The sequence below is a fragment of the Sphingomonas sp. 28-62-11 genome, assembly GCF_002278865.1.
In the GTDB taxonomy this organism is placed as follows: Bacteria; Pseudomonadota; Alphaproteobacteria; order Sphingomonadales; family Sphingomonadaceae; genus Sphingomonas.
In genome coordinates this window covers 55622-103451 of record NZ_NCGB01000018.1, presented here as the reverse complement: position 1 = coordinate 103451, position 47830 = coordinate 55622, and the positions used below count along the sequence as shown (strand labels likewise).

The 47830-nt window shown below is 62.8% G+C and carries 48 protein-coding genes (1 of these 48 only partly in view); 25 read left to right on the top strand and 23 right to left on the bottom strand.

Annotated features, from left to right (window positions below; genetic code table 11):
- The first annotated feature begins 154 nt into the window (after positions 1–154).
- Entirely contained in the window at positions 155–1072 is a 918-nt protein-coding gene (locus B7Y49_RS07730; protein WP_374127004.1) for a peptidylprolyl isomerase, read from the top strand.
- Positions 1073–1086: 14 nt separating this feature from the next.
- Here the strand turns inward: B7Y49_RS07730 and B7Y49_RS07725 are convergent, their stop codons facing one another.
- From B7Y49_RS07725 to B7Y49_RS07710, 4 genes are read right to left on the bottom strand one after another with little or no spacing between them, the layout of a single operon-like run.
- The gene (locus tag B7Y49_RS07725; RefSeq protein ID WP_374127003.1) at positions 1087–1680 is read right to left on the bottom strand and encodes an ABC-type transport auxiliary lipoprotein family protein; all 594 of its coding nucleotides are present in this window, start codon (positions 1678–1680) and stop codon (positions 1087–1089) included.
- An 11-nt stretch (positions 1681–1691) separates the two neighbouring features.
- Complete coding sequence (locus B7Y49_RS07720) at positions 1692–2681, bottom strand: MlaD family protein (RefSeq protein WP_374127002.1); 990 nt, start codon at positions 2679–2681, stop codon at positions 1692–1694.
- A complete protein-coding gene (locus tag B7Y49_RS07715; protein WP_374127001.1) occupies positions 2681–3508 on the bottom strand; it encodes an ABC transporter ATP-binding protein in 828 nt (275 codons plus the stop codon). The genes B7Y49_RS07720 and B7Y49_RS07715 overlap by 1 nt, the downstream gene beginning before the upstream one ends.
- Entirely contained in the window at positions 3508–4617 is a 1110-nt protein-coding gene (locus B7Y49_RS07710) for an ABC transporter permease (protein ID WP_374127000.1), read from the bottom strand. Before B7Y49_RS07710 ends, B7Y49_RS07715 begins: the two co-directional genes overlap by 1 nt.
- Positions 4618–4679: 62 nt before the next feature.
- Here B7Y49_RS07710 and B7Y49_RS07705 point away from each other — a divergent pair, with 62 nt between their 5' ends.
- Complete coding sequence (locus tag B7Y49_RS07705) at positions 4680–5354, top strand: HAD family phosphatase (protein ID WP_374126999.1); 675 nt, start codon at positions 4680–4682, stop codon at positions 5352–5354.
- A 25-nt stretch (positions 5355–5379) separates the two neighbouring features.
- On the opposite strand, the gene B7Y49_RS07700 is transcribed toward B7Y49_RS07705, so the two are convergent.
- From B7Y49_RS07700 to B7Y49_RS07690, 3 genes are read right to left on the bottom strand one after another with little or no spacing between them, the layout of a single operon-like run.
- Positions 5380–6645, bottom strand: a complete 1266-nt coding sequence (locus B7Y49_RS07700; protein ID WP_374126998.1) for a DUF445 domain-containing protein — start codon at positions 6643–6645, stop codon at positions 5380–5382.
- Between the two features lie 55 nt (positions 6646–6700).
- The gene (locus tag B7Y49_RS07695; RefSeq protein ID WP_374126997.1) at positions 6701–9865 is read right to left on the bottom strand and encodes an efflux RND transporter permease subunit; all 3165 of its coding nucleotides are present in this window, start codon (positions 9863–9865) and stop codon (positions 6701–6703) included.
- A 5-nt stretch (positions 9866–9870) separates the two neighbouring features.
- Positions 9871–11064 carry an efflux RND transporter periplasmic adaptor subunit gene (locus B7Y49_RS07690; protein WP_374127007.1) on the bottom strand — a complete coding sequence of 398 codons (1194 nt, stop codon included), beginning with the start codon at positions 11062–11064 and terminating at the stop codon, positions 9871–9873.
- A 56-nt stretch (positions 11065–11120) separates the two neighbouring features.
- On the opposite strand from B7Y49_RS07690, the gene B7Y49_RS07685 reads away from it, so the two are divergent.
- Together B7Y49_RS07685 and B7Y49_RS07680 are read left to right on the top strand one after the other, a co-directional pair.
- A complete protein-coding gene (locus B7Y49_RS07685) occupies positions 11121–11573 on the top strand; it encodes a GlsB/YeaQ/YmgE family stress response membrane protein (RefSeq protein ID WP_374126996.1) in 453 nt (150 codons plus the stop codon).
- An 84-nt stretch (positions 11574–11657) separates the two neighbouring features.
- Entirely contained in the window at positions 11658–12371 is a 714-nt protein-coding gene (locus B7Y49_RS07680; RefSeq protein ID WP_374126995.1) for an SIMPL domain-containing protein, read from the top strand.
- A gap of 75 nt (positions 12372–12446) precedes the next feature.
- Here B7Y49_RS07680 and B7Y49_RS07675 read toward each other — a convergent pair whose 3' ends face one another.
- The 3 genes from B7Y49_RS07675 to B7Y49_RS07665 all read right to left on the bottom strand — a co-directional run bounded on the left by B7Y49_RS07675 (position 12447) and on the right by B7Y49_RS07665 (position 13565).
- Positions 12447–12701, bottom strand: a complete 255-nt coding sequence (locus tag B7Y49_RS07675) for a GlsB/YeaQ/YmgE family stress response membrane protein (protein ID WP_374126994.1) — start codon at positions 12699–12701, stop codon at positions 12447–12449.
- Between the two features lie 92 nt (positions 12702–12793).
- Positions 12794–13093: a DUF1153 domain-containing protein gene (locus tag B7Y49_RS07670; RefSeq protein WP_374126993.1), complete on the bottom strand. Its 300-nt coding sequence runs from the start codon at positions 13091–13093 to the stop codon at positions 12794–12796.
- 97 nt (positions 13094–13190) lie between these two features.
- Positions 13191–13565: a hypothetical protein gene (locus tag B7Y49_RS07665; protein WP_374126992.1), complete on the bottom strand. Its 375-nt coding sequence runs from the start codon at positions 13563–13565 to the stop codon at positions 13191–13193.
- 22 nt (positions 13566–13587) lie between these two features.
- Here B7Y49_RS07665 and mnmA point away from each other — a divergent pair, with 22 nt between their 5' ends.
- Positions 13588–14694, top strand: coding sequence for an MnmA/TRMU family protein (gene mnmA, locus B7Y49_RS07660; RefSeq protein WP_374126991.1), 1107 nt, complete (start codon positions 13588–13590; stop codon positions 14692–14694).
- A gap of 208 nt (positions 14695–14902) precedes the next feature.
- Positions 14903–15208, top strand: coding sequence for a hypothetical protein (locus B7Y49_RS07655; RefSeq protein WP_374126990.1), 306 nt, complete (start codon positions 14903–14905; stop codon positions 15206–15208).
- 3 nt (positions 15209–15211) lie between these two features.
- Here the strand turns inward: B7Y49_RS07655 and B7Y49_RS07650 are convergent, their stop codons facing one another.
- Positions 15212–15532 (bottom strand): hypothetical protein, encoded by a 321-nt coding sequence (locus B7Y49_RS07650; RefSeq protein WP_374126989.1) that lies wholly within the window; start codon positions 15530–15532, stop codon positions 15212–15214.
- 24 nt (positions 15533–15556) lie between these two features.
- Here B7Y49_RS07650 and B7Y49_RS07645 point away from each other — a divergent pair, with 24 nt between their 5' ends.
- Positions 15557–16627, top strand: a complete 1071-nt coding sequence (locus tag B7Y49_RS07645; RefSeq protein ID WP_374126988.1) for a serine hydrolase — start codon at positions 15557–15559, stop codon at positions 16625–16627.
- 64 nt (positions 16628–16691) lie between these two features.
- A complete protein-coding gene (locus B7Y49_RS07640; RefSeq protein WP_374126987.1) occupies positions 16692–17045 on the top strand; it encodes a DUF393 domain-containing protein in 354 nt (117 codons plus the stop codon).
- Here B7Y49_RS07640 and B7Y49_RS07635 read toward each other — a convergent pair.
- From B7Y49_RS07635 to pdxH, 3 genes are read right to left on the bottom strand one after another with little or no spacing between them, the layout of a single operon-like run.
- Positions 17042–17854: a PhzF family phenazine biosynthesis protein gene (locus tag B7Y49_RS07635; RefSeq protein WP_374126986.1), complete on the bottom strand. Its 813-nt coding sequence runs from the start codon at positions 17852–17854 to the stop codon at positions 17042–17044. The two genes, B7Y49_RS07640 and B7Y49_RS07635, sit on opposite strands and share 4 nt — an antisense overlap.
- On the bottom strand, positions 17851–18828 hold the full coding sequence (locus B7Y49_RS07630; protein WP_374126985.1) for a cation diffusion facilitator family transporter: 978 nt from the start codon (positions 18826–18828) through the stop codon (positions 17851–17853). Before B7Y49_RS07630 ends, B7Y49_RS07635 begins: the two co-directional genes overlap by 4 nt.
- Positions 18825–19403, bottom strand: coding sequence for a pyridoxal 5'-phosphate synthase (gene pdxH, locus B7Y49_RS07625; RefSeq protein ID WP_374126984.1), 579 nt, complete (start codon positions 19401–19403; stop codon positions 18825–18827). Before pdxH ends, B7Y49_RS07630 begins: the two co-directional genes overlap by 4 nt.
- 197 nt (positions 19404–19600) lie before the next feature.
- On the opposite strand from pdxH, the gene B7Y49_RS07620 reads away from it, so the two are divergent.
- The 7 genes from B7Y49_RS07620 to aroC all read left to right on the top strand — a co-directional run bounded on the left by B7Y49_RS07620 (position 19601) and on the right by aroC (position 27127).
- On the top strand, positions 19601–22078 hold the full coding sequence (locus B7Y49_RS07620) for a circularly permuted type 2 ATP-grasp protein (protein ID WP_374126983.1): 2478 nt from the start codon (positions 19601–19603) through the stop codon (positions 22076–22078).
- Positions 22075–22962: a transglutaminase family protein gene (locus B7Y49_RS07615; protein WP_374126982.1), complete on the top strand. Its 888-nt coding sequence runs from the start codon at positions 22075–22077 to the stop codon at positions 22960–22962. The genes B7Y49_RS07620 and B7Y49_RS07615 overlap by 4 nt, the downstream gene beginning before the upstream one ends.
- Positions 22963–23045: 83 nt before the next feature.
- Positions 23046–24005, top strand: a complete 960-nt coding sequence (locus B7Y49_RS07610; protein WP_374126981.1) for a DnaJ C-terminal domain-containing protein — start codon at positions 23046–23048, stop codon at positions 24003–24005.
- Positions 24006–24011: 6 nt separating this feature from the next.
- Positions 24012–24977, top strand: a complete 966-nt coding sequence (locus B7Y49_RS07605) for a YihY/virulence factor BrkB family protein (RefSeq protein WP_374126980.1) — start codon at positions 24012–24014, stop codon at positions 24975–24977.
- Positions 24974–25777 (top strand): enoyl-ACP reductase FabI, encoded by an 804-nt coding sequence (fabI, locus tag B7Y49_RS07600; protein ID WP_374126979.1) that lies wholly within the window; start codon positions 24974–24976, stop codon positions 25775–25777. Before B7Y49_RS07605 ends, fabI begins: the two co-directional genes overlap by 4 nt.
- Positions 25774–26052 (top strand): hypothetical protein, encoded by a 279-nt coding sequence (locus B7Y49_RS07595; protein ID WP_374126978.1) that lies wholly within the window; start codon positions 25774–25776, stop codon positions 26050–26052. The genes fabI and B7Y49_RS07595 overlap by 4 nt, the downstream gene beginning before the upstream one ends.
- 7 nt (positions 26053–26059) lie before the next feature.
- Positions 26060–27127 carry a chorismate synthase gene (gene aroC, locus B7Y49_RS07590; RefSeq protein WP_374126977.1) on the top strand — a complete coding sequence of 356 codons (1068 nt, stop codon included), beginning with the start codon at positions 26060–26062 and terminating at the stop codon, positions 27125–27127.
- A gap of 124 nt (positions 27128–27251) precedes the next feature.
- On the opposite strand, the gene B7Y49_RS07585 is transcribed toward aroC, so the two are convergent.
- Complete coding sequence (locus B7Y49_RS07585; protein ID WP_374126976.1) at positions 27252–28541, bottom strand: adenylosuccinate synthetase; 1290 nt, start codon at positions 28539–28541, stop codon at positions 27252–27254.
- Positions 28542–28960: 419 nt separating this feature from the next.
- Between B7Y49_RS07585 and B7Y49_RS07580 the strand changes: the two genes are divergently transcribed.
- Both B7Y49_RS07580 and B7Y49_RS07575 read left to right on the top strand, forming a co-directional pair.
- Positions 28961–29611 (top strand): C39 family peptidase, encoded by a 651-nt coding sequence (locus B7Y49_RS07580; protein ID WP_374126975.1) that lies wholly within the window; start codon positions 28961–28963, stop codon positions 29609–29611.
- 11 nt (positions 29612–29622) lie between these two features.
- A complete protein-coding gene (locus B7Y49_RS07575; protein WP_374126974.1) occupies positions 29623–30186 on the top strand; it encodes a hypothetical protein in 564 nt (187 codons plus the stop codon).
- A 79-nt stretch (positions 30187–30265) separates the two neighbouring features.
- Here the strand turns inward: B7Y49_RS07575 and B7Y49_RS07570 are convergent, their stop codons facing one another.
- From B7Y49_RS07570 to B7Y49_RS07560, 3 genes are all read right to left on the bottom strand, one after another.
- Positions 30266–31381: an ATP phosphoribosyltransferase regulatory subunit gene (locus B7Y49_RS07570; RefSeq protein ID WP_374126973.1), complete on the bottom strand. Its 1116-nt coding sequence runs from the start codon at positions 31379–31381 to the stop codon at positions 30266–30268.
- An 18-nt stretch (positions 31382–31399) separates the two neighbouring features.
- Positions 31400–32977 carry a phosphoglycerate dehydrogenase gene (serA, locus tag B7Y49_RS07565; protein ID WP_374126972.1) on the bottom strand — a complete coding sequence of 526 codons (1578 nt, stop codon included), beginning with the start codon at positions 32975–32977 and terminating at the stop codon, positions 31400–31402.
- A gap of 117 nt (positions 32978–33094) precedes the next feature.
- Positions 33095–34258 (bottom strand): phosphoserine transaminase, encoded by a 1164-nt coding sequence (locus tag B7Y49_RS07560; RefSeq protein ID WP_374126971.1) that lies wholly within the window; start codon positions 34256–34258, stop codon positions 33095–33097.
- A gap of 146 nt (positions 34259–34404) precedes the next feature.
- Here B7Y49_RS07560 and B7Y49_RS07555 point away from each other — a divergent pair, with 146 nt between their 5' ends.
- Positions 34405–35280, top strand: a complete 876-nt coding sequence (locus B7Y49_RS07555; protein ID WP_374126970.1) for an LOG family protein — start codon at positions 34405–34407, stop codon at positions 35278–35280.
- A gap of 22 nt (positions 35281–35302) precedes the next feature.
- On the opposite strand, the gene B7Y49_RS07550 is transcribed toward B7Y49_RS07555, so the two are convergent.
- Positions 35303–35926, bottom strand: coding sequence for a cytochrome c family protein (locus B7Y49_RS07550; protein WP_374126969.1), 624 nt, complete (start codon positions 35924–35926; stop codon positions 35303–35305).
- Positions 35927–36030: 104 nt separating this feature from the next.
- On the opposite strand from B7Y49_RS07550, the gene B7Y49_RS07545 reads away from it, so the two are divergent.
- The 4 genes from B7Y49_RS07545 (at position 36031) to B7Y49_RS07530 (ending at position 41110) form a co-directional block, all read left to right on the top strand.
- Positions 36031–36921, top strand: a complete 891-nt coding sequence (locus B7Y49_RS07545; RefSeq protein WP_374126968.1) for a prephenate dehydratase — start codon at positions 36031–36033, stop codon at positions 36919–36921.
- A 430-nt stretch (positions 36922–37351) separates the two neighbouring features.
- Entirely contained in the window at positions 37352–38062 is a 711-nt protein-coding gene (locus tag B7Y49_RS07540) for a hypothetical protein (protein WP_374126967.1), read from the top strand.
- A 7-nt stretch (positions 38063–38069) separates the two neighbouring features.
- Complete coding sequence (locus tag B7Y49_RS07535; protein ID WP_374126966.1) at positions 38070–38360, top strand: recombinase family protein; 291 nt, start codon at positions 38070–38072, stop codon at positions 38358–38360.
- A 986-nt stretch (positions 38361–39346) separates the two neighbouring features.
- Entirely contained in the window at positions 39347–41110 is a 1764-nt protein-coding gene (locus B7Y49_RS07530) for a hypothetical protein (protein ID WP_374126965.1), read from the top strand.
- 356 nt (positions 41111–41466) lie between these two features.
- Here the strand turns inward: B7Y49_RS07530 and B7Y49_RS07525 are convergent, their stop codons facing one another.
- The 4 genes from B7Y49_RS07525 to B7Y49_RS07510 form a co-directional block, all read right to left on the bottom strand.
- Positions 41467–42252 (bottom strand): DUF5694 domain-containing protein, encoded by a 786-nt coding sequence (locus tag B7Y49_RS07525; RefSeq protein ID WP_374126964.1) that lies wholly within the window; start codon positions 42250–42252, stop codon positions 41467–41469.
- A gap of 491 nt (positions 42253–42743) precedes the next feature.
- Positions 42744–43607, bottom strand: coding sequence for an NAD(+) diphosphatase (gene nudC, locus B7Y49_RS07520; RefSeq protein ID WP_374126963.1), 864 nt, complete (start codon positions 43605–43607; stop codon positions 42744–42746).
- Positions 43607–44923: a serine hydrolase domain-containing protein gene (locus B7Y49_RS07515; protein ID WP_374126962.1), complete on the bottom strand. Its 1317-nt coding sequence runs from the start codon at positions 44921–44923 to the stop codon at positions 43607–43609. Before B7Y49_RS07515 ends, nudC begins: the two co-directional genes overlap by 1 nt.
- A gap of 11 nt (positions 44924–44934) precedes the next feature.
- Positions 44935–45987 carry an A/G-specific adenine glycosylase gene (locus B7Y49_RS07510; protein ID WP_374126961.1) on the bottom strand — a complete coding sequence of 351 codons (1053 nt, stop codon included), beginning with the start codon at positions 45985–45987 and terminating at the stop codon, positions 44935–44937.
- A gap of 26 nt (positions 45988–46013) precedes the next feature.
- Between B7Y49_RS07510 and B7Y49_RS07505 the strand changes: the two genes are divergently transcribed.
- The 3 genes in view from B7Y49_RS07505 to B7Y49_RS07495 are tightly spaced (at most 59 nt apart) and all read left to right on the top strand, a layout consistent with a single transcriptional unit that may run on beyond the window.
- Positions 46014–46592: a DUF721 domain-containing protein gene (locus tag B7Y49_RS07505; RefSeq protein ID WP_374126960.1), complete on the top strand. Its 579-nt coding sequence runs from the start codon at positions 46014–46016 to the stop codon at positions 46590–46592.
- Positions 46589–47302, top strand: coding sequence for a thioredoxin domain-containing protein (locus B7Y49_RS07500; protein ID WP_374126959.1), 714 nt, complete (start codon positions 46589–46591; stop codon positions 47300–47302). The genes B7Y49_RS07505 and B7Y49_RS07500 overlap by 4 nt, the downstream gene beginning before the upstream one ends.
- 59 nt (positions 47303–47361) lie before the next feature.
- Positions 47362–47830: the 5' portion of a thioredoxin domain-containing protein gene (locus B7Y49_RS07495; RefSeq protein WP_374126958.1), read on the top strand. The gene runs 269 nt beyond the window's last position; 469 of the gene's 738 nt are visible here — the first part of the coding sequence; its start codon is at positions 47362–47364; its stop codon lies beyond the right edge, outside the window.

Genomic DNA, 47830 nt, shown 5'->3' with positions numbered 1-47830 from the left:
GGATTCGAACCCTCGATACGCTTTTGACGTATACTCACTTTCCAGGCGAGCGCCTTCGACCACTCGGCCACCGCTCCGCATGCACTGGAAGGCCGCGAGACCTAGCGGGCAGGGGGCGCTTCCGCAAGCGCTGTCGGCATGCCATGATGCCGACATGATCAAAGCTATCGCTTCCATGCTGCTCGCCGCCGCCCTTCAGCCGCCGCAATCCCAGCCTCAGGCCGCAGCGCCGCCCCCTCCGCCATCCGCCCCGACAGCAGGACAGATCGCCGACGCCGCGCCCGCCAGCGCCTGGGCGGCGATTGCCGACGAGGATGTGATGCTGATCGACTTTGCCGATGGCAAGCGCGTCGCCATCTGGCTGGCGAGCGGCTTTGCCCCGGTCCATGTCGCCAATATCCGCAAAATCGCGCGCGCCGGGTGGTGGACCGATGCCAGTGTTTACCGCGTGCAGGACAATTATGTAACGCAGTGGGGCGATGCGACCGAGGCCAAAGCACCGGCGCCGGGCATCGTCCTTGCACCGCCCGCCGAATATGAGTGGCCGGCGTCCGCCCACAGCATCACGCCAAACCCCTACGCCGATGCCTATGCGCGGGTTACGGGCTTCTCGGCGGATGGCTGGCCGCTCGCAGGCGATGGCCAGCAGCAATGGCTGCCGCATTGCTATGGCATGGTGGGCGTTGCGCGCAATCTGGCGCCCGATACCGGCACCGGCGGCGATCTCTATACCGTGATCGGCCATGCGCCGCGTCACCTCGATCGCAACATTGCGGTGGTCGGCCGGGTGATTGAGGGGATGGACGCGCTATCGGCGTTGCCGCGCGGTACCGGGGGCGGACTGGGGTTGTACGAGACGCCGGAAATGCGCGTCCCCATCGTGCGGGTGACGATCGCGAGTGACGTTGCCGCCAGCACACGCCCGCATTTCGAATATTTGACGCCGCCATCGCCTGACTTCGCGCGCTATCTGGCCGCCCGCGCCAATCGCACGCCGCCGTTCTTCACGGTGCCGTCAAATGCCGCAGATCTGTGCAACCTGCCCGTGCCGGTGCGCGTCGCGAAGAAATAGCGTCGTATCGGCGCTTATTTGCCGACCCAGGTGGCGACTTCGGCGGCAACCCGGTTGGCGGCGCGGTTGATCGCAAGCCCGGTCGTTTGCGGCGTCACCGAGCCCACCGGCTCGCGCGCTTCGAAGCGGCGCTTTTCAAAGCTGGTGCTGCCGCCGCGGATCAATGTTGCGTCATAGGTGACAACCGCGTCGCCGGTTGCCGCATCAAGCCCGAAGCTGCGGAGTTCACCGCCCAGCCGCGCGCCCGGATCGAGCATCGACTGTGCCGGGGTGAGCACCACGCGCCCGGTCTGGCTGCCGATCGTGTCGGCGAGCAGCCGTGCGAACAGGCGGGCGGGCGGTTCTGACCATATCGCTTCCTTCACATAGGCGATCTCGGTCGGCGTGGTCTGCACCGGCACGCGCGCGCTGGCGAGCGAGGCGGGCACGCTGGGCAGCTGGATCAAGATCGTCGCGGCGGTGGCCGAATTGCTGGTCTGGCCGGTCGCCAACGGGCTGTCCGGCGTCAGCGTCAACAGGGATGGCGGTGGAGCAGCCGCAAAGCTGATGCAGCCGCTCAGCAGGAGCGCGGCCGTTAGGGCGGGCAGAAGCGTGATGATGGGGCGCATGATGATTTGCCTCAATTCTTCGGGGCTTTGGGGGTTTTGCCCGGCTTGTAATCGGGCAGTTTCGGCGCGCCGAGGATCGATCCGGCACCGCCCTGATCGATCTTTTCGGCAACCGAGGTGAGTGAGGCGGCCATGACGCGCAGATCGCGCACCAGCTGGCCGATTTCGGGCACGGTTTGCTTGGAGAAGGCCTGCACGCCCGGCCGCGCCTCACCGATCAGCTGATCGACCTGATCAAGGCTGCGCTGGGCAGAGGCGACGGCCTTGTTCAGATTGGCGGTGACGGGTTTGATGTCATCGCGCAGCACGCCGTCTGCCGATTTGGCCAGTTTGGTGAAGGCTTCGGCGGCTTCGCCTGCCTTTTTGATCGTGACGCGGGTTTCGGCGATCGTGCCGCCCAGATCACCTGAGCGGTCCGCCAGCGCCTTAGTAACGCGGTTGGTATTGTCGAGAATGCCGGTAATCGACGCCATGTTCTTGTCGGACAGCAGATCGGTCAGCCGCTCGGTCAGGTTTGACAGGCGCTCGAGCAGCTGGGGCGCCGAGCTGAGCAGCGCGCCGAGCCCGCCCTGGCGAGTGGGGATGACGGGCACGCCGAACGGGCACGCGCTTTGCGGCTTCACGCTGGGGCAAGTGATCGGCTGCTGATTCTTGATCGCGCCATCGAGCAGGATTTCGCTGACGCCGGTAAAGCCGACACCCTGGATCGTCGCTGTGGTGCCCTGCAAAACGGGCGTGTCGACATTCACGCTGATCCGCACGCGCACGAACTGCGGATCTTCCTTGAACAGCGCGATGTCCTTCACCTGGCCCTTGGGCACGCCGCTGAACGAGACGTTCGAACCCTTGTTGATGCCGTTGACGGACTGTTTGAAGAAGATGTCATATTCCTTGTCAGCACTGCCGCTCAGCTGCGCGAGCCAGACGACGAACACCGCCATCAGCACCAGCAGGACCAGCACGACAGTGCCGACAAGGACATGGTTGGAGCGCGTTTCCATCAGTGAGCAGTCCCTGAGCTGGTCTGTGCCTGTGCCTCGGCGCGGCGATCGGCACTTTCCCGTGTGCTGGTTGCGGCCCGGCCGCGCGGGCCATTGAAGTATTCCTGGATCCATGGATGGTCCAGCGCGAGCAGTTCGTCGATTGTCCCAACCGCAATCACGCGCTTGTCGGCAAGCACCGCGACGCGATCACAAATCGCGTAAAGCGTATCGAGATCATGGGTGATCAGGAAAACCGTCAACCCCATCGTCCGTTGCAGCGATTTGGTGAGATCGTCGAACGCGGCAGCGCCGATCGGATCGAGCCCGGCGGTGGGTTCATCAAGGAACAGAAGTTCGGGGTCTAGTGCCAAGGCCCGGGCCAATCCGGCTCGCTTGCGCATTCCGCCGGAAAGCTCGGCCGGAAATTTCGGCCCTGCTTCGGCGGGAAGGCCAGTCATCACCACTTTATACGCCGCGATCTCGTCGAGCAGGCCTTGATCGAGTTTATCGTAGAATTCACGCAAAGGTACCTGGACATTCTCGGCGACCGTCAGCGTCGAGAACAACGCACCGCCCTGGAACAATACGCCCCAGCGCCGTCTAATCTCGATCGTCTCGCTATCATCGCGGTCGACGGTCGATTCGCCGAACACCTTTACTTCGCCCGCATCGGGGGTCTGCAGACCGATGATCGATCGCATCAGCACCGATTTGCCGGTGCCCGATCCGCCGACCACGCCGAAAATCTCGCCGCGCCGCACCTGCAGATCGAGCCCGTCATGGACCACCTGCTCGCCAAAGCTGGTCTTCAGCCCCTTGACCGAGATGACGACATCGCCCGCCATCAGTTCCAGCCCAGCCAGGTGAAGAAAACCGCGAAAAAGGCATCGAGTACGATGACGAGGAAGATCGCCTGGACCACGGCGGCGGTCGTGCGCTGGCCGACCTGTTCGGCATCCGATTCGACCTGCATCCCCTGGAAACAGCCCGCAATCGCGATGATCGCGCCGAATACGGGCGCCTTCACCAAGCCAATGTAGAGATCGGTGATCGGCACGACTTCGCGGAGCCGCTGGATAAACGTCACCGGCGGAATATCGAGCGAAATCCAGCAGAGCAGCCCGCCACCGATAATCGCCACGACCGAGGCATAGAACCCCAGCAGCGGCATCATGAATACCGCTGCGAGCACGCGGGGGAGCACCAGTGCTTCCATCGGCGACACGCCAATCGTGCGCATCGCATCGATTTCCTCGGTCAGCTTCATCGTGCCGATTTGCGCGGCAAAAGCCGATCCCGATCGGCCCGCGACCATGATCGCGGTCATTAACACGCCAAGTTCGCGCAAGGTGATCCGCCCGACCAGGTTGATCGTGAACACCTCCGCCCCGAACTGGCGCAGCTGCACTGCGCCCTGTTGCGCGATCACGAGTCCGATCAGGAAGCTCATCAGCCCGATAATGCCCAGCGCGGAAACGCCGACCACCTCAAACCGCTGAACGGTGGCGTTGAACCGGAAGCGGCTGGGATGGGTAACAACGTTGAACAGCGCGATCATCGTCGCGCCGAAAAAGCCGAGCAAGCCGTACATCGTCCTGCCAGACGTCATCACTGCCGCGCCGATTTCGCCGAGCACGCGCACCAATGGCCCGGCGGAATCGGGCCGCATCGATACCTGCTGGTCTGCGGCGGATACTTGGTCGAGCAAGTGGCGCGCATCCGCGCTGACGCCCTCGATCGGTACTTTGTGCTCGGCGGCGAAGCGATACACGAGCCAGGCGCCTACGGTATCGATGCGTTCGACCTTGCTCAGGTCGAGCCGGTCGACCTTGCCGTCAAAGTCACGCAGCCGATTGGGAAAATCGCCTAGTTTGGCCAGCGAAAGGCTGCCGCTAAAGCGCAGCGTGTCGGCCCCGCCGACATTTTCATGCGAAAACTCAGCCATGGTGCCCATCACGCCCATCTTTGCTGCAAACGCACTGGATCGGCAAGGACATAGCTGTCTAAGGGTGGGACATGGTGCGGCTGGCGATCTATGACATGGATAAGACGATCACGCGCGCCGCGACGTGGACGCCGTTCCTTCTTCACGCCGCACGAGGCTATGCCCCCTGGCGACTTGCGCTGCTGCCGCTGCTGGCGGGCGAGGGGATCGCCTATGGGATAGGGCTTCGCGATCGCGGTGCGTTGAAGGAGCGCGCGCAACGACTGATGCTGGGAGACTTGGTTGCAGCGCCCGCCATGGCGGCGCTGGCCGATACCTTCGCCGATCGGCTGATGGCGGTGGGCGTTCACCCGGCCGCGCTGGCGCAAATCGCAGCGGACCGGGCGGCAGGGTACCGGCTGGTGCTCGCGACCGCGTCGTTCGGATTCTATGTTGGCGCAATTGCCGATCGGCTGGGCTTTGATGCCGTTATCGCGACCGGATCGGAGCGGGGCGCAAACGGGGCGATCCGTGCGGCGATTGCAGGGGAGAATTGCTATGGCCCCGCCAAATTGCGGATGATCGAGGCATGGCTGGCAAGTCAGGGGATCGCGCGCGATACCGCCCATGTACGATTCTATTCGGATCATGCCTCGGACGCGCCGACGCTCGACTGGGCGGACGAGGCATTTGCAGTAAACCCGCATCCGCCGCTGCGCGTGCTTGCGGTGGCGCGGGGATGGCCGGTGCTGGATTGGGCGGCGTGATCAACCAGCGCGGGAACATCTGCCTTCAAAGCAGAATATCGACGCTGTGGATCACGAGCCCGACCAGACCGCCGACGATTGTGCCGTTAATGCGGATGAACTGCAGATCGCGGCCGACCGCATTTTCCACCCGAAGGGTAATCGTCTGCGCATCCCAGCTGCGGATCGTTTCGGAAACCAGCCGGACGATCGCGTCGCCATAATCGGCCGCAGTGCCAACGGCCGCGCGGCGCACGAAGCGGTTGATCGTCGCGCGAAGCCGCGCATCCTCCTGGAGCGTGGTGCCGAGCTGTTGCAGTGCCTCGCCCAGTTTGCCCTGGCGCCCGGCCGCAGGGTCGCGCGCGATCCGCAGCATCGCCTGGCGCGCCGATTCCCATAGCCCGTCGAGCCAGTTCTGCATCGCCGGGTTATCGATAATCTCCAGCTTCAGCGCCTCGACGCGAAGCCGCATGACATCATCGAACTGCAGATCAAAGGCGAGCTTGGCCAGGCCCTCTTCAGCCTTGGCGCGCAGCGGGTGGCCGGGATCATCGGCCATGTCGGCCAGCATCTGATCGAGCCCGTCAATAATCTTGTTGGCCAGCGTCTCGTCCAGCCCGGTCCAGCGCATGATCGATCCGGCGCGTTCATGCACCATCGCGCGGATGATGTGTTCGTTGGCGCTCAGCGTCTGCCCGGCCCAGCGGATGATGCCGTTGAGCAGCGGCAGATGCCGATCCTTGAGCATCGCGGCATCAAGCGCCTGGCCAAGCAGCGGCGCGATATCGAGCGCACGCAGCCGCTGCCCGATCGTTTGCTTGACCATGCCGCCAAGCCGTTTCTGGTCAAAAGCCTCAAGCACATCGGCGGCCAGTCGCCCTGCACCGCGCCGAAGCCGCCCGTCGCCCGAGGAGGGGCTGGCCAGCCAACGGCCCGCCGACGAGGCAAGATCGAGCCGCCGCATCCGCCGCGCGACGACCCCTGGCACCAGGAAATTATCCCGCAGGAATGCGGCCAGATTATCGCCGATCCGGTCCTTGTTGCGCGGGATGATCGCGGTGTGGGGGATCGGCAGGCCAAGCGGGTGGCGGAACAGCGCGGTCACGGCGAACCAATCCGCCAGCCCGCCCACCATCGCCGCTTCGGCGAACGACCGGACAAAGCCGAACAGCGGATGCACTTGGTCGAGCGCGCGCGCGATGAAATACACCGCTGCCATCGCCACCAGCAGGCCAGTCGCGATCGCCCGCATCCGGATCAGCGCCGGCGGCGGGGCTTGATCCGGACGGGTGGGGCGGGTGAACAGGTTCATCACCTGCCCAATCCCCCACCGCCCGGAAGGTTCAACCTGGCCGCGGCCCTGCCGGTCACTCGGCGGGCTGCGGCTCGCCATCACCGGGGCGATAGCCGATCGGCCGTGGTCCTGTCGGCTGGTTATCGATCACGGGAACGCCGTTATCCCCTTCCTTATAGGTAAGCAGGCGGCGGCCAAGGCGTGGGCCAATCCATTCCTCGATGCCCACTGCGATGCTGAACCCGGCGGGCACGATCACCAACGTGAGCAATGTCGACAGGATCAGTCCGCCGATCACCGTCACGCCCATCGGTGCGCGGAAACTGCCATCGCCGGTCAGCGATAGCGCGATCGGTACCATGCCCGCCACCATCGCGATCGTGGTCATCACGATCGGCTGGGCGCGCTTGTGCCCGGCGTCCAGGATCGCCGTCGTCTTGTCGACACCCTTGTGCATCTCCTCCAGCGCGAAATCGACCAGCAGGATCGAGTTTTTAGCGACAATGCCGAGCAGCATCAGGAGCCCGATGAATACTGGCATCGATACGGCATCGCCCGTCAGCCGCAGCGCAATCGCGCTACCCAGCGGCGCGAGGATGAGCGACCCCATGTTCACGAGCGGCGGCATGACGCGCTTGTAGAGCAGCACCAGCACCGCAAACACCAGCATGACACCTGCAACCACGGCGATGACGAAGTTCAGCAGCAATTCGGCCTGCCACTTCGCTTCACCGATCTGAAGCTGCGACACGCCGATCGGCAGGTTCTTCAGTGCGGGCAGCTGCTGGATCTTGGGCATGGCATCGCCCGTCACCTTGCCGGGCGCAAGGTCAGCACCCACGGTGATGCGGCGCGTCTGGTTCGATCGCTGGATCTGCGTCGGGCCAGCGCCGAAACCGATATCGGCGACGACCCCCAGCGGCACCGATCCGCCCATCGATGTTGGCACCGGCAGATTCTCGATCGTCGACAAGTTGCGCCGCGAATCTTCCGACAGCGCCACCCGGATCGGGATCTGGCGATCCGACAACGAGAATTTGGCGACATTCTGGTCGATATCACCCAGCGTCGCAATGCGGATCGACTGGCTGAGCGCGGCCGTGGTGACGCCCATGCTCGCGGCGAGGTCCATGCGCGGCCGGATCGTGATTTCGGGGCGCTGGAGATCGCCATTGACGCGCGGGGCACGCAGTTCAGGCACGCCGTTCATCTGGTCGACCAGATCGTTGGCGACCTTGTTCAACATCGCCGGATCGGAACCGCCCAGCGTGATCGTGATGTCACGCCCCGATCCGCCGCCGCCGCCGCCGCCCTGCGACTGGAAGTTCACGCGGGCGTCGGCGATCTGCGCAAGTTGCGGCGCATAAGCCCTCTCGAACTCGACGCTGGTACGGTCACGCTTTGCCTTCAGCGTGATGAAGATGCTGGCGCTGCCGACATTAACGTTGGTGAACGCGTTCTGGACCTCAGGCGCATCCTTGATGATCGCGGTTACGCGCAGCGCGACATCCTGTGCCTGTTGGAGCGTCGATCCGGGCGCCAGCTGGATGCGGATTCGGCTGTAATCGGTGTTAATCGTTGGCTGGAACGTCAGCGGGATCGGCTTGAGCACGCCGGGGAAGCCGGCAAAGGCGATGAACGTTGCAACCAACGCCAGGCCACCAATGCCCACGGTCTTCCAGCGATGGGTAACCGCCCAGCGCAGCGAATCCATATAGCGGTCCATCCACCAGCCCTCGCCGTGGCTGGCGCTGCCCTTGGCCTTCAGGAAATAGGCCGCGATCATCGGCGTGATAAGCCGCGCGACCGCAAGGCTGATCAGCACCGACACGACGATCGTCAGTCCGAAATTCTTGAAGAACTGGCCCGAGATGCCCGGCATCAGACCGACGGGCAGGAACACCGCGACGATCGACATCGTCGTCGCAAGCACGGCCAGCCCGATTTCATCGGCGGCATCGATCGACGCCTGATACGCCGATTTGCCCATGCGCATATGTCGAACGATATTCTCGATCTCCACAATCGCATCGTCGACCAGAACCCCCGCGACGAGGCTGAGTGCGAGCAGGCTGAGCCCGTTGAGCGTGAAGCCCATCAGGTCCATGAACCAGAAGGTCGGGATGGCGGAAAGCGGGATCGCGATCGCCGAGATGATCGTCGCGCGCCAGTCACGCAGGAAGATGAAGACGACGATGACGGCAAGTACCGCGCCCTCAACCATTGCCTCGATCGCCGAATGGTACTGCGTCCGCGTGTAATCGACGCTGTTGAACAGCTCAGTGAACTTGACCTTCGGATTATCCTTTTCGAGCTGCTCGATCACCTTCTTGGCTGAATCATAGACGGAGACGTCGGACGATCCCTTGGCCTTTTCAATGCTGAACGCGAGCACCTGGCGCCCGTCCTGGATCGCGAGCGAGCGTTGTTCGGCGTAAAGATCGCGCACCGTGGCGAGGTCGGACAGCTTAACCGTGCGGCCACCGCCCGTGGAAATCTGCGTATCGCCGAGCACGAGCGCGGTGCGCGCATTGCCGATCACGCGAACCGATTGTTCCGAACCGGCGATCTGGGCACGGCCGCCGGCCGCGTTCAGGTTCGTTTGACGCAGCTGCTGGTTCACCTGCACGGCGGTAAGCCCCAGCGACTGGAGCTTTACCGGATCGAGAATGACGCGGATTTCGCGGTTCACCCCGCCATTGCGGCTAACCTTGGCAAGCCCGGGCACGGCGAGCAGCTTCTTCGATACCGTATCGTCGACGTACCAGCTGAGTTCCTCAAGCGTCATCGCCGTCGACGAGGCCGACAGATAGGCAATCGCATCGCCGCCAATGTCGACGCGCTGAACCTGGGGTTCCAGAATGCCGTCGGGCAAATCGCCGCGGATCTGATCAATGGCGTTGCGCACATCGTTCACCGCGCGGTCGATGGGCGTGCCGATCGCGAACTGGACGAAGGTAGAGCTCGACCCTTCACTGACGTTCGAATTGATTTCGTCGACGCCATTGATGCTGCGAATTGCTGCTTCAACCCGCTGGGTAATCTGGGTTTCCATCTCGGTCGGCGCCGCGCCGGGCTGCGACACAAACACCTGGGCAGCGGGGAAATCGATGTCCGGATTGTCATTGACGTCCATCGTCAAAAAACTGCCGATGCCAAGCACCAGCAGCGCGATGAAGAGGACGATCGGCGGAACGGGGTTGCGGATCGACCATGCGGAGATGTTGCGGAAACCCATGGTGATCAGCCCTGCTTCTTCTGAAGAACGGGGGCTACCTTTTGCCCCGGATTAAGGAACGCGCCTGCCGACACAACGACCCGTTCATTGCCGACCAGGCCTTCCGAAATCGCGACGCCCGCATCGGAAACCTGCCCGACCTTGATCGGCTGGCGCACCACTTCGTCTTTGTTATTCAGGATATAGACGAAATTGCCCTTCGCGTCACTCTGCACGGCTGATTGCGGCAGCAGGGGCACCTGGCTGGTGCCGCTGGCAATCACGGCGGCGGCAAAGCCACCGGGACGAAGCGCCGGATCATAGCCAAGCGCGATCCGCGCGATGCCCTGGCGGGTCTGCGGATCGATCACAGGCGATACCTGCCAAATGCGGCCGGCAAAAGTGCGCTCGCTGCCAACAGGGGTCACTTGCGCCGAAACGCCGACGCTGACCGCTGTCATATCGGCATCGCTCAGTGCGGCGCGCAATTCGAGTTCGCCACCCTTGGCAAGCCGGAACAGCGTACCCGAACCGGCGCTCACGACCTGGCCTGGCTCGACATTGCGAGTCAGCACCAGCCCGGCGGCGGGTGCGCGGATATTGAGCCGCCCGGTGCGGGCATTGGCTTCTGCCAATTGGGCCTGCGCCACGTTGACGCGCGCATTGGCGGCATCACGCGTTGCGGTGCGGCGATCGAGATCGGCTTTCGAGATGAAGCCCCGCGCGATCAGCGCTGCCGCGCGATCGAGCTCGGCCTGGGCAATCCGTGCGTCCGATCGGGCGACATTGACTTGAGCTGCAAGCGATGCGCCGGTCTGCAGTTGCACCGATCGATCAACGGTTGCCAGCACCTGGCCCGCGCGCACCCACTGGCCCGGCTGTACGAGCACGTTCGTTACCAATCCACCTTCGCCAGCGACGCCGACCGGCATGTCGACCTTTGCCGCGATCGATCCGGTGGCCGATACGGTGCGGCCGACTTCCTGGCGGCCGGGAATCTCGACGGTCACCTTCGGCACCTGAGCGCCGCGCGATGCAGCGCCCGTTGCCGCCGCTGATTTTTTGTCTTCACCGCCCGCCGACAGAAAATAGACAAGCGCGATCACGGACAAAACCGCGACGAGCACGATGATCCACAAGCGTCCGCGCCCTGCATCGCTGCGGGCACCGGCAAACGCCAGACGTCCATCATTGCCAATCGTGCCGGGTTCGTAATTCATGTGGCTCACTCTCACGTATCGGCCTGATGCCGCCTCATATTCAAATGCTGTATTAGATGAATAAAGCACCGATCTCAAGCCGGTGTTTTGATGCGCGGCCATTGCCGTGTTTCATCGTCGCCTGCAAGCCGTTGCAAGGCATCTCAAATCGTCGATTTATCCAAGAATCGGTTGCAACCAGAACCCGCGCAGGCAAGTTAACCATCAGACGCGGCCCGATGTCGCGGGGGAGAAGAGCGATGCTTCTGCAAAACAGCTTTTTTGGTTGGATCCTAATCGGCCTGGTGGCCGGTGTGCTTGGCAAAATCATTCTCCCGGGCAAGGATCCAGGCGGGTTCATCGTCACGATCCTGATTGGTATCGCCGGCGCCTTGCTGGCTGGCTTCGTATCGCAATCAATGGGTTGGCAGATCTCTAGTGGCTGGCAAAGCTATGCCGCTGCCACCGGCGGCGCCATCGTCCTTCTCATCCTATACCGTATCGTGGTGACCAAGCGCACCGCGCGCTGACCGCCGTGTTCTGTTCAGCAACCGTTTTGGCTGCCGCATCATAGACTGATCCGCGCAACCGATTCGGTTGCTGACGGGAGAGATATGATGCGTATGCTGATTCTGGTCGCCTTGGCGGCAGCGTTGCCGCTGGCGCCAGCGGGTGCCCAATCGATCGCGCCGACGATATTGGCCGATGGCACCATATTGGATGTGATTGCGACCGGAGAGACCACGCGCGTCCCCGATCTTGCGACCATCCGTGCTGGAGTTGTGACGCAAGCGCCGACCGCCGCAGCGGCACTGGCCGAAAATGCCCGACGGATGTCCAGCGTATTGGCAGCGTTGAAAAAGGCGGGCGTGCTGCCGCGCGATATGATGACAACCGCGGCCACGCTCAGCCCGCAATATCGCTACGCCGACAACCAGCCCCCCGCCATCACCGGTTACCAGGCGACCAACATGGTCTCGATACGGTTCCGCGATGTCGCAGCGAGCGGCCCGGTGCTCGATGTGCTGGTGGCGCAGGGCGCCAACCAGATTGAGGGGCCGACTTTGTCGCTGGCGCAGCCCGATGCCGCAATGGATGACGCGCGCACCGATGCCGTGAAACGCGCTCGCGAACGTGCCATGCTTTACGCTCGTGCCGCCGACCTGACGGTTAGCCGAATCGTCTCGATCAGCGAGGCAGGCGATCAATCTACGGCGCCCGAGCCGATGATGTATGCGCGCGCCAAGGATGCGTCGGCGTCAACGACGATCGTGCCGGGCGAATCGCGCGTTACCGCGACCCTATCGGTCCGCTTCCTGTTGAAATAGCCAACACACAAAAGAGCCGCCCGGCGTGCATCCGGGCGGCTCTTGGGAGCGCCTTAGGGTGTTCGGTCAGCCGCTTTAGCGGACTGTGCCCCGCCGGACGAGGTTGACGATGGCCAGCAGAATGACCGCGCCAATCAGCGAATAGACGAATGTGGTGATTGTAATCACCTGGTTGATGCCGCCACCAAACAGAAACGATGCAATCACCGAACCGATGATGCCGACAACGATGTTGAGCAAGATGCCCTGCTGTCCGTCGGTGCGCATGACCATGCTTGCAAGCCAGCCCACGACGCCGCCAACTACAAGCCAAACGATAAGACCGACCATGATACCCTCCGTTGCGCCCGATCATCGGGCGTATGGAGGAAAGACTCGCAATTGCGGTGGTTTGTTCCCGAACGTCGGCGACTGCCAGCCGATCAGTATTTTTGCTGACGCTCGTAGAGTGAGCGATAATGCTGAATCCGTGTCACGCGGAGGCCAGGCATGCCCGAACGGTCAATGGCGCGCTGCCACCCGGCAAACTCCTCCATCGTCAGGTTATAGCGCTGGCACACCTCGTCCACCGTCAGCAGCCCGCCATTCACAGCGGCCACCACTTCGGCCTTGCGGCGCACAACCCAGCGCGTGGTTTCGGGCGGCGGCAGCGAATCGAGCGTCAGCGGCTCGCCGAGTGGCCCGATTACCTTTGCTGGCCGAATCTTCTGGTTCTCAATCATGCTTACCTCAATCGGGGCGGGGGTCCCCTCAATGTCAATAACGACCATTAGCAGCCGGACTTGAACATCGACTGAAACGGCTCGGTAAATGGCGCGTTTATTCTTGGTTCCAACGGCAGATAGTCGTGGCCATGATGCGGTTGAACGCGCCATCCGCCGGATGCAGTAAATCGGGGATCGCAACGGGCATTGTCATCCGCGCGGTTCGCGATTCGATCATTGCGGTAGGGCTGGTCGCCTGACGGGCGGCAATGCCCACCATCAGCACTGCCAGGTCGCCCGGCAGCGCAATCGCCGTGCCATCCAGTTCGAAACGCGAAAAGCTTAGGTCCACAACGCCACTTTCACAAAACAAGTCATTCGATTGGTCGGGTTTAGCGGCGGGGTCTGAAGGTCCGGTAAAGCCTGATGAAATTTTTGGGACAGCTTTCGCGATTCCGTGCCGTGGTGACGCAATTTTTGCATCCGGCACCCGAACAACCTATCTGTCCGCGATGATCGAAGGCGAATTTCAGTTAGGCGCGGATGCAGGCGCGAAGCGCATCGTTGTGGCGATGTCGGGCGGAGTCGACAGTTCGGTCGTCGCAGCCCTTGCCGTGCGCACCGGTGCCGAAGTGATCGGTGTGACGCTACAGCTATACGATCACGGCGAGGCGGTGGGTCGCGCGGGCAGCTGCTGCGCGGGCCGTGATATCCGTGATGCGCGCGCGGTGTGCGACCGGCTCGGCATCGCGCATTATGTGTTCGATCACGAAAGCAGCTTTCGTGATCAAGTGATCGACGATTTCGCCGACGAGTATCTTGCCGGGCGCACCCCCATCCCGTGCATCAAGTGCAATATGGGGCCGAAATTCACCGATTTGTTCAAGCTGGCGCGTGATCTTGGCGCGGATTGCCTCGCGACCGGCCATTATGTCCGCCGAGTCGAAGGGTCGGCCGGGGCCGAACTCCACCGCGCAATCGATCCGGCGCGCGACCAGAGCTATTTCCTGTTCGCGACCACCACGGCGCAGCTCGATTATCTGCGCTTCCCGCTGGGCGGCATGGAAAAAGCGCGCGTGAGGGAGATAGCCGCCGAAATCGGCCTGGGTGTGGCGGCCAAACCCGACAGTCAGGATATCTGCTTCGTCCCCGACGGCAATTATGCCGCGCTGGTCAAGAAATTGCGGCCCGAGGCGGATACCAGCGGCGATATCGTCGATGAAGCCGGGCGGGTGCTCGGCCAGCATCGCGGGCTGATCCACTTCACCGTCGGCCAGCGGAAAGGGCTGGAGATCGGCGGCACCCCCGAGCCCTTATACGTCATCCGGCTCGAACCGGCCGAGCGGCGCGTAATCGTTGGCCCGAAGCGCGCGCTCGCGGTGGGCGCGGCGCGGCTGACCGGGATCAACTGGATTGGCGGCGATCACCAAGGGCCTGTGACCGCGAAGGTCCGTTCGCTCGCCAAGCCCGTGCCCGCACGACTGGAAGACGACTATATCCTGTTCGACGCCCCCGAATACGGCGTCGCACCTGGCCAGGCAGCAGTGCTTTACGCCGGCGAGCGGGTGCTGGGCGGCGGCTGGATAGCGGAGACGCAGCGGGCGCTGCAAATCGCCTGATTGTGCTCGACCTCATGATCGCCGCCGACATACCGCAAGCCGCGGTGGCGCCCCCCATCTATCCCATAACAAACGCAAATCGATCTCTCCGTCACGCTTGCGCTTGCAGGCATCAATGCTAGCCTTCCGATCGCAAGGTGGGGGAGCGGAGATGGTGCGGGACGGGAGCTGGAGCGTCGATCGGATCGCGGCAATCAACTTGTTTAGAATGCTGAACCTTGAACCGAGTGACGATCAGCTAACGATCGCCTCAGAACAGTTTGCCGCCCATCGACGCGACACTAATAGTTGGGCAACTAAACGATATCATACGGAAATTTCGCACCAACTGGAGGCGGCATCGTTGGATTATTTTCAGCGGAAGGGCGACGACTGGAACGACGGGTATCGCACCGCACAGCTTGAACTCATGCGGATTTTCCCCGACGAACTGATCGACACGGGACCTGAAATCGCCCGAACCAAGGGGCAAATCCTGCGCTCCATGATCCGCCGCAATCGTCAGTCGCAATGATGCCTATTTTTTGATTGGTTCAGGCTGGCACCCCAGCAGCGGATCGAACTTGACCGATCGGCTCGCGATCAGCGGCACGGATGCTGTTACCGTCTTGGTTGCGGGGTCTTCGCTCAGCTGGATCGGCTCCATCCCGGGCTCAAAATCGTTTCGGCAATTCTGCAGATCGCGGTTGCCGATATAGCGGCAGGCACAGGCGACGCGCGCGCCATAACCAACGCCGAGTTCGAGCTGTGGCGTCAGCGATCTGACATAGAGCCATGCACCCAGTGCGAGCGCCAGGATGATGATAAGAGTCGGGATGACGAGGCGTCTTGCGTTCATAAGTCCCGAGCGTAGACTGGCCCTATGAAAATAAAAAGCCTTCTCATGGTCGGTTCGGCTGCCCTGATGCTCGCAAGCGGCGGTGCCGCGCCCGCCGATGATGCCGGACCGCTCACACCGCTGTTCGCCGCCAATCAGGCAGAGGCGCGCGCCGCGATCCTGATCGAGGATGGACGCGTCATCGCGAAACATTATGGCGTGGGTTATTCGGACGCGAACCGCTTCATCAGCTGGTCGATGGCCAAATCAGTGACGGCGATGCTGGTGGGCGAACTCGTCTCCGACGGAAAGCTTCAGCTCGATGCGCCTGCCCCGATCGCGGAATGGCGCAAGCCCGGCGATCCGCGCGGCGCTATTACGCTGCGGCAGCTGCTCAACATGGCTGCGGGGCTGGAACATACGGAGGAAGGCCAGCCGGTCGAGAATTCGGATACCAATCAGGTGCTGTTCGTCAGTGGCACGCAGGATATGGCCGCCCGGTCGATCGCCCAACCGCTGGAGGCCAAGCCCGGCGAGAAATTCGAATATAGCTCGCTCACTACGATCATCTTGTCGGAAATCATCACCCGGACGCTCACCGACAGCCGCGATCCGCGCGTGCGGGCGCAAACCTATCGCGATTTCCTGTACGCGCGACTGTTCACGCCCGTCGGCATCACCACCGCTTTCCCGGAGTTCGACGGCGCGGGCACGCAGATCGGCGGATCGTTGATCCATATGTCACTCGACGATTTCGGTCGATTGGGCGGGTTGCTGCATGAAGGCAAGGCGCCCGATGGCACGCAAGTGATTACGCCCGAATGGCTGGCCTTCCTGAAACAATCATCGCCTGCCAACCCCGAATATGGCGGTCAGCTATGGCTCAACCGGCCCGGCGCGCCCGATGGCAGCCCGTCACTGTTCCCGCAAAAGGGTGTGCCGTCTTTGGTGTCGATGAACGGGCATCTGGGGCAATATGTGATGGCGTTTGACGGGCAGGGGAAGGATGGCAAGCCGCACCGCTATGTCCTCGTCCGGCTCGGCAAGACGCAGGATACCAATCGCCGTCCGGTGATCGATGCGATGGGCGACATCGCGGCGAGCTTCGCTAAGTAACATCCGGGCGCCACGGGCTTAAGCCCAGCGTGACGGGGTGCCCCGCGTCGGGCAATGACAGGTCATGAAAGAGCTGACGATCTGGTTCGATGGCGGCTGTCCGCTCTGCCGTAGCGAAATCGCGCTGATGCGGCGGTTGGACAAGCGCGACGCCATCAGCTTCATCGATGTGAGCAATGGGGAGACCGCCTGCCCGATCGATCGTGATGCCCTGCTCGCGCGCTTCCACGCACGGGAAAATGGCGTGATGCTGTCCGGCGCGGCCGCCTTTGCGGCGATGTGGCGGGCCATCCCGCTGCTGCGGCCGATCGGGCTCGCGGCGCGCAATGAAGCGGTGCTCGCCATGCTCGAATGGCTGTATCGGCGCTTTCTGGTGGTACGGCCGATGTTGCAGCGGCTCGCCGGTGCGCGGTCTTAAAGGAAGAACACGCCGTCCATCACCGTCACGCACTTGCCGCCTAGGATCACCTGATCACCTGCCAGCGTGCACGCCACATGCCCGCCGCGCGCGCTCGCCTGATAGGCGGTAAAGCCGTCTCGCCCCAGCCGTGCCGCCCAATAGGGGGTCATCACCGCATGAGCCGAACCCGTCACCGGGTCCTCTGCGATGTTGTAATAGGGGGTGAAGACCCGGCTGATCACATCGGTCGTGTCACCGGGCGCGGTCGCGACGGCGACCAGCTTGCCGAGTGCCGCCACCGCGCGCTGGTCGGGCTTCAGGCTGCGGATCTGATCGGCGGTCTCGTACACGATCAGCGCATAGCCCTTTTCATACCAAAGCGTCTGCACCGCTGGCCCGGCGCCCAACGCCGCCACGATATTGGGCAACGCAGCGGCCGTCGGCCCCCAGGCGGGCAGCGCCATGCGATACCCGTCGCCGTCGCGCTCTACCCACAATATACCTGCCTGCCGCGTACGGAAGGTGACTCGGGTAAGCGCGGGATCGTTGGACAACAGATAATGGCCGCTCGCGATCGTCGCATGGCCGCACAGCGCGACTTCGGCGGCGGGCGTGAACCAGCGCAGTTCGTAATCGCTGGCACCGCTGGCATCGGGCACCAGAAACGCGGTCTCGCTCAGGTTGTTCTCTTCCGCGATTGCCAGCAGCACATTATCCGCCAGCCACGCATCGAGCGGCATGATCGCCGCCGGATTGCCGGTGAATGGCGCATCGGCAAAGGCATCGATCTGGGTGATGGGCAGGCGCGTTACGGTACGAGCGATCACGATTGCAGGTCCTTCAACTTGGCGATTTCGTCGGCTTCTACCAGTTCGTTGCCGGGGTGATCCACTTGCCCCTCGGGATCGATATGGATCAGGATTTCGGTGCCGGGAAACTCGCGGGCAAGGCTGTGTTCGATTCGGTCGGTGACGATATGGGCATCGGCAATCGTCATCGCCGGGTCCATCCAGATGTGAAACTGGACGAAGTCGGTCGCGCCGCTGGTGCGCGTGCGCAGATCGTGCAGCCCTTTCAGCTCGGGGTGGCGGCAGGCGACCTCAACGAAGCGGCGGCGCTTTTCGGGCGGCCATTCCTTGTCCATCAATTGGTCGATCGCGCTGCTTGATGCGCGCCATGCCCCCCAGAGCAGCCAGGCGGCAATCGCCATGCCGAATACCGGGTCTGCGCCGGTAATGCCGAGATACTGATCGAGCACGAGCGCGCCGATCACGGCCACATTCAACAACACATCGGATTGATAATGGACATGATCGGCGCCGATCGCGATCGACCCCGTTTTGGCGATCACGAAGCGCTGATAGGCGAGCAGGGCGATCGTCACGATGATCGCGATCACCGATGCGCCAATGCCGATTTCGGCATCCGCGGTCACCTGCCGCGTCACCAGCCGGTCAAGCGCGCGCCCGAAAATCGCGAAGGCGGAAACCGCGATCACTGCGACCTGGAACAGCGCGACCAGCGATTCGGCCTTGCCGTGCCCAAAGCGGTGATCGTGATCCGCCGGTTGTGCGGCGAGCCGGACGCCGAACAAGGTGACGAGCGATGCCACCAGATCGAGCCCGGTATCGGCGAGCGACCCCAGCATCGCGACCGAACCCGTGTGCCAGGCGGCATAGGCCTTGATCAGCATCAGCACCGCTGCCGTCACGACGCTCGCAATCGCTGCGCGCGTCGTCAGACTGCTGCTCGCGTGATGATGGGCAGTGCGGGCGTGATGATGATTATGGCCGTCGCTCATGGATAGAGCATGCCCTCGTCCCAGCCATTATCGGTGCGCGTAAATAGCCGACGTTCATGTAGCCGATGTTCGCGGTCCTGCCAGAATTCGATCGACCATGGAGTCACGCAGTAACCGGACCAGTGCGGCGGACGTGGCACCGGGCCGCCCTCGAACTGCGTCTGTATCGCTGCGAAGCGCGCCTCGAACGTTGCACGGCTGTCGAGCGGGCGGGACTGGTCCGATGCCCAGGCGCCCAATTGCGAATCGCGGCTGCGGGTGGCGAAATAGGCATCGGCATCAGCGTCGCTGGCGGTGCTGACCGGCCCCTCGATGCGAATTTGCCGCCGCAGCGATTTCCAATGGAACAGCAGTGCAACCTGGGGATTGGCGGCGATGTCGGCAGCCTTTCGGCCTTCCTGATTGGTGTAGAAAACGAAACCGTCCGGGCCATGCCCCTTCAACAGCACCATCCGCACCCCAACTCGCCCCTGCGCATCGCTGGTCGCGATGGCCATCGCGTTGGAATCATTGATTTCGCTGGTGCGCGCTTCGGCATACCAGGCGTCGAACAGGGCAAACGGATCGGTGGTCATGAAGGGGCCTTATCCTCTGGCTCGCCAACCGTCACCCATGAAGCTGTTGGGGGCGAAGCTCGCTTGGCGGTTGCGCGGCTGCATTGATTGTGGTGACGATGCCATCTGGCGAACCCAAGGGGCACCCGTGGCGGTATCAGCACAGTTCATCCCCCGGGGCACCCCGGCACAAAGACCAGCCCAGGCATGATCGTCTGATGGCCACTGTGTCGAGCGATCTTATCGATTCCGCGACGCATGCCGCGCGGTGGATTGCCGATTATTGTCGCGATTTGCCGCCGGGCGATGTGATGTGCGCTGGTGGACCTGCCTGGGCGACGGTGCTTGAAGAACTAGCCGGAGCGGTCGGCGACGATCTGGCCCATGCGCGCGAACGCGTGCAGCGTCAGGCCGAGGATATCGGCACCGGCTTTCGAATCATCGGTGAAAGCGAAGAACGGCCATGGCCCGTATCGCCCGTGCCTTTGCTGATCGACGAAGCCGAATGGGCGGGCATTGCCGAGGGTGTGGCACAGCGTGCAGCGCTGATGGAAATGATCCTCGCCGATCTTTATGGCGCGGGCAATCTGACCGAGAGCGGATCGATCCCCGCCGCGCTCGTCAACGGCAGTCCGTTTTTCCTGCGGCCGCTGGTTGGCCTTGCGCCGCCTGGCGGCCATCATCTGCATTTCGTCGCGATGGATCTGGGGCGCAGTCCGGGCGGCGAGTGGCGGGTGCTTGCCGATCATCTGCGCGCGCCTGCGGGCGCTGGCTATGCGCTCGAAAACCGGCTCGCGGTGTCGCGCACTTTGGGCGGGCTGCAGGCGCGGCTCAACATTCAGCGCCACGCGCCGTTCTTTGCCGCCTTTCGCGCCGGGCTGGCGGCGGCATGCAAGCGCAGCGATCCGCGCATCGGCCTGCTCACGCCCGGTCGCTATAACCCCAGCTATACTGAACAGGCCCATCTGGCGCGCTATCTGGGGCTGTTGCTGGTCGAAGGTGCCGATCTCGCGGTGCTGGAGGACAAACTTTATATCCGGACGATCGCGGGGCTGAAGCGCGTCGATGCGCTATGGCGGCGGATCGATCCGCGGCTGCTCGATCCGCTGGCGTTCGATTCGCACTCGACGATCGGCGTCGCCGGGCTGATCGATGCGATGGTCGCGGGCAATGTCGTGGTCAGCAACGCGCCCGGATCAGCGGTGCTCGAAAGCCCGGCATTCGAAGCGTTCATGCCACGCCTCGCGCGCGAATTGCTGGGCGAGCCGCTCAAAATCCCGAACATCGCCACCTGGTGGTGCGGGCAGGAAGCGGCACAAGCGCATGTCGCGGCCCATCTCGATACGCTGCTGGTCGGCCCTGCCTTTTCGGCCGCGCCGCTGGGGCTGCCCGAGGGAAAACCCGTCCATGTCGGGGATTTGCCGCCCGACAAGCGTGCCGCGCTGATCGCCGATATGGCCCGGAGGCCGCAGGATTATGTCGGGCAGGAAAATGTCCGCCTCTCGACCATGCCGGTGGTGGCGGAGGATCGGTTGGTGCCGCGCCCCTTCACGTTGCGCGTCTTTGCCGCCCGCGGTGCCGATGGCGGCTGGACGGTGATGCCCGGCGGCTTCGCCAGGATCGGCGAGCATCCCGATATGCGCGCGTCGGTGATGGGGGAGGGCAATTGGTCCGCCGATGTCGCAATCTATGGCGGCGGCCCGGTCGTGCCCGTCTCGCTGCTGCCCGATGCGAGTTCGGTCCACATTCGCCGCAATCCCGGCACCTTGCCAAGCCGCGTCGCCGATAACTTCTTCTGGCTGGGCCGCTATCTGGAGCGCGGCGAGGCCTTGCTCGCCGTCATTCGGGTGATGCTGGGCAATTCGATCACTGCCGATGCCGGGGCTGCGCTCGCGCCGGAAACGATTGCCCGGCTGGTGGGGATGATTGTCGAGGACGGGGCCGCCCCGCGCCCGCCCAGCCTGCGTCGGACCGATCTGATCGCGCTTGCCCGCACCGCGATGGAGGCAGGCGATGGCGGCTGGAACAGCGTGCGGGCCATCAACCGCAGTGCGCGCGCGATCGGTGCCGGATCGCGCGACCGTTTGTCGGCGGACATGATCCGGCTGCTCGACGCGCCCGCCCCGAATGGCGGCGCGCTACTTGATCGGGCGGGATCGCTGCAGCGGCGCTTTGCGGCGCTGGCGGGCCTGTCGACCGAACATATGGGCCGCACCGACGCCTGGCGATTCCACGATCTCGGTCGCCGGATCGAACGCGCAACGGCAGTGGCGCGCGCGGTGCGCGTGTTCGGCTGCGCCAATGCGACAGCTGACGATCTGTCGACCCTGCTCGATGTGGCGGACAGCCAGATCAGCTATCGGCAGCGGTATCTGGGCGAACTTTCGCCTGCCGCGGTTGTCGATCTGGTCGCGCTTGATCCGGGCAATCCGCGCGCAATTGCTTATCAGGTAGCAACGATCTGCCAGCACTTACGCGAACTGCCCGTGCTCGCCGATGATGGTATGGCCGAACCGCAACAGACAGAGGCTACCGCGCTTTCGGCCTTGGTCGCCACCGCCACCGCCGCCACCCTCGATGACGCGACCCTGTGTGAGATCGAGCGACGGTTGCGCCAGCTTTCAGAATTGGTCGCGCGACGCTATTTCCTCCAAGGTGGGGAACCGCTGCGCGCGGGCGGCCTTACGCTGGCATGATCTACACTATCCGCCACGTCACGCGATTTGACTACGGCACCCAGGTTCGCTTTGCGCGCTGCAACCTGCGGTTGAAACCGATCATCTGGTCGGGGCAGACGCTGGATGATTATCAGCTGACGATCAGCCCTGCGGGGCGAATCGCCCCTGCGCGGGCAGAGGCTGGGCTCGCCAATGTCGTCCGGCTGACGGTAGAAGAACCGGTCCGCTATCTGACGATCGAAAGCGTGTCACGGGTGACGGTTGACCGACTGATCCCGGTGCCGAGCCCAGATGATCCGACGCTGGCGGAGGTTGCCAAGGCGGCACGCGCCAGCCGCGACGGGTCACCGGCCGGGCCTAGCGCCTATCTCTATCCCTCGCCGCTGATTCCGCTTGATCGCGACATTGCAGCGTGGTGTGCAGAAGAACTTGCCCCCGATCGCCCGGCGCTGGAAGCCGCGATCGCACTGGCTCAACGTATCCAGCGGGAATTTGATTTCGATCCCACCGCGACGCTGGTCGATACACCGCCGCGCGAGGCTTTCATGAAGCGCGGCGGCGTGTGCCAGGATTTTGCACAGATCATGATCACCGGCCTGCGCGCCGCCGGGCTCCCCGCGGCCTATGCATCAGGCTATATCCGCACGATCCCGCCACCGGGGATGGAACGGCTGGTCGGGGCCGATGCGACCCATGCCTGGGTGCTGCTCTGGTGCGGTGATCGGATCGGTTGGGTAGGGGTCGATCCCACCAACGGCATCTGGATGGCGGGCGACCATATCATCATGGCGATCGGTCGGGACTATGCTGAAATCGCGCCGATCGATGGCATCGTGCTCGGCTCGGGCGCGCAGAAGCTGAAGGTCAGCGTCGACGTCGCGCCCGCCGATCCGCTCGTCTGAAACGAAAATCCTGCCGCCATCATTTGCGCTTGGCGGCCACATCCCCCAAATAGGGCGTATTAGTTCAATACAGCAGGAACCAGATGACCGATCCGTATCAATTGCTGGGTGTGCCGCGCGGGGCGAGCGAAGCCGACATCAAAAAAGCCTATCGCAAGCTTGCCAAGGAACTGCACCCTGATCGCAACAAGGATAATCCCAAAGCATCCGAACGTTTTTCGAACGTCACCAACGCTTATGATCTGTTAAGCGACAAGGACAAGCGCGCCCGCTTCGATCGCGGGGAGATTGACGGCGATGGCAACCCGGCCTCGCCCTTCGGGTTCAATCCCGGTCAGGGCGGTGGTGCAGGTGGGTTTCGGCCGGGCGCGGGCGGTGCCCCGCCCAATTTCGATTTCGGCGGCGCTGGCGGCGGCGCGGGTGATTTCGGGGACATTTTCGAAGGCTTGTTCGGCGGCAAGCGCGGCGGCGGCTTTACCGGCGGCTTCGGAGGCAGGCCAAGCCCCAAGGGTGCGAACGTCCCCTATAGGCTGGCAGTGTCCTTTGCCGATGCGGCAACGCTCGCCCCGCAGCGCATCACACTCGGTGATGGCAAAACAATCGACCTGAAACTGCCCGCAGGCGTCGAAACCGGCACGCAGATGCGGCTCGCGGGCAAGGGCCAGCCTGGCCCCGGTGGCGCCGGTGATGCGATCGTCACGATCGAGGTGCAGCCGCACCGCTTTTTCGAACGCGTCGGCGACGATGTGCGGCTCGACTTGCCGATCAGCCTGGCCGAAGCCGTGCTGGGCGCGTCAGTGAAGGTACCGACGGTGGAGGGCGCGGTGATGCTGTCGGTGCCGCGCGGCTCGACATCGGGCAAGGTGCTGCGGCTGAAAGGGCGTGGCTTTCACCGCAAAACCCCTGGTGCCAATGGCCCGCGCGGCGATCAGCTTGTCACGCTGATGGTCGATCTGCCGGTCGATGATGATTCGCTGGTCGAATTCGTGCAGGGCTGGCCCGGCAAGGACAAATGGAACCCGCGCGGCAAGCTGGACGTCTGATCTTCCGTGCAGGACATCTCGCCCGAATCGCCTGAGGAACGGCGGCGGCATCCGGGCAGGGGGCCCCGGCTGGATCGTCGCTTCGCGTTCATGCGGCCGGGCAGCTATGTCCGGGAAGTACTGAAGCGCGTCGCGATCGGCGTATTCAGCGATGGCTTCATTCATGCCGGCAATCTGGCCTATCTGTCGTTGCTGACGCTGTTTCCGTTCTTCATCGTCGCCGCAGCCATCGCGCGGTTGTTTGGGCGCACTGATGAAGGGCTGCACACGGTTGAGGCTTTTCTGCGCACCCTGCCGCCAAGCGTTGCCACCGTCCTGCAAACGCCGATTGCAGATGTGCTTGCCGCGCGTTCGGGCTCGCTGTTGTGGTTCGGCGCCATCGTCGGGCTGTGGACCACCGCCAGCTTCATCGAAACGATCCGCGACATTCTGCGCCGAGCTTATGGCGTCAAATCGGTACGTCCGTTCTGGCATTACCGCCTTTGGTCGATGGGATTGACGCTTGCCTCGCTGATTCTCGTGCTGATCGCGTTCAGCTTTCAGGTCGCGCTGGTCGCGGTCGAACAGTTCATCTTGCGGGTGATGCCATTTGCGACAGAAGCCGCCACGGTGGTTTCGCTGACGCGGATTGCACCCGCGCTCGCGTTGTTTGTCGCGCTCTACATGGTCTTTTATTCTCTCACCCCGCGCCAGTACCGGGACAGTAAATGCCCGAAATGGCCGGGCGCCGCATTTACCGCGGGGTGGTGGCTGCTGGTGACCGCGCTTTTGCCCTCCATCCTCGCCAATCTGACGAGCTACGATCTGACCTATGGCAGCCTGGCGGGCGTGATGATCGCGCTCATCTTCTTCTTTCTGGTCGGGCTCGGGCTGGTCGTCGGCGCCCAATTGAACGCGGCACTGGCGGAAGCGGATGATGAAGGCGTAAAGGACGCGGTAATCGAGGGAAAGTCGGAGGCGATCAGGGCGTGACGGATTTGATGCAAGGCAAGCGTGGGCTGATCATGGGGCTCGCCAATGATCGGTCGCTGGCTTGGGGGATCGCGAAGAAACTGAGTGAAGCGGGGGCGGAACTCGCGTTCAGCTATCAGGGCGAGGCGATGGAAAAGCGGGTGCGCCCGCTCGCCGAGCAGCTGGGCGTTGCGCGGCTGTTCGATTGCGATGTGTCCGACATGGCGGCGCTCGATACGACGTTTGCCGAACTGGCGAAGGAATGGCCGACGATAGATTTCGTCGTCCACGCGATTGGCTTTTCGGACAAGAATGAGCTGCGCGGCGGCTATGTCGATACCAGCCTCGACAATTTTCTGATGACGATGAACATCAGCGTTTATTCCTTCGTCGCGGTCGCCAAGCGCGCCAAGGCGATGATGCCGAACGGTGGTGCGCTGCTGACGCTCAGCTATTATGGTGCGGAAAAGGTCATCCCGCATTACAATGTGATGGGTGTTGCCAAGGCCGCGCTGGAAACCAGCGTTCAGTATCTCGCCGTTGATCTTGGCCGCGACAATATTCGCGTGAATGCGATCTCCGCGGGACCAATCAAGACATTGGCCGCCAGCGGCATTGGCGATTTCCGCCTGATCCTGAAGTGGAACGAGTATAATTCACCGCTGAAGCGCAACGTGACGATCGAGGATGTCGGCGGGGCGGGCTTGTACCTGCTCAGCGATCTGTCGAGCGGGGTTACGGGCGAAACGCACCATGTCGATGCGGGCTATAACGTGATCGGCATGAAGGCGGAGGACGCGCCGGACATTACGCTGGCATGAGCGCAATCGATCTTGGTTGGGGTCAACTCGGCGCGGCTGTTATGGCCCTAGTATTTGTTGCAGTAGAATGGTTTCGGCTGAAGAGCTGGGCTCAGGCAGCAATCGAAGGGTTCAGAATTTGGGGTTTCATGGCAATCTCGCTACTGACGATATGGCTAGCATTTTTGTTGCCTGACAGCGTAACGCGCATCTGGTTAGGCCTTGTTAGCCCAATTGTCGCTGCGATGCTGATCAACAACCTTTATTTGGCGCTGCACCGTCGCCTCGGCGTATAATAAATTTATGAGCCACAACAGCTTCGGTCATCTGTTTCGCTTCACCACCTGGGGGGAATCGCACGGTCCGGCGATCGGCGCGGTCGTGGATGGCTGCCCGCCGGGGCTCGCGCTGTCCGAAGCCGATATCCAGCCGTTTCTCGACAAACGTCGTCCGGGCACGTCACGCTTTACCACGCAGCGGCAGGAGCCGGATGTCGTGCGCATCCTCTCCGGCGTGTTCGAGGGGCGGACGACGGGCACGCCGATTGCTCTGATGATCGATAATGTCGACCAGCGATCGAAGGATTATTCGGAGGTCGCCAAGGCCTATCGCCCCGGCCATGCCGATTATGCTTACGACGCCAAATATGGCTTTCGCGATTATCGCGGCGGGGGGCGATCTTCCGCGCGAGAGACGGCGTCGCGGGTAGCGGCTGGGGCGGTCGCGCGGCTGGTGATCCCCGAAGTGCGGATCACCGCCTGGGTTGAGGCGATCGGGGGCGACGCGATCGACCCCGCCAATTTCGATGCGGCCGAAATCGACCGTAACCCGTTTTTCTGTCCTGACGCCACCGCCGCCGCGCGCTGGGAAGTTTTGGTGGATGGCGCGCGCAAGGCCGGATCGTCGCTCGGTGCAGTCATCGCGTGCGAAGCGACCGGCGTGCCCGCCGGCTGGGGCGCGCCGCTCTACGCCAAGCTCGACGCGGACCTCGCGAGCGCCTGCATGAGCATCAACGCCGTGAAGGGCGTCGAAATCGGTGACGGCTTCGGCGCAGCTGCCTTGCGCGGAGAGGCTAATGCCGATGCCATGCGGCCCGGTTCAGATGGGCCGGAATTCCTCGCCAACCACGCAGGCGGCATTGCAGGTGGCATTTCGACCGGTCAGCCGGTGCTCGTTCGCGTTGCCTTCAAACCCACCAGCTCAATCCTGACGCCGGTCGAGACGATCGACCGCGACGGCAACGCCACCGAAATCATGACCAAAGGCCGCCACGATCCGTGCGTCGGCATCCGAGGCGCCCCCGTCGTGGAAGCAATGGTCGCGCTAGTGCTCGCCGATCACAAGCTGCGCCACCGGGGACAGTGCGGCTGACGCGCAATGATAACCTTACCGTCACCCCGGACTTGATCCGGGGTCCCGCTTTTGCGCGGTTGGAAAAGAAGCGGGACCCCGGGTCGAGCCCGGGGTGACGGCCATGGGATAGGTCGTGGCCCGTTCAATCCGCAAACGGATCGCGCACCAAGATCGTGTCCTCGCGCTCCGGGCTCGTTGATACGAGCGCGACCGGGCAGCGGATCAGCTCCTCGACGCGCTTGATGTATTTGATCGCCGCTGCCGGAAGGTCTGCCCAGCTGCGCGCGCCCGCAGTCGATTCGTGCCAGCCGGGCAGCGTTTCGTAGATCGGCTCGACCGCTGCCTGATCGGCATAATGCGCCGGAAAATAATCGAGCTCGGTGCCGTTCAGCCGGTAGCCGGTGCAGATCTTCACCTCATCGAACCCATCGAGCACGTCGATTTTGGTGAGGGCAATGCCGGTGATGCCGCCCACGGCAGCCGATTGCCGCACCAGCACCGCATCGAACCAACCGCAGCGTCGCTTGCGGCCGGTGACGGTGCCGAATTCATGGCCGCGCTCGCCCAGCCGCTCGCCCGTTGCGTCCGCAAGCTCAGTAGGGAAGGGGCCGCTGCCCACCCGCGTCGTATAGGCCTTGGCAATGCCCAGCACGAAGCCGACCGCGCTCGGCCCCAGGCCGGAGCCCCCCGCCGCCGTCCCGGCAATAGTGTTGGACGAGGTGACGAAGGGATAAGTGCCGTGATCGACATCAAGCAGCACGCCCTGTGCGCCTTCGAACAGGATGCGCTTGCCGTTCGCCCGCGCCTCGCCCAGCATTCGCCACACCGGCTGGACAAAGGGCAGCACGAAACCGGCAATGTCGCGCAGTTCAGCGATCAGTGCGTCGCGGTCGATCGGCGGCTGGCCGAACCCGGCCCTTAAAGCATCATGATGCGCGGTCAGCCGGTCCATCTGCGCGCTGAGCTCATCCAGATGTGCCAGATCACACACCCGAATCGCGCGCCGGCCGACCTTGTCTTCATAGGCCGGGCCAATGCCGCGCCGCGTCGTGCCGATCTTGCCGTCGCCGCTGGCATCCTCACGCAGTGCATCGAGATCACGGTGGAACGGCAGAATCAGCGCGCAGTTATCGGCAACCATCAGCGTGTCGGGGGTAATCGTGACGCCCTGTCCACGCAGCTTCTCCACTTCGGCCTTTAGCGCCCAAGGATCGAGCACGACGCCATTGCCGATGACGCTCGGCGTCCCACGCACGATGCCCGAGGGCAGCAGCGACAGCTTGTAGACCTTGTCGCCGACGACGAGCGTGTGCCCGGCATTGTGCCCGCCCTGGAACCGCACGACCACATCGGCGCGCTCGGCGAGCCAATCGACAATCTTGCCCTTGCCCTCATCGCCCCATTGGGCGCCGATTACTGCTACATTGGCCATGGATGTACCTCTTCCCCTGCCCGGGGGACTCCCATGGCCCTTCGACAGGACTCGGCCAGGGGAGGGAAATGGGGAGCGCGATGGCTCGGTTGGCTGCGCGGGTAGAGCGCTCGACCGAAGCAAGTCAAGCCGTGCAGCCGTATGACTGATGTCGATCGCCTGGTCCCCGTGGCGGCAGCCCGTGGCCTGATCGCCGCTTCGAATCGTCTCGCTGTCCTACCCGAAAGGTCGAATATCGCTGGATCGGTGAATGCCCAAAGCGCATCTTGATCGAATATGGCATAAGATGAAATATATTCAGCCCAAATCGGATGAGATCACGATACTGATCAATCGATTGATACTATAAACCATAGTTCCGCGGCAAAAACTTCAATGAATATCGATGAATAATTTCCTATTTTTTGGGAGAAATAGTCATGCCTCAAAATCATGTGAGCTATGTGTTCAATTACTGTCATGTATATTTTGGATCAGGTGACCCGAATGGTGATCGCGGAAACCTGGCGGCAATTTCGAATGCCATCAATGCCGGCGGCTTCAGCGCGCTTTCCGGGACGCAGCATGGTGCCGGTACGGGTTTGCTGCAGAACTCGAAAAAGCTGAGCTTCACGATGCAGCACCAGTCACAATCCAACTGGTGCTGGGCGGCCAATGCTGCATCCGTTGGGGATTATTATTGGGGTACCGGCAGCTATACCCAGTGCGGCATCGCCAACACCTGTCAAAACAAGTCGACCTGCTGCTCCAATCCGAGTGGGTGCAACCAATATGGTTTCCTCGACAAGGCGTTGCAGGCGGCCAAATCGCTCGACAGCATGGTTGGCGGCACGGCCACCTTCACCGTGCTGCAGGGCCGGGTGGATAACGGGCAACCGGTGGGTACCCGGGTGGCGTGGACCGGCGGTGGCGCGCATTTCATGATGATCACCGGCTACAACACCGTCGGCAACAAGATTGACATCCAGGATCCCTGGTACGGGTCTACGACCATCGCCTACGCCGCGTATCCCGCAAGTTATCAGGGCGGCGGCACGTGGACCGCCACCTATTTCACCAAAAAGCAGTAAGGAGCCGCAGAATGACGATTTCTTTCACTTCGGGCGGTCCCACCGACACGCTGGAAAAACTATACGCGCAACAATGGAGCGCTGATCTCGCGCGGCTGTCGGCGACAGGCTTTGCCGATGGTTCAGCGCTCACGCTGGATACGCCCTATCAGGTCGATTATCTGTCGCTGGACAAGGTTGCAAAGGGTGCACCGGGCGATGCCGCTCAAGTCACGCGCTGGCGCCAATTGATTATTGGCGGCGGTCGACCGTTGGCGGAGGTCGAGCTCAATGATCACGGTAATCCGATTGCGCTTCATGAAGGTCCGGCGAAGGATGGCTTGCAAGCGGCGATCGCCAAGGCCGCGCTTCTGGACGGTGATTTCACCGCCCGGGTGGTGCAATCGGCAGCGCTGAAGTTCAGCGCCTTGAAGTTGCAGCAGGGTAGCCAGACGCTGTTCATTCCCTATCCGCCGAACCAGACGGGTCTTGCCAATTATGAGGTCATCCCCGCCGCGGATGCATTCGCAGCGCTCCAGCTGCTCGCCGCGCAGACCTTGAAGGCAGCGCAGGGCGACGGGACGACCGGCGGCTGACGCCGCGTTGCGGTGCCCGATCGACCTTGCAAAAAATGCCGTGCGACCACCCGATCCGGGCCGGTCGCACGGTCATTTTTTACGTCTGCAGTGCTCGTGGCGCGCCGTCCATCAGCACATGGGTGCACAGCTGCGCCTCGGGCGTGTCGCGCGCGTCAAGCGCCGCCACCGTCACCCAGCCCTCACCCCGCATCCCCGTTGCCAGCGCCCGATCGGTACCCAGCGGCACGAACAGGCGCCGCCGTTCGATCGGGGCGAGGCCGCTGTCGACGATCGCGTCGGCATAGAGCGAGAACCCGATCGCGGGCTCCTCAGCGCCGCTTTCGTGCATCACCGTGTAGCTGCCACCCCGTCCGATTTCGCCGCGCACGCCGCCTGCAAAGATCGAAAAGCCGATCCAGCTCTGATATTCGAAGCCGTGGCGTTCGGTGGGGTCGAGCGTCAGCGCCACCTTTCCCTTCAGGCTCTGCGCAATCGCCCATAGCCCGTCGAGGCGTGAGGTAAGCGCGCCGCCCGCATCGAAAGCACAGAGCCGGTCATGCGCGGCCTCGAACGGCCCCGCCGCTTCGATCAGCGGGAGATAGGGAGGGGCGAGCGCAGCAACCGCGCCTGCATCCTTGGCATCGAGCCGGTCCTTCAGCGCCTCGATCTGGTCAGCGGACACCGGGAAAGGCCCGGCAGCGAGAATATCGACAAGATCGGGCAGGGTGAAATCGATCGAAATGTTCTCCACGCCAGCCGCCGTCAGCGCCTCGACCGCAAGGCTGGCGATCTCCTGCGCGGCGGCGACACTGTCGAGCCCGATCAGCTCGCAACCGATCTGGCGCGCCTCGCGCTCGGGATCGAGTTCAGACGCGCGCAGTTTCAGCACCGGCCCGGCATAGCTCAACCGCACCGGGCGCGGGTGGTGCGCCATCCGCGTCGCCACGATCCGCCCGACCTGTGCCGTGATATCGGGCCGGATTGCCAAGGTGCGCTGCGATACCGGATCGACAAAGCGCACCGCATCGCGCGCGCGCGTTGCCTTCAATCGGCTCGCTAGTCCCGCCTCAAACTCGGCCAGCGGCGGATCGACACGTTCATAGCCATGCGCGAACGCTGCCCCCAAGATGCGTGCCTCCAGTCGCGCGGCGACATCGGCATATGGGGGCAGGCGATCGTGAAAGCCTTCGGGGAGGAGCGAAGTAGAGGACATTCCCGCGCTTTAGCCAGCTCAGAACGCGAGTGCCATCACCGTCTTCACGCCGGGTAGCGCGCGGACGTTGGTGATGAGCGCGGGGGTGACGGGTTCGTCGACCGACAGCAGCACGATCGCCTCGCCGCCCGCCGAACGGCGACCAAGGTGGAAGGTGCCGATGTTGACGCCCGATTCGCCCAGCGTCGTGCCAAGGCGACCGATAAACCCCGGCGCATCCTCGTTCACCACATACAGCATATAGCCCGCCAGATCGGCCTCGACCTTGATTCCGAACAATTCGACCAGGCGTGGTGCTGCATCCCCGAACAGTGTCCCCGCGACCGATTTGTCACCCGCATCGGTCTTCACCGTCACGCGCACCAGCGTGTGGTAATCGCCCTCACGGTCATGCCGGATTTCGCGCACGTCGATCCCGCGTTCCTTCGCCAGGAACGGCGCGTTGACCATGTTCACGATATCCGAATGCACCCGCATCATGCCAGCCAGCACCGCGCTGGTGATCGGCTTCTGGTTGAGCTGTGCGGCGGCGCCCTCAACCTCGACCGAGATGCCGGAGAGCGCCCCGTGCGCGAGCTGCCCGACGAGCGAACCGAGCTTTTCGGCGAGCGCCATATAGGGCTTCAGCTTCGGCGCTTCCTCCGCCGACAGCGACGGGACGTTCAGCGCGTTCGTAATGCCGCCGGTGACCAGGAAATCGGCCATCTGCTCGGCGACCTGGAGCGCAACGTTGACCTGCGCTTCGGTCGTCGATGCGCCCAGATGCGGGGTGGAGACGAAGCCAGGGGTGCCGAACAGCGGCGATTCGGTCGCTGGTTCGGTCTGGAACACGTCGAGCGCGGCGCCGCCGATATGACCCGAATCAAGCCCCGCCTTCAGCGCTGCCTCGTCGATCAGCCCGCCGCGCGCGCAGTTGATGATCCGCACGCCCTTCTTGGTCTTGGCGAGGTTTTCCGCTGACAGAATGTTGCGGGTCTGATCGGTCAGCGGCGTGTGGAGCGTGATGAAATCGGCGCGCGCGAGCAGATCGTCGAGCGTTACCTTCTCCACGCCCATTTCCAGCGCGCGTTCAGGCGTCAGGAAGGGATCATAAGCGATAACCTTCATCTTGAGGCCAAGCGCGCGGTCGGCGACGATCGAACCGATATTGCCCGCACCGATCAGCCCCAACGTCTTGCTGGTCAGTTCCACACCCATGAAGCGGTTCTTTTCCCACTTGCCGGCCTGGGTGCTGGCATCCGCCTCGGGCAATTGCCGGGCAAGCGCGAACATCAGGGCGATGGCGTGCTCGGCGGTGGTGATCGAGTTACCGAACGGCGTGTTCATGACGACAACGCCCTTGGCCGATGCGGCCGGGATATCGACATTGTCGACACCGATCCCGGCCCGGCCGATCACCTTCAAATTGGTGGCGTGCTCCAGGATCGCTTTGGTCACCTTGGTTGAGCTGCGGATCGCGAGGCCGTCGTACTCGCCGATGATCGCCATCAACTCTTCGGGTGTCTTGCCGGTGATTTCATCGACCTCCACGCCGCGGGCGCGGAAGATGGCAGCGGCATTGGGGTCCATTTTGTCGGAAATGAGGACTTTAGGCATTTGTATATCCTTGAATTCACCGTCACCCCGGGCTTGATCCGGGGTCCCGCTTCTACGCGGGCGGTGGAGAGAAAAGCGGGACCCCGGGTCAAGCCCGGGGTGACGAGGAGGTTGTGTTCAGCCAGCCTTCGCCGTCGCATAGGCCCAGTCGAGCCACGGTCCGAGCGCCACGATATCGGCGGTGTCGACGGTTGCGCCGCACCAGATACGCAGGCCCGGCGGGGCATCGCGGTAGCCGGCCACGTCGAACGCCGCGCCTTCCTTCTCCAGGGCCCCGGCCATCTTCTTGATGAAGGCTTCGTCGGCGCCCTCGACCGTCAGGCAGACGCTGGTCTTCGACCGCGTTGCCGGATCAGCGGCGAGATGGCCGAGCCAGTCGCGTTCTTCGACAATCTTGTCGAGTGCGGCGGCATTGGCATCCGACCGGGCGATCAAGCCGTTCAGCCCGCCGAGCGATTCCGCCCATTCAAGCGCGAAGATCACGTCTTCCACCGCGAGCATTGACGGGGTGTTGATTGTTTCGCCCTTGAACACGCCCTCGGCGAGCGCGCCCTTCGACACCAGCCGGAAAATCTTGGGCAGCGGCCAGGCCGGCGTGTAGCTCGTCAGCCGCTCGACCGCGCGCGGGCCGAGGATCAGGATGCCGTGTGCGCCTTCGCCGCCCAGCACTTTTTGCCAGGAAAAGGTCGTCACATCGAGCTTGTCCCACGGCATGTCATAGGCGAACACGGCGGAGGTCGCGTCGTTGAAGCTCAGGCCTTCGCGGGTGTCGCTTACCCAGTCGGCATTCGGCACGCGGACGCCGCTGGTCGTGCCGTTCCAGGTGAACAGCACGTCATGCGACCAATCGACCGTATCGAGATCAGGCAGCTGGCCGTAATCGGCCTTGAGGATCGTCGGATCGAGTTTCAGCTGCTTGGCGGCATCGGTCACCCAGCCTTCGCCAAAGCTTTCCCAGGCAATGGCGGTGACGGGGCGTGCGCCCAGCATCGTCCACATCGCCATTTCATAGGCGCCAGTGTCGGATGCCGGGACGATGCCGATACGGTGCGTATCGGGCACGCCCAGAATCTTGCGGGTCAGGTCGATCGCATGCTGCAGCCGCGCCTTGCCGATCTTCGAGCGGTGCGAGCGCCCGAGCGATTCGGTCGCGAGTTTTGCGGCATCCCAGCCCGGCGGCTTGGCGCACGGGCCCGATGAGAAAAACGGGCGGGCAGGTTTCGTGGTGGGTTTTTGAGGCGCAGGCGCAGTGGTGGCGTCGAGCGCAGTAACGTCAGTCATGTCAGTCTCTCCTCACAGAGAGCACGCGCGGCGTTGGGACCGCGTGGCCCACTTACCGCCCTGCGCGAGGTCGGCTGGACTGTCAATATGGCGCGGTTTTTATTCGGGGTTTTGCGGGCGGCATCAGTTTGCAGTAGGGCGAATTAATGAACGATCCCAAAGTGCCCGACCGCGTCTTTGCGCCCGCCGCCGAAGACGCCGAAACCGCCAAAGCCCAGCTTTCCACCCCGCAGACCGAGCATCCGGCCTATAAGCTGGCTTTCCAGGACATGGATTTCCTGCTGCGTGAGGATTTGCGCCCGGTGCGGTTCCAGCTCGAATTGCTGAAGCCTCAACTGGTATTCCAGGAAGCCGGCATCAGCTCGACCTTCGTGTTTTACGGATCGGCGCGCATTCCCGAACCCGCTAAGGCGCAGGCGATGCTTGATCTGGCGACCACGGACGAAGCGCGCAGGCTTGCCGAAAGCATGGTCGCCAAGTCGCATTATTATGATGTCGCGCGCGATCTTGCCCGGCTGGTCAGCGAATGCCCGCGTGATGATCATGGCAAACGCCAGTTCGTCGTCTGTTCGGGCGGTGGCCCGTCGATCATGGAAGCCGCCAATCGCGGCGCGGCGGATGTGGGTGCCGAATCGATCGGGCTCAACATCGTGCTGCCACACGAACAGGCCCCCAATCCCTATGTTACGCCGGGGCTGAGCCTGCAGTTCCACTATTTCGCGCTGCGCAAGATGCATTTCCTGCTGCACGCCCGCGCTTTGGCGGCGTTTCCTGGTGGCTTCGGTACGTTCGACGAGTTGTTCGAACTGCTCACCTTGATCCAGACGGGCAAAATCAAGCCGATTCCCGTGCTGCTGTTCGGACGAGCGTTCTGGAACCGCGTGATCAATTTCGAGGCGTTGGTCGAAGAAGGCGTCATCTCGGCGCGCGACCTGAAAATCTTCACCTTCGTCGAAACCGCGCAGGAAGCGTGGGATGTCGTCCGCGATTTTTACCGCGAAACGCCGGACCCGACCGAATAACGGCCGGGTCCAACAATAATTCTTACTCCGCCGCTGGCACCGCGGCGTTGTCCGCAGGCGCGGCAGCGGCGTCGGCTGCATTGTCGGGCGTGGCCGTCGTTTCGGCGGCTGCAGCTTCGGGCGCGGCGGGGAGCGGCAGGTTCGATCCCTGCGCATTCAGCCATACGATCACATTGGCGCGATCTTCCGGCTTGGCGAGGCCGGCAAAGCTCATCTTGGTGCCCGATGCGAATTTGCGCGGGTTGGTGAGCCACTCGTTCATCGTGGCAAAGTCCCAATTGCCGCCCCTTGCCTTCAGCACGTCCGAATAGGCAAAGCCCGCATGCTGCGCGATCGGCTTGCCAATAATGCCCCACAGGCCGGGGCCGATGCCATTTGCGCCACCATCGACCGCGTTATGGCATGACGCGCATTTCTTGAAGACTTCGGCGCCCTTGGCCATGTCGGCCGATGCCATCATCACTTCGATCGGCACTTCAGGGGCAGCCTCGCCAGCATCGGTCGCCTCAACAGCGCCTTCGATCGGATAGCCGGGTTTTTCGAGGGGTTCGGGCTTGAACAGCAGATTGCCGACCATACCAAAGCCCAGCGCCACAAACAGCGCTGCCAGGATCCAGCCTGCAATCGTATTGGTCCGAATGTCCATCTTGGGGTAACGCCTCTCGTGAAAGTCGGCTCCCTTTAGTTTCGCAAGTGCAGCACCGCAAGCGCGCTTGCCGATTAGGGTGTCGGTCGATAGGCGCGGCGGCGATGGAAAATTTTGCCGCACCCGCGCGCCCGATCGTGGCGCGCATGGCCGCCCAGGCTGCCGAACACCCCGATCGCGCCGTTGCCTTTCAGGGCGCGCCCGGCGCAAATTCGCATGTTGCCGCGGTGCAGGCGTTCCCGAATGGCCTGCCGCTGCCCTGTTTTGATTTCGCCGATGCGATCGAGGCAGTGCAGGATGGGCGCGCCGATTGCGCGATCATCCCCATCGAAAATTCGCTCCACGGCCGGGTGGCGGACATGCATTTCCTGCTGCCCGAATCGGGTCTGGTGATCACCGGCGAGCATTTTCTGCCGATTCGCCACGCGTTGATGGGCACGGGCACCCGCGATGACGTGCGTGAGGCGATGAGCCATCCGCAAGCGCTCGGCCAGTGCCGCCACTGGCTTCGCGACCGCGGGATTGCCCCGATTGCCTATCCCGATACGGCAGGGGCAGCGGCGGTGGTGGCCGAACGGGGAGATCCGGCGATTGCAGCGCTCGCGCCGCCGGGTGCTGCCGCGATCTATGGCCTGAACCTCCTCGCCGAAGATCTGGCCGATGCCGATCACAACACGACGCGGTTCGTGGTGCTCACGCGTGGCGGTCGGCCGGTGGAGGGCGATGGGCCGTTCATGACGACCCTGATCTTCGAAGTGAAAAACGTGCCCGCCGCGCTCTACAAGGCGCTCGGCGGCTTCGCGACCAATGGCGTCAACATGACGAAATTGGAGAGCTACCAGCGCGGCGGCAGCTTTGCCGCCACTGAATTCTACGCCGATATCGTCGGCAAGCCCGGCGATCCGGCGCTCGATCGAGCGCTTGAGGAACTCGGCTTCCACTCCAAATGGGTGCGCCTGCTCGGCACCTACCGCCAGGCCCGCGCGCGAGGGTAGGCGGGGTTTGGCTGCCGATGCAGTTATATCGAAAGCCGCGCCCGCCCGTTGGAACGCACGCCGCCATTTTTTACCGCCATGCTGAACTTGTTTCAGCATCCACCGATCCACACCAACGGGATCGGCGGTGGCGCGTTGGACCCTGAAACAAGTTCAGGCTGACGACAGGCAAAATATGGCGACCTTCGATTAAACAGGACCGGGTCGGAGACTCTTGGTGCGAACAGCCGGTATTGGTGGATTGCGGAATGGCGGTTATGAAGCGATGGTTTGAGATAAGCGGACATTCGTTGCCGCGCTTCAGGGAATCATCTGGCCGCCCTTGAGAGTGCCATGCGGGTGCGCTGATTGAAAATTACTTGCCGCCAAACTGTGGCATCGATAGCCTCGGTTTGCAGCCGCTTCTTTGGCTGGCGGGGGAGATATCGGCGTGACTTTTCGCTTAATTGCGCTTGCTGTCACCTTTGCGGCTATCGCGTCGCCATTCGCTCCGCCACCCGAAACGCGTGACGAATGCGAAGCTCAGGCGCTCGCCAAGCCGCTGCGGGATGCGCGCTGGCGCGAGATGGTCGATCTGATCGAGGCCGCAATGATAATGCGGGGCGGGCCGGGCGGTAGCTATTTCAACTTGTCGGCTGCCGACACCTGTCCCGGCTGCACGGCGCGTGCGACGGCGGAGGCGATTGCCGACAAGGCGCGACGAAAGGAATTGGCAGATCAAACTAAGCTCAAATGCGCCGGTATAATGGAACGAAAACTGGCGCCATCGTCCCCGGTGAGCACGGCTAGCACCAGTCCTCCGCCACCGCCTGGCGCTCGGCCATCGCGCGAAGTCATCTTTTATGTTGCCCGAAGTTCAAGTGGAGACGAACTGCTGGAAGGTCCGATATCCTTGGATCAGGACGAACAGCGCGCCCTTCGGAACAAGCTGCTAAAGCAAATCGCGCAATCCGACGCGCCAGAGCGCACGCTGAAAACCGGGAAGACCTCCGGCACAACGAGTTGCCTTTACGTGTTTCGTAGACCAAAAGGCGACATAGGCTTTATCACCATGTCGCCCGCGGCAATCGAGAAAAGTCGTCGTGGCACGGAAGGGCTAGAGGGCTACAAAATTCTGAGTTCGGCGGTCTGCCGTGACTGACCGCCCAATGACCGGGCGTATCGGCGACTTCATTGTCGTATCCCGGCTCGACCGTTTCGTGCGTTCGACGGAAGGACCCACACACAAATTGCTCCCAATCTTGAAGGTGAGAGGCGTCGGCTTCCACTGCCTCGCACAGGCGGGCGTGGATACGATGACGCCGACCGGCAAGCTTACTTTGACGATCCTTGGCGCAGTTGCCACGCTCGAGGCGGACCTGCGGGCAGAGCGGAAAACTCTAGACCTGAGCGGTCCAAGGTTGGGTAGCAGTGCAGATAACCCCGGACTCTACTTATGAGTCGAGGAGAAAACGGGAGCGCGTCAACGTGATTGACCCACGGTGAACCTATCAATCAACTTGCCAGAGTTTTGCGATACTTGTATTCAATGTGCCGGGCCCGCAATCAAAGATCAATCACTGTATCGGCGGCGATTGATCGCCCAGCCAGTTGCCAGTGCATAGACTGGCGCCGCTAGGGCGCCTATCGAGAGAATATTCAATTCACGTGAGATAGCCAGGCCTGCAATGCCCAGCGCCACGGCCGGAAGAACGCCAACCATGAGCGCCGCCCTTAAGGTTGTTGCTGGCCCGGCAGATGGCCTCCTAGCCAGCCATATCCCACCAAGTGTCCCGCAGATGCGCGGGGTCCATTGCACCGGCTATCAGGTTCACCGCTGCTATTAGAATGAACGAGACGACCAGAGATGCGACCAGCCAGGCAAACACGAGGCTGCTAGCATAGAAGCCCGACCTTGTTTTCGATACCATGATGCCTCCCCGTTTGACTAGCTGCATCGTTTCGCCTGAGTGTTATGCAGGCAATTGAAGCTGTCAAACCGATGTGGCGGTTGTCGACTGGTGCTGAGTAGCGGACCAGGAGCGGCCATCGCAACTATCTAGCCGAAATGGCTGTAACTGGGCCGTTCAAAACAATACCAACTTCACCGCCACGAGCTTGCACTCCCGGCTGAATTTCTATCGTTGCATCATCACCTCCGGTTCCAAAGGCACCCCATCTTGGCTTCCACCAAACCGGATGCAGCTCAATCTATCGCCTATGTGCGGACGATGTCGTGCGCCGTTCGATCATCGGGCGAATCCTGGAGGCTGACTAAGGGAGGGAAACCTAACAGGAAGACTGCTTGTTTGGACGGCGTCGGGCGAGCCGCAGCAGCGGTGCATCAGCCAATCCTGACTAGCATTGGGATTGCCGCATTCGCGGACGTTACATATACGAAACGGTGATCGCGACTTATTAGATTAGCCGCGCTTGGGAGGTTAAGTTGTCCAACGTACACCAGCTTGTGCTGAGCCTGATCTCGGGGCTGGCCATACTCGCCCTGCTGACGGTACCGATCTTGACCGCACGCTCCAATGCGCAAACCGCAGAGGCACCGGCGTGGTGGCGGCTGATGTCGGAGCAGCTCCAGTGCACTGCCGCAGCGCACGACCCGACCGAGAAGCGCTGTGTCGATCCGCGCCCTTTAGTCAAGAACGATACCGCCTATCGTGGCGAAGGCTTGGTGGCTGTAAGAGTCAAAGACGCCGAGAATCCCGGCGACGCACGAAAAAAGGTCGTTGTGGGCATCGAGTTTCTATCAAAATTTGGTGGCGAGCTTATCTACGATAGCAGCAATGCCAACGCCCACCGCTTGGCTGGATTTGGCGTCGGCTCATACTCACATAAGTCGACGGACTGCCCCGCGGCGACTGCGGTGATGGTCGATATTTTGAGAGTGGCCGGAATCCCCGGGCGCCCGGCAGGCACCATCGAAAACTGCACATGGAGTGCGAATCGCATGGGAAACAACCAATATAAGACGGCTATCCATTTTTCTGCGGCTGTGGAACTGAAACCGGCGGCGTCAACACGATCAACCTGTACGACCGCGCTTCTGCAAGGCACCTGGCGCGCCGATGGTCCGCAACTTGCCAATACCGGCCATGCGGTATCTTTCACTGCTGCCCCAAATATGCCGAAGCATGACGGCGGCCAAATCGCTATGCGTGGAGTTTTTTCGACTTACCCTAAGTACAAACACTTGCTTGGTATTGTGCCCACACCAATGTTCACCGACAGTCGAGGGTTTGTCGTTGGCAAGGACCAATGCCTAATACCTGTGGTCGTCAACATGCGAGACAGCGGTACATCGCGAAGTGCAGCGTTGATAGACACGCGCACGTCATCACTGCGTTTTGTAACCAATCAGGCTTATCGATGGACGGGTAAGGGCTTTCAGATTGATGCCGCGGCAATCACTTCCAACGCCGTATCAGGCGCTCCCGGCCGATGGCTGCGCGGCGCGGCTGAGCCGGAAGCGAAGTCCTGCAAGCCTAATGATTTCAATGGCCGTTGGGACCGTTCTGATGGAGCGAAGATAACCATTAGAGGCACCGGAACCGACGGCGTTGGTGGCTATGCGACGATGGACGAGAATCCCGGTCGTTGGGTGCGTGGTCAAGACAAATATGTCAGCATGCGAATGAAGGAAGCGTGTGTTTACACAGCCCAATGTAATACAACCCAGCGCAAGGTCGTTAACGGCCGGTCCGATTTCACAATGACCCAAAAGGCATGCGAACTTGTGCTAGATCCAGTACAGCAAACGTTGCGCGAACGAGGCACGACCAACACCTATGTTTACAAGAGGGCTGGATCGGGAGCAGCAGCACCTAGCAATCCCCAATCCCCCCGGTCCGCCGCTCCACGACCAGCCGAACGTGATGAATCTTACCGGACAGCTGCTGAATCCGAACCAGCGTCAGCCGCGAAGGCAGCGGCCGCAGCCGAGGCGGCTGCCGCTGCAACCTTGAATGCCCAACAGGCGGCTGCCGCCAAGCGCGACATCCTGGCCTTTGAGGCGCGCAAGAAGGCGGTCGCAGCTCAACAGGCGGCAAACCTGCGTGCCTACCAGAAGGCGCTGGCCGACCGTGAAGCCAAGATCGCCGAGATCAATCGCAAGGCTCAGGAAGACCAGGCTAGGTGGCGCGCGGCAGTTGCGGCTTGCGCGGCTGGCGACCGCAGTCAGTGCGCACCGCAACCCTGACAATCGTTGTGGTCGCAGCGCCGACGTGCAGTAGGTAAACCGCTATCGCCCTTACTAGGGAAGACTGTTCGGATATTAAACCTTCGCTCCCGGAAGATGCTGGTCGGCAATCTGCCCCAATGCCGTTGAAAAGCATTTGATCGGCGAACGGCGGCTTTCAGGAAGCGCAACATCTGCGCTGAAGGGCTGGGACTGGGTCGCTTGCTGCCGGGCAGCTTTCCGCACCGAAACCTGACGGTCGGCTTTTCAGGCGAAGCGCATCGATCGATGGCGCGGGAACGGCGATAGATAGGTGGGAAACGGTCAAACGGCTTTCGCGGTGGCGGCGTTTCAAAGCAGCCGTTTCACAGGCCGCATCAGCGGAGCACGGTGTTGGCATCCACCAAGCGCACGTCATGCATTTGGTTGAGATAGGCTTCGTAATACCCTTTGTGTGCGGCGCCCACGATTGCGAGCAGCCGCGTGCCGGGGCGGCGGCCAAGCACGTCGCGGATATTCGCCACCATGCGCAGGTTGCGCGTTTCCCAATAACTCACATACTGCCGTCCGAACTGTTGTGGCGACGCCTCGACGAGAGCCGCTCCAAAGTCTGATCGGTACGCCAGAGCGGGCGCGCCCGGAGTATTATACGCACGGTACATGTTCAGCAGGCCCTCAGGCTGCGCCAAATTTCTCTCCAGTAGTGCGCCCTCGGCCTGTCGGGCACGGGTCGCCGGATTGTCCCAGGCGCGGGCAATCGCGTCGGCAGAAGCCTTCCGCTCCGCTGGATCCGAGCTATCGGGAGTGTCGGCAGAATGATCGTCTACGCTCCAAAGACGTTCCAATCCCAGCCGCGCCGCGAGCACAGCCGACACAAGATTCGTCTCGTTGCGACGACTTTCGGCCTTGGTGAGCGCGCCAACCAGATCATCGTTCAGTCCGTCTCCGGCGCGGCGCTCCCCCAGCGGAAGCCTTAGCCATTGCACTAATGCCGAGCCGGGCTCTCCTGCCGCCAGGAAGATTGCCGCCAGGCGCCGACGCTGCGCAGGCGACGGAGCGGACGGCCAGGCAGCAAGGAGCCGCTCAGCTTCGGCATTGGCACCGGGCACATCAAGGCCAGTCGCCCGGCCAGCAGGACCGGGGTCGGGGCAATATGTCTGCACTGTATCGGCGTATCGCGATGGATATCGGCGCAGGCTGTCGCATTGAAGGCCTGAGAGATCCTCCGTGGCGATAGCTGTCGGGCGCCACGACGCAAGGCGATCGAGAAGCGGCGATAGCGTTGCGGGTGTTACCGAAAGCCCCGATAGGTGGCCGGTGCCGAGAACAAGCACCTGGTTGAACTCCCCCGCTGGCGGTCCTTTCAAATTTTCTGGACGAAAGGATGGCCTGTAATCATGCGCTTCAGCGGCACCCGCTGAAGGCGTTAGGAACCCGATCACTCCGGCTAGCGAAAAGCATGCCGAGCGGCCAAAGGTGGAGCGTTTGAAAAGCGACATGGACACTCATTACAGCCAGTGATCTACTTGTGCAATACACTCCATCTCTGCGATCGTCTTCCAAAGGTTGATGTCTGGTTCCGGGACGTCGCTTCGCGAGGCTGAACGGCCAAGATTGGGGCGAAAGCCGCCGCTCAAGTTGATGCCTTAACGACCTAGCTTGCCGCCCAAGCGCTCAGCAGCGTGTGCGCAATCGCATAGGGTGGGGGTGCCAGGAACGGCCCCGGCTCACCCGCCAGCACGGCTTGCACCACCGAACGCTCAACCCAGATCGCGTCTTCCAGCTCGTTGGTGTCGAGCGTGATCACGTCATCCTCGGCGGTCGCGACACAGGCCATCATCAGCGATGACGGGAAAGGCCAGGGCTGGCTGGCGACATAGCGCACGTCCGATACGCGCACCCCCGCTTCCTCGAAAATCTCTCGCGCGACTGCCTCTTCCATCGATTCGCCGGGTTCCAGAAAGCCTGCCAGCGCCGAATAACGCCCGGCGGGCCAGGCGGGCTGACGACCAAGCAGCGCGCGGCCCTGATGTTCGGCAATCATGATGACGACGGGGTCGACGCGCGGGAAATGTTCGGCGCTGCACTTTTCGCACTGGCGTGCCCAGCCCGCGCGGAACATCGTCGTCGGCGTTCCGCAATTGGCGCAAAACTGGTGGCGGCTATGCCAGTCGAGCAGGCTGCGCGCCGCAGCATAGGTTGCCGCTTCGCCGTTTGCGAACCGATCGAGCATTGCAAACAGCCGCATCGGTCGCCCGCCGGGCGCGCGCATCCCCGGCGTAAACGCCGCAAAATGCGGACGATCCCCATCGAGTCCCAACAGGATCAACTCGGCATCATCGGGCACATCGGCCAGACTGCCCCAGCTCAGCTTGCCCTCGGCGGTCAGTTCTGGCTCGAAATTGTCGAGCTTCAGCACCCGCGCGCGCCAGTCGCTCGTCGCCGCTGCCAGCGCATCGGCATCGTGGCGCAGCCGATCAGCGCGGTCGAGCAGCCCGCCCGTAAAGCCGGGGATCATTATTGGGCGAGATCGGCGTAAAGCGCCTTGGTGAAATCACGCCGCAGCGGCCATTTCTCGCCGGGCAGGTAATTGACCATCACCGTCGCGCGCAATTTCCGCGCCGGATCGACCCAGGCGATTGTGCCCGCGGCACCACCCCAGCCATAAGTGCCCTTGGAAGGCCCGCCGGGGACATCGACCAGATACACCGAACCGCCCGCACCAAAGCCCTGCATCGGCCCGGTAGCACCGCCCGTGTTCGCCACCGCGCCGCCATAGGTAACGCCGGCAGGCAACAGATTAGACATCGCCAACGCCACCGTTTCCGGCTTCATCAGCCGAACGCCGTCAAGCGATCCGCCATTTTGCAGCATGTGCAGGAACCGGTCATAATCATGCGCTGACATCACCAGACCGGCACCGCCATAAGGAAAGCTGGGTGGCTTGAGGAAGATCGATGTCGCACCGGGATCGAGCGGCACGCGGTTCGCGCCGACCCAGGTATAGCCCGTCACCAGTCGACCAGCATCCTTGCCGGGCACGGTAAAATAGCTCGAATTCATCTTCAGCGGCCTGAAGATGCGCTTGTCGAGATAGGTTTCGAACGGCATCCCGCTCGCCACTTCGACGACGCGGCCAAGCACATCGAGCCCGATCGAATAGCTCCATTTGGTGCCCGGCTCGGCGATCAGCGGCAGCTTCGCGACACGGTTGGCGAACTCCTCAAGGCTTTTGGGACGAACGAGCCGCAGCTGCGCCTCCACCGATTCATTGGCGCTGAACGGGGTGATACCGTTGCGCTCATATTCCTTCAGCAGCGGTCCTTGAGTGATGATCGTATAGCCAAGACCGGCGGTGTGCGTCATCAAATGGCGGACCGTGATCGGCGTGGTCGCGGGCCGCGCGGTCAGGTCCTTCATGGGATCGACCAGCACGGTCATGTTCTTGAAAGCGGGAATGAAATCCGAAATCGGCTGGTCGAGCTTCAACTTGCCCTGTTCGACCAGCATCATCGCCGCCATCGCGGTGATCGGCTTGGTCATCGAATAGACGCGCCACAGCGAATTTTCATCGGCCTTGGCGGCACCGGCATCGCTGGCGATCGTGCCCGCGGCCAGCACGGTCGGCGCGCTGTCCCCGCGCCCAACGGTGGCGACCACGCCGGGCGTCTTGTCCGTCGCGGGATAGCTGTCGACCAGCGTTTTGGATTGCGTCAGCGGCGCGCGCTCGACGATGGTCGATGGCTGGCGCTGGGCTTGCCCGGCAAAAGCTGCGCCCGTGGTGAGCGCGAGCAGGGCCACGCCAAGCGCCAGGTTCCGGGGTGTCGTCGCCATGCTCATCTCCATCATTTTCGTCGCGCCACCTGGGCGGCCTTCGCGAACACCGTTGGCAGACCGGCCGAATCGAGCGCTTCGATCGCCCACCACTCGCCGTCTGCCGGGGCTTCATGCCCCTCGGCGCGCCCGCTCGCAAGCGACAGTTCGAGGGTGAAATGGGTAAAGACGTGAGTGATGCGATCAGGCGCGATCTGCCAGTCGATGCCGGGCAACGGCGCGCCCGCGATTCCCGATGGTCCATCCGCCCATGGTCCCGTCGGCAAGGCCCGCATTCCGCCCAGCAATCCCTTGTCCGGGCGGCGGACCAGCAGCACATGACCATCGCGCTCCAGCCAGAACACGGTGCCGTGGCGGTGGGGCTTGGCCTTTTTGCCCGCTTTCACCGGAAAGGCCGCGGGCGTACCGGCAGCAGCGGCGCGACAATGGGCACGCAGTGGGCATAACAGGCACTGCGTCGCGCGCGGGCCACACAGGCTCGATCCCAGGTCCATCATCGCCTGCGCGAAATCTCCGGCCCGATCGTCGGGGGTGATTAGGTCGGCGGCGGCGCGGATCAGCGGTTTGGCGGCGGGCAGGGGGGTGTCGATCGCGAACAGCCGCGCGACGACGCGTTCGACATTGCCGTCCACCACCACCGCCCGCTTGCTGAATGCGATCGCGGCAATGGCGGCGGCGGTATAGTCGCCGACCCCCGGCAAGGTCCGCAATACCTCTTCGCTGTGCGGAAACGCACCGCCATGATCGCGCACCACCGCCCGTGCGCAGGCCAGCAGATTGCGCGCGCGGGCATAATAACCCAGCCCCGCCCAGGCGCTCATCAAATCGGCATCTTCCGCCGCTGCCATCGCCGCCACCGTTGGCCAGCGCGCGATAAAGTCGGCAAAGCGCGGGCGTACCGTCGCCACCGTCGTCTGCTGCAACATGATTTCGGACAGCCACACCCGGTAGGGATCGGCCGTCTCGCCGGGTCGGCTACGCCAGGGCAGATCGCGGGCATGAACATCGTACCAGCCGAGCAACGCGGCAGCGATGCTTTGATGATCGGAGAGCTTGGCGTCCACGGCATCGCTATGGCATGGGAACGATCATGAGCAACAGCGACCTTCGCGATCCCCGGCCAAAGCCCGCACCCCGCAAGGCAAAGCCAGCGGTTGCCGCCAAGGACACCCCGAATCGCGGCGGGCCGGCGCGGGCAGTGGCTGATCTGTTGCCCGATGTCGGCGGGGCTGCTTTTCGGCGGTTTGGCTTTGTCCAAAGCGCTGTCGTCAGCCGCTGGGCGGAAATTGTCGGCCCGCGCTACGCGGCGGTATCCGCGCCCGAATCGATCAAGTTCCCCCATGGCAAACGGGCCGAGGGCACGCTGACCCTGGTGGTGCGCGGCGCGCATGGCCCGATGATCCAGCATATCACGCCCGAGATTATCGAACGGGTAAACCGCTTCTTTGGCTATGCAGCGATTGCAAAGGTCGCGATTCACCAGGGTGACGTGCCCGCGCCGCCGGTGCGCAAGGCACCGCCATCGATCCGCGCGGTGCCGGTCGAACTGGGCGATAGTCTGCGCGCTATTGCCGATCCCGAGTTCAAGGCCGTGCTTGAAGCGCTTGCGGCAGGCGTGGCAGCCACGCGCGGCCCGCCGATCATCGAACCATCGGAGCCTGTGGAATGACGCGTGTATTGATGGCGCTGAGCGCCCTCGGCATTGGTGTTACCGGTGCGGCACAAGCACTGCCTGCCAAAAAGCCTGCCGTTGCGAGCGCGCCAGTCGTTCGCGATTGGACGACGACGGTTACCACCGCGCCCGCCGGAAACGTGATCCTGGGCAACCCGCAGGCCCGGGTGAAGGTGATTGAGTATCTGAGCTTCACCTGCAGCCACTGTGCTGCCTTTTCGGTTGAATCGGCAGCGGTGCTGAAAGGACAGCTGATCAAATCGGGATCGACCTCAATCGAGTATCGCCCGATCGCGCGCGATTTGCTTGATCTGGGCGCGACCTTGCTGGTGCGCTGTGCCGGGGGACGGGGTTTTGTGGGCGGCGCGGAGGAGATTTTTGCGCGCCAGGGCGAATGGCTGCCGATCGGCATTGGCTTCATGGAGCGCGATGCAAAGCGGTTCGCGCTCGATACGCCGCTCGAACAGGTACGCGCCGCCGCGCAGGCGAGTGGCTTGATCGATCTGATGCGCGGGCGCGGGTTGGCCGATACCCGGATCAATGCCTGTTTTGCGGACAAGACTATCCTTCCCAAAATGCTTGCCAATGGCGAAGCAGCGCGCAAGGTGATCAAGGGCACGCCGTCAATCGTGATCAATGGCGTGCCGACCGATGAATTTGTGTGGGAAAAGGTGGAGCCCCTGCTGCGCGCCAAGGGTGCCCGCTGATTTCCCCGTCCGCTGCCAACCGGCCCCGTTGGGGCAAATCGATCAAGGAGTATCATGTGATGAAGCTGGGTCTGATGCTTGCCGTACTGCCCGCGCTTGCTCTTGCGGGCTGCAATAAAAGTGCCGATGGCACTGTGTCAGCGCCTTCGGCGTCGGTGGCAGCGGTGCCCGCGCCGGCGGGCAAGGCCTGGGTTGATGTCGTCTCGCGCACGCCGGACGGCGGCTTTCGGATGGGCAATCCCGATGCGCCGATCAAGGTGATCGAATATGGATCGCGCACTTGCCCGACCTGCGCCAATTTTGATCGCAATGGCCTGCCGCTGTTCAAGGCCGGACCGATCGCAGCGGGCAAGGTTTCGTATGAGTTCCGCGATTTCCCGCTTCATGCGTATGATCTGGGCCCGCTGCTGCTGGGCCACTGTGTTGATGATGCTGCGCTGTTCCCGATGCTCGATCAGATGATGCTCGAACAACAGCGCCTGCTCGCGCCGCTTGCCAATCTTCCGGAAGAAGTGGTTGCCAGGGTGC

Excerpts from the sequence above, each read along its gene's own strand:
- nudC (WP_374126963.1), bottom strand. The coding sequence starts at position 43,607 with ATGATCCCCGGCTTTACGGGCGGGCTGCTCGACCGCGCTGATCGGCTG.
- B7Y49_RS07505 (WP_374126960.1), top strand. The coding sequence starts at position 46,014 with ATGAGCAACAGCGACCTTCGCGATCCCCGGCCAAAGCCCGCACCCCGC.
- B7Y49_RS07720 (WP_374127002.1), bottom strand. The coding sequence starts at position 2,681 with ATGGAAACGCGCTCCAACCATGTCCTTGTCGGCACTGTCGTGCTGGTC.
- B7Y49_RS07580 (WP_374126975.1), top strand. The coding sequence starts at position 28,961 with ATGCCTCAAAATCATGTGAGCTATGTGTTCAATTACTGTCATGTATAT.
- B7Y49_RS07595 (WP_374126978.1), top strand. The coding sequence starts at position 25,774 with ATGAGCGCAATCGATCTTGGTTGGGGTCAACTCGGCGCGGCTGTTATG.
- B7Y49_RS07560 (WP_374126971.1), bottom strand. The coding sequence starts at position 34,258 with ATGACTGACGTTACTGCGCTCGACGCCACCACTGCGCCTGCGCCTCAA.
- B7Y49_RS07620 (WP_374126983.1), top strand. The coding sequence starts at position 19,601 with ATGGCCACTGTGTCGAGCGATCTTATCGATTCCGCGACGCATGCCGCG.
- B7Y49_RS07645 (WP_374126988.1), top strand. The coding sequence starts at position 15,557 with ATGAAAATAAAAAGCCTTCTCATGGTCGGTTCGGCTGCCCTGATGCTC.
- B7Y49_RS07615 (WP_374126982.1), top strand. The coding sequence starts at position 22,075 with ATGATCTACACTATCCGCCACGTCACGCGATTTGACTACGGCACCCAG.
- B7Y49_RS07700 (WP_374126998.1), bottom strand. The coding sequence starts at position 6,645 with ATGAACCTGTTCACCCGCCCCACCCGTCCGGATCAAGCCCCGCCGCCG.
- serA (WP_374126972.1), bottom strand. The coding sequence starts at position 32,977 with ATGCCTAAAGTCCTCATTTCCGACAAAATGGACCCCAATGCCGCTGCC.
- B7Y49_RS07515 (WP_374126962.1), bottom strand. The coding sequence starts at position 44,923 with ATGGCGACGACACCCCGGAACCTGGCGCTTGGCGTGGCCCTGCTCGCG.
- B7Y49_RS07725 (WP_374127003.1), bottom strand. The coding sequence starts at position 1,680 with ATGCGCCCCATCATCACGCTTCTGCCCGCCCTAACGGCCGCGCTCCTG.
- B7Y49_RS07670 (WP_374126993.1), bottom strand. The coding sequence starts at position 13,093 with ATGATTGAGAACCAGAAGATTCGGCCAGCAAAGGTAATCGGGCCACTC.
- B7Y49_RS07545 (WP_374126968.1), top strand. The coding sequence starts at position 36,031 with ATGGAAAATTTTGCCGCACCCGCGCGCCCGATCGTGGCGCGCATGGCC.
- B7Y49_RS07675 (WP_374126994.1), bottom strand. The coding sequence starts at position 12,701 with ATGGTCGGTCTTATCGTTTGGCTTGTAGTTGGCGGCGTCGTGGGCTGG.
- B7Y49_RS07575 (WP_374126974.1), top strand. The coding sequence starts at position 29,623 with ATGACGATTTCTTTCACTTCGGGCGGTCCCACCGACACGCTGGAAAAA.
- B7Y49_RS07550 (WP_374126969.1), bottom strand. The coding sequence starts at position 35,926 with ATGGACATTCGGACCAATACGATTGCAGGCTGGATCCTGGCAGCGCTG.
- B7Y49_RS07570 (WP_374126973.1), bottom strand. The coding sequence starts at position 31,381 with ATGTCCTCTACTTCGCTCCTCCCCGAAGGCTTTCACGATCGCCTGCCC.
- B7Y49_RS07730 (WP_374127004.1), top strand. The coding sequence starts at position 155 with ATGATCAAAGCTATCGCTTCCATGCTGCTCGCCGCCGCCCTTCAGCCG.
- B7Y49_RS07655 (WP_374126990.1), top strand. The coding sequence starts at position 14,903 with ATGCTGAACCTTGAACCGAGTGACGATCAGCTAACGATCGCCTCAGAA.
- B7Y49_RS07585 (WP_374126976.1), bottom strand. The coding sequence starts at position 28,541 with ATGGCCAATGTAGCAGTAATCGGCGCCCAATGGGGCGATGAGGGCAAG.
- B7Y49_RS07610 (WP_374126981.1), top strand. The coding sequence starts at position 23,046 with ATGACCGATCCGTATCAATTGCTGGGTGTGCCGCGCGGGGCGAGCGAA.
- B7Y49_RS07500 (WP_374126959.1), top strand. The coding sequence starts at position 46,589 with ATGACGCGTGTATTGATGGCGCTGAGCGCCCTCGGCATTGGTGTTACC.
- B7Y49_RS07695 (WP_374126997.1), bottom strand. The coding sequence starts at position 9,865 with ATGGGTTTCCGCAACATCTCCGCATGGTCGATCCGCAACCCCGTTCCG.
- B7Y49_RS07710 (WP_374127000.1), bottom strand. The coding sequence starts at position 4,617 with ATGGGCACCATGGCTGAGTTTTCGCATGAAAATGTCGGCGGGGCCGAC.
- B7Y49_RS07640 (WP_374126987.1), top strand. The coding sequence starts at position 16,692 with ATGAAAGAGCTGACGATCTGGTTCGATGGCGGCTGTCCGCTCTGCCGT.
- B7Y49_RS07685 (WP_374126996.1), top strand. The coding sequence starts at position 11,121 with ATGAATAAAGCACCGATCTCAAGCCGGTGTTTTGATGCGCGGCCATTG.
- pdxH (WP_374126984.1), bottom strand. The coding sequence starts at position 19,403 with ATGACCACCGATCCGTTTGCCCTGTTCGACGCCTGGTATGCCGAAGCG.
- B7Y49_RS07535 (WP_374126966.1), top strand. The coding sequence starts at position 38,070 with ATGACCGGGCGTATCGGCGACTTCATTGTCGTATCCCGGCTCGACCGT.
- mnmA (WP_374126991.1), top strand. The coding sequence starts at position 13,588 with ATGATCGAAGGCGAATTTCAGTTAGGCGCGGATGCAGGCGCGAAGCGC.
- B7Y49_RS07705 (WP_374126999.1), top strand. The coding sequence starts at position 4,680 with ATGGTGCGGCTGGCGATCTATGACATGGATAAGACGATCACGCGCGCC.
- B7Y49_RS07680 (WP_374126995.1), top strand. The coding sequence starts at position 11,658 with ATGATGCGTATGCTGATTCTGGTCGCCTTGGCGGCAGCGTTGCCGCTG.
- B7Y49_RS07650 (WP_374126989.1), bottom strand. The coding sequence starts at position 15,532 with ATGAACGCAAGACGCCTCGTCATCCCGACTCTTATCATCATCCTGGCG.
- aroC (WP_374126977.1), top strand. The coding sequence starts at position 26,060 with ATGAGCCACAACAGCTTCGGTCATCTGTTTCGCTTCACCACCTGGGGG.
- B7Y49_RS07715 (WP_374127001.1), bottom strand. The coding sequence starts at position 3,508 with ATGGCGGGCGATGTCGTCATCTCGGTCAAGGGGCTGAAGACCAGCTTT.
- B7Y49_RS07555 (WP_374126970.1), top strand. The coding sequence starts at position 34,405 with ATGAACGATCCCAAAGTGCCCGACCGCGTCTTTGCGCCCGCCGCCGAA.
- B7Y49_RS07690 (WP_374127007.1), bottom strand. The coding sequence starts at position 11,064 with ATGAATTACGAACCCGGCACGATTGGCAATGATGGACGTCTGGCGTTT.
- B7Y49_RS07630 (WP_374126985.1), bottom strand. The coding sequence starts at position 18,828 with ATGAGCGACGGCCATAATCATCATCACGCCCGCACTGCCCATCATCAC.